The following is a 57,671-nucleotide window of genomic DNA, read 5'->3' on the forward strand; positions in this document are numbered from 1 at the left end:
TTGGTAACGCTAGAAAAATCTATTACGCCCTTTGTACTAATAATAACACAATATTTAACTTCTAATTAGCTTAACTTCTTTATTTATCAAGCATAAAGCTTTTTCTTTTATTCCTTCTAAAGCATAATTATCATGATTTTTTTGTACTAATATCTTTGTACTTATTCTAAATTCTTCATTATATCGATTTATAATTTCATTCTTTATATTGTATCTAAAACTACTTCCACCTAAAACAACCACACTTGGATTAATTATGGCTGCTATTGTTTTAACAGTATTTATAATTAAACTACAATACTCATAATCATCTAAATCATTAAGCATCTTTACATTTAAATAAGTATTTTCAATTGGGATAAATCCAATTTCTCCTGCATATCCGTTATCGCCATTTATAACATTTCCATTTACTATTATTCCAGCTCCTACTCCTAACGAAGAAAAACTTATATAAACAAGGCTTATTGATTCATAATTATTCATTTCTATGTACTCATTATAAAAGGCTATTGCAGCAGAATTTATATCATTTTCCAATAATATTGGAATATGGAATCTTTCTTCAATTTGTTTTTTTATTAATATTTCTTTCCATTCTTCCATTCTGATTCCAGATAAGTATCCATCATTAGTTACAACTCCAGGAACACTAATACCAATACCTTCTATATTATGATGAACTTTGAATAAACTTTCTATTAATTTTATAACTATATCAGTATCCTCTAATGAATTTATTACTTTACTATCTTCTTCTAAAACTTCGCCTAAAGCATTTACAACTCTATAAATTATCTTATTTTCTTCAATTGAAATAGCTATTAAATATCTTTTATTAGAATTTATTTCATACCTTTCAGCTCTTCTTCCTCCACTGGATTCTCCAACTCCTATAGATACTATTTCATTCATATTTAATAATTCATTGAGAATAGACCTTACAGTAGTATGACTTAAACCAGTATCATCTGCAATCTCTCCCCTAGTTACATTACCTCTAGATTTTATTGAGTTAATTATTAACGAAGTATTCACATTTTTTAGTTCTTTTGGTTTTCCTGCAATTTTTCTCATTATTAAAGTCCTAATTCTTTTAAAATATCACTAGGTCTTTTAAACTCAAAATCTGCCTCTATCCCATCTAAATTATCAGCTCCCCAAAGAGCTATTCCAAAATCCATTCCTGCAGCTTTAGTTGCTTTAAAATCAAATATTGTATCTCCAATATACATACACTGCACAGGATTAATATTTAGTATTTGAGCTACTTTTAATAATGGATCAGGATATGGCTTATGTTTTTTTGTATCCTCCGCTAAAACCTTGCATTTAATATATTTATTTAATCCAGTAGGTTCAAAGTCTATTTCATACTGATTTTTCATTTTAGAACTTGCTATGGCACATATAATTCCTTTTGAGTCTAATATTTTTATAACTTCAGAAATTTCATCATATAACACAGCACCTTCTTCAAAGTCATTTACATACTCCACCCACTTGCTATAAGATTTATCTACATCCTTGAATCCTAGTTCCTCTATAGTTCTTTTTCCAGCATAGGCTTTATATTTAAGTAAATTTTCATACTGTATTTCTAATCCTAATTCCTCTTTGATTAATCTTTGCAACGGAACAAGATTCATTCTTTCTGTATTTAAAATTGTTCCATCTATATCAAAAATTATACAATTATACTTTCCCATATGTTATCTCCAACACCTTTTATATTAACTTTTGAAAGTTTATTTCAAAAGCATAATAACATATATTTGTAAAATATTCAATATATTTATTGTAAAAAAAGAGTCCTATATATTTATGCTAGGACTCTTCAAAAAACTTATAGTAATTCTCCATATCTATTTATAAATCTTTTCTTTAAAACTGTAACTAAAGACATATATAGAATAATGATTATAATTAAACATACAAAATATATAAATGGCATTGAAACCATTTCTAAAGCATTACCAAATCTAGTATATGGAATAATTGTTCCTACTATTATTCCTAAAGTAGTTAATGAAGTTAATTGCCATGATGCTCTACTATTAATAAATGGTACATCTTCCGTTCTAATCATATGAATCACAAGAGTTTGTGACCATAATGATTCAACAAACCATCCTGCATGGAAAAGTCCTATAAATCCAAGTTGTTGTATTTCATTTAAACTCTTAAATTGTCCTCCAAATACAAATGGACAAATAAAGAAATACATTATTATAAATGTTACAACATCAAATAATGAACTAGTAGGTCCCATCCATAACATAAATTTACTAATAGAGCTTGCATCCCACTTACGTGGTTCTTTTAAATACTCTTCATCAACATTATCCCATGGAATTGTAATACATGAAATATCATAAATTAAGTTTAACATTAATAATTGAATTGGTAGCATTGGTATAAATGGTAGGAATATGCTTGCTATTAGTACAGAAAATATATTTCCAAAGTTTGAACTAGCTGTCATTTTAATATATTTTATTATATTAGCATAAATCTTTCTTCCTTCTATTACACCATCTTCTAATACCATTAAATCTTTTTGTAATAATATTATATTTGCAGATTCCTTAGCAATATCAACAGCTGTATCTACTGATATTCCAACATCAGCTTCACTCATTGCAGCTGCATCATTTATTCCATCCCCCATAAATCCAACAGTATGTCCATTAGCTTTAAGAGCTGAAACAACTTTAGTCTTTTGGGTAGGTGATAGCTTAGCAAATATATTAGTTTCTTCAACAGCTACTCTTAATAATTCATCATCCATTTCTTCTATATCTGAACCTAATAATAAATTATTTACTTTAATTCCAACTTGTTTACAAACAGACGCTGTAACTTTATCATTATCACCAGTTAGAATTTTTACATTAACTCCATATTCATTTAATGCATTAATTGCATTAGCTGTACTTTCCTTTGGTGGATCTAAAAAAGCTAAAAATCCAATTAATACCATATCGCTTTCATCATTAATAGAAAGTTCATTAATTCTTGGAGGATTATTTTTTTGAGAAACACCTAAAATTCTCATTCCTTGGCTATTATATTCTGAAACTCTACATAAAATTTCTTTTCTAATTTCCTCTGTAATAGATTTTATTTCTCCGTAATATTCTACATGAGTAGATACTTCTAGCATTTCTTCAATAGCACCTTTTGTAATTAGTTGAGTCTTTCCCTCTTTACTTTCAACTACAACACTCATACGACGACGACTAAAATCAAATGGAATTTCATCTACTTTTTTATAATCTCTCCAAAGTTCTATCATATCACTTTCATTAGCATGGTTTATTATTGCTATGTCCATTAAATTTTTAAGTCCAGTTTGATGATAACTATTAAGGAAAGCATGACGTAAAACCCTATTATCTTCTTTTCCATGGATATTTAATGAATATTCTAAAACCACTTTATCTTGAGTAATAGTTCCAGTTTTATCTGTACAAAGAATATCCATAGCTCCGAAGTTTTGTATTGCTCCTAAATCTTTAACTATTACTTTTTTCTTAGACATAGACACAGCACCTTTAGCAAGATTTGCAGATACTATCATCGGTAACATTTCTGGAGTTAATCCTACTGCTACTGATACTGCAAATAGAAATGCTTCCATCCAGTCTCCCTTCGTAAATCCATTCATAAATAGCACTATTGGAACCATAATTAACATAAGTCTAATTAATACCCAAGATACTGAATTTACACCTTTTTCAAAACTAGTATCTCTTTTTTTACCTGATAAATCCTTTGCTATTGAACCAAATATTGTATCGTCACCAACATTAATTGCTATTGCTATAGCTGAACCACTAATAACATTGCTTCCCATAAATGCTAGGTTTTCTAGCTCTAGTGGATTCTTACAATCTGTTAATAATGAATCAGATATTTTCTCTACAGGCTCACTTTCACCAGTAAGAGATGATTGACTAATAAATAAGTCTTTAGACTTTAATATTCTAACATCAGCTGGTATCATATCTCCTGCTGCAAGATGAATTATATCTCCAACTACAATCTCACTTATTGGGATTTCTTTTATACCTTCAATCTTTCTAGCTACACTAATTGTAGTCTCTACCATTTCTCCTAGCTTTTCAGCAGCTTTATTAGACTTGGCTTCTTGAACAAATCGTAGTACTCCACTAACTAATACCATTGAAGTTACTATAATAACTGAAGTTCCATCCTTTTTTCCTGGTTCAACCATTATTATATCTGTTATAAAAGATATTACTGCTAATATTAATAAAATTATTGTAAAGGGATTTATAAAGGCTTCTACTAATCTTTTTAATATAGAATCACCTTTTTGATGAGTAATTTCATTTTTTCCATACTCTTCCCTCATTAACTCTACTTTACTTTTTTCATAACCTTGATAGCTTGTGTTATATTTCTTTAAAACATCTTTTTCCTTTAGCTTAGAAGCTACTATCAAGTTATTAGCTGATACATTCTTTCTTACTTTCTCTGTAATTACTCTTTTAAATAATCTCTTTTTCATAGTCTTACCTCCTAATTTTTAATTAATCTAGATGCAAGACATAGATCCGAAAGAAGTATTATAATAAATATTTAATTTTAACTTGTGAGAGGAATAGACTCCTCTCTAATAAATAATCTTATAATTTGTCCTAAAGGATCTATAATCTTACTACTCTCTTCATCCATTCCTCTTCACCTCCTAAAATCAAATTTTATAAAATGGATATTTGAGAATAAAAAAACCTTACCATATGTAAATGGTAAGGTGAGTAAACTTATAAATACATTATAAAAAATAATATAAATAAAAAAGTTTGCATAAAACTTAAAGTAACTTAATTACTTTATCATCGTTCAAGCTTCAGCATCACAAGGCGATGAAATTGCATTAGTCTATGCCTTGTTTTCGACATAGACTGCTAACCTTCTCATAGTGTCTCCACTATTTTGCGGTAGCAACCCTTATCCTTGTGGTAACCTCACCTACCGAATTATTTAATTCTTATTACTCTTACATCATATGAAGAATATTTTAAATTGTCAAGCTTTTTATAAATTTAACATATTATTGTTATACAAATTTAAAAATGTTAAAATAATCCTTAATAACAACTTTATATTTTATTTTGAATATTATATATTATTTTAATTTAAGGTGTGATGATATATGAATAAGAAAAAAGCTATGTTAATATCTACAGGTATTTTAGGAACACTATCCGTTGGCGCTTTAAGTGTTATTGGAAATTATTTTTACAATCTAGCACTTAACCCTAAGACTTCAAAGGATTCTATTTTTGGTAGTAAAGAAGAATCAAAATCTACTAGTGGCGAAGTCGTTAATGAAAGCTTAGTTTGGATACTTAACAAATCTAATTATTCTAACGTATATATTAAATCTTTCGATAACTTAACCATGCATGGATATAAAATTCTAAATGAAAATACTAGTAATAAATGGGTAATAACAGTTCATGGTTATACAAGTAAAGGTCTTTATATGAGTAACTATGCTAAAAATTTTTATGATATGGGATATAATATATTAATTCCTGATTTGAGAGGCCATGGCGAAAGTGAAGGAAACTATATTGGCATGGGTTGGTACGATAGACTTGATATCTTAAAATGGATAGATTTAGTTCTTAAAGAAAATAAAAATTCCAAAATTATTCTTCATGGTGTGTCCATGGGTGCTGCTACAGTATCTATGACTTCTGGTGAAGAGCTTCCAAGTAATATAAAAGCTATTATTTCTGATTGTGGTTATACTTCTGTTTGGGAACAATTCTCTCATAAATTAAAATCAATGTATTCATTGCCTAATTTTCCTATAATGAATGCTTCTTCTGCTATTGCAAGATTTAAAGCTGGTTATGGTTTAAAAGAAGCTTCAGCATTAAAACAAGTAGCAAAATCTAATACTCCTATATTATTTATTCATGGAGATGAGGATGACTTTGTCCCCTATAAAATGATGGATGAGCTTTATAATGCTGCAAACTGTGAAAAAGAAAAATTAACAGTAAAAGGTGCTGGACATGCTAAATCCTCAAAGGTAGATCCAGATTTATATTGGTCAACTATAAAAAATTTTATAAATAAATATATTTAATATTTAAAAATATCATATTGTTTCACATAATAATTAACTAGATTTTATCAACAATATATATTATTATAAAGGTAAATATAAATTTAAGGTGGTAATTATGGAAACTTATGCAATAACATTTTATTTAAATGAAAATTCTCACTCATGTGGATGTGAAAATCACGATCATGAACATCATCATCGTGATGATTATGATATAGTTGCAACTATAAAATCTTTAGGAGCATGGGCTAACTTCATGCCTGATAGTTATTTAGTTAAAACTAATACTTCAGCTAAAGAGATATCTGAAAAAATCAAAACCTTTTTAGAAGCTGGTGATTTACTATTCGTAACTAAGGTTTGTAAAGATGATGTTGCTTCATTAACTCCTGGTGTGGTTGAATGGATTAACTCTTAATAAAGTAAAAATATTATAGTAAAAAAGAGCCATATATAAATTTATCAATGGCTCTTTTTAAATTTCTAAATTATCTCTGCTTATTGTTACTGCTAAAAAAGTAAATATGCTAGCTAAAAATGATTTATAACTTGATATTACTTCTTTATTATTACAATCATTTATATGTTCCATCTTGCTTTCTTGAAGCAATGTATAATTTAATATTAAAAACATTCCTGTTGTAAATAGAAACATAGTGTTAGTTAATCTAGGAAAACTAGTTGTATCTATAAAATTTTCTTTAAAATCTGTATTAAATAACTCGTCTAAAATTTGTGCTTTTAAGCTATGAACATAATACAAATTTAAAATTGTCGCAATAACTATTATAGTAACTAGATCTATACTTAAATCTATAATACCTAACTCCTCTAAAAGTTCCTCTCTAGTAGGCGTTTCTGTAGTTGCACCTTCTTCTTCTTCTAAAACAGGCTCTCTTTCTTCTTGTCTTTTTGTAGTTGAACTAGTTCTTCTTCCTCCAAAAAAATCTGCTGCTGCTCTACCTCTTTTTTTTCTATGTTTCTTTTTAGACAAAAATACCCCACCTTAAAGACATAGTATATTATAGACTATGCAAATCTTTTAGTGGGGTACTTATTTTTTATATTTAATTTACCTTACTTTTCTTCTTTTATACAAAGTTACTCCACTGCCTAAAAATACAAATCCTAGAATAACACTTGTATATATTGAATCTGCCCCTGTATTAGGTAATTCCCCTTTTATTATTGTCTCTGAGGAATTATCTATAATATCAGTATTATCCTCTTTAATATTTTTATCTTCCTTAGCCATTAATAACTTTATATCATTTATTTGATCTATTGCTTCTAAAACTTCTTCTTCTGTCATATTAGCATTTTGAAGTAAATTATTTACATCTTCTATCACTTTTAAAATAGTATTTTTAGTATTTAAAGAATACTTGTTTATATCAATATCCTTAACTTCATTAATAAAATTAATTAACTGATTTATAAGCTCCTTATCAGGAAGAAGACGAAGATCTAAATAAGCTTTACTAAGGGACTTTACTGCTTCCATGACCCTTTCATTACTTTGAGGATATGATAAAACTTCACGAGCATATTCTAAAGCTGCATTAAATTCGGCTTGTCCTTTTTCAACATAAAGTTCTAAGTCTATACCCTCAACTAAATTTATTAGAGACTGAAGTGATGTTACATCTATTTCTTCTGCCTTTATTTTTTCTAATTTACTAATAGCTAAATTAAGTGTATCTAAAGCATTATTAACTTGATCTATAGTTGCTTCTTCGCTATTAAGTGTATTTCTTGCTAAGTCTCTTGCATTGCTAAAAATTATCCAGCTCTCTATTGTATACTCCTCTTCTTGAAGAACTAAAGATTCACTATATAATTTTTGTAATTCTGTTTTATCTACTTCACTTTCAGCATTTTCTAAAGCTGCAACTGCTTCTTGTAAATTTAATAAAGCTAAATTTACTTCTTCTTGAGTTGCATTTAAATTGTTAATTACTTTCTCAGCATTTATAAAGGCTTCTTCAAAAGCTTTCCAACTTTCTTCTGTATAATCATCTTTTACAAAGCTTTTAGACTTTTCATATAGTGTATTTAATTCCTTCTTATCTACTTTCACTTCTTCTATTAAATTAGATTTCATATAAATTACTTTTATAAGTACATCTGTTACCTGTTTTTTGGTTGTTGCTATTTTAGCTACATCTTTTGCTTCCTTAATTGAATTGCTATAAGCTTCCCAAGTACTAGTTGTATAATCCTTAGAATCCATATCTTCGAACTCTAATATAGCATTTAATATATTTGATATATTTACTAAAGCTTCTTCTGAAGCTTTAAGGTTCTTAATTGCATTATCTATCATATTTTGAGATACAATAGATGCATCTAAAATTTCTTCTGCTTCACTTATCTTTTCTTGGACTCTATTTATACTTGCTTGAGAATATTCTCCTTTAATTACTTCTTTTGCATTGTCAACTTCTGCAATAAGCTCAGATTTATTAACTTCTCCAAAAAGCCCATCAGTATATTTATGAAGACTTAATTCTGCTACAGCTGCACTTTGCGCTGCCCCTCCAGAATAGGCATAATTCACTTGGAATTTTATATACTTTGCATTTACTGGTATAAAGTCTATACTTTGCTCAGTAATATTATCTAAGAATGTACCACTTGCTACTTTTGTAAAATTTATGCCATCAGTACTTACTAAAATTTCATATTCCTTAACACGTCCACTAGAACTATTTTGTCTTGGAATGTAAGAAAGCTTATAAATTTTTGTTTCTTCTTTTAATTTTAGCGTAACTGATTGTGGAAGACTAATATTGGAATTTCCCCATGTTGAATGCCAATAAGTATTAGCATTACCATCTATAACGTTTACTGCTGCTCCATCTGTATTTTCTGCAGTTGAGTCACTATGTTGTGTTGTATAATCAACACCTTCATAAGATATTTTACTTATTTTAGTTAGATCATATATATTTTCATTTACTTCAGTAATTTTTCCTCCAATAGTGTTTTCTATAATACCATTAGTTTCATCAACACTCGTAGCAATAACTTTTCCTGATTCATTACCAGTAAGTGTTGCTTTAAACACTAATTTATTTGTTCCTGATCCCTTAATATATTCAGCATTTAAAGTATTATTTCCTATTGTTAAAGTAAGTGTAGGATTTCCTGCTACAAAAACATTTTGTGATAAATTTAAATCAATAGTCATAATATTATCACTTAGTTTTGCACTACTTGAAGTAACTACAGGATTTGGAATATCTATTGTTTTATTAGTAGCTTTAATCCAAGCCTCATCAAATTCAGTATAATAAATTCCAATATTTCCATTAGAATCATCTAATTCATAAAGTACAGCAAAATTACCATTAGATAATTGTGTAAGGGATGAATATTGAAAATGCCCTGTTGAAAGCAATTGTGAATTAGTCCATGTAATATCTCCATTTTCTGAAACTTCTCCAAGATGAACTTTTCCGTCTGTTCTTCCTGACATTGATGGATTAGATATCATTACATATTCCTTCCCATCCTTTTCAAAATCTATAACTGATAGCTGACAATAAAATTCTGGTATATTACTATCATTTTCAACTTTATACCAAGTACTACCATCATCATTACTAGTAGCAACATAAACTGTATTGGCTATAGTATTACGCATAAATAGCTTAAGTTCACCATTATTTGTTTGTATTACTTGTGATTCTGTAAGCATTCCTCCGCTTGTCATAGTTTCAGGATCTCTTCCTAATTTGACCATTGGAGATTCTCCAATTGTCCAAGTTTCACCATTATCATCACTTACTATTACTGCTGAAGATTGACTTGCTCCAACATTTTCATTCGTATGGTAAACTGGGAATACTAATTTACCATTATCCATTTGAATACCAACCCCTGGACCAGTTCCTATAAACTTCATCCAATCTTTCTTTACTTGAGGCGTAATATCTTTAGGTATAGACCATGTCTTTCCATCATCATCTGAATGCATAAGCCATAAGTATGATGTACGAACTACATTTAATTCTCCCTTATCTTCTCCAGAAAACATATATATGTTACCCTTATATTCTCCATTTTTATATATATTTCCTAGTTCTTTGTATGGGGCTTCACACTCTGTTATTATTCTATATCCTGTTAATTCATTTTCAGAATTATATACATTTCCATCTTCGCTAATAGTATATTCATTGTTTTCATCATCATATAAGAGTTGATAATCTTTTCCATCTATATTCTTATATCCAGTTCCAGTTTCTAATATACCAGAGTTAGCCAATCCTGTTGATTCTGGGAACATATCTACTAATAAATATATTCTTCCTGTTTCTTCATCTTGAACCATAGATGGATCAATAAGAAATGCTGAATTAGCTGAGCCACTATTATTATCTACTAAATCTAAAATAACTTGCCCTTCGCTAAAATCCTCTTCTCCAACTTCTTTACGACGTATCATAGTATCAATATTACCCCAATCTCCAGAATGTTGGTTACGCTTATCAATTGCTGCAATTACAGTGCCTTCTTTAGTAGTTAATAAAGATGGTATTCTATAGGATGCAGAGTTATCATAACCAGAATAGAAAATTGGCTCTGCTTCAGTTTTGTATGCATTTGTTAAATCTAATTCAGTAGTTGTTGTATTTGCTGTTTCTTGATGTAATGATTTTATTTCACTTTCAGTAAGAATCCCTTCTATAACCTTTACATAATCTATAGCTCCTTCGAAGGGCATTGTACTAGCATTATTTCCTCTTTTCACTTGTCCAATACTTATTGTATTAGCTGATGTTACATTATTAAGGAATCCTTTCTTATTACTATAGTAATTTACCACTTTACCATCAATATAAAATGTATACCGATTATTAGATGTATTATCTGTTTTTGTAACTGTTAAAGTATGCCATTTTGTATCTTTTATTGATACAGATTTCTCTGTTAAATGATTATTATTAAGTACAAAGTTACCATTTGCTGTACTTTCCGTTCCGCCTTTTACCTCAACACCAACTGAATTACTACCAGGGTTAACATAAAAAGTAAAATATTTATTTTCATCTGTACTATCTGATAAGCTAAACAACGTCATTAACTGATTGGTTGCTGCATTTGCTCTATATCTAACTGTAATAGACCCACTCTCTAATGACTTAAGATCGTTTACATTATTTACAGATGTATTTTCATATTTTGTATCTGATGTATTTTTATAATAAGCATTTTTATACGAAAAGACCTCTTCCTCTCCTCCATTTTCATGATATTGTAGAATTTGCTCTTCACTTATGGCACTATCAAATAATTCAATATTTTTTAGTGTACCTTTTAGAGGATATCCATTTCCATTACTAGCACGTTTTCCATTTCCAAATATCATATGATCTGCATTTGGAACAATTCCCTTTGAAAAAGTTGCTGCTGTTTTCCCCTCATTTACCATTACACCATCTAAATAGAATCTGTAATAGTTACCCTTTGAAACAGTAAAAGTAAATGTATGAGGTTGTCCATCAGTTATTGTAACTGATGTGTTAAATGATGTATTAATTCCTCCATTTTTTGATTCAATACCAATTTTATTACTACCTGGTATAAAGTAGATTGTGATGTAATTAGAATTTTGTTTACTGTCTCCAAGAAAGAAAATTCCTTGTACAGTACTTGTTCCCGCGGACATTGTAAGAGTCGTGTTCATTGTAAAGTTATCAAGATCCTTAAATGTAGTAACATCTTCCTCTGATGCCTCAATCGCCCCAACTCCATTTTCTATTGTAGTTACCTTGTTGTTTGAGTATTCTCTTGTTGGATTAACTATTTGTGTATTTCCATCTGCTAGTGCTTTTCTGCCCTTTATTGGGCTAAGTATAAAACTGCAAGTCATAAGTATAACCAGTATTAAGCTTGTAAGCTTTCTTTTCATTTTTTTCTCCTTTCATTTTAAATTTGTATATTATAATCTTACAGTTTAATTATAATTGAATCTCCAACCATTTTCAAACTTATTTTACATTTTTTTCTTTGTATGTTTGTTGAATTTTTCTTTATAAAAATATTTATTTTACTAACCTACTTACATATTGTTTTTTCCATATATGACTTCTTCTTTACAATATAAAATGACCTGTATAATAAATACAGATCATTTTATTATTTTACCACTCTGCTATTGTTCCATCATAGTTTTTCCAACTTGGATTCCTCCAATATAACCCTTCTGCTGAAACCTTTTCTACTAATTCTTCGTCAATTTCTAGACCTAAACCTGGTTTAGTAGGTATCTCTAAGAATCCATCCTTATATTGGAATATTTCTTTATTCTTAACAAAGTCAAGCAAATCAAATCCTTTATTATAATGGATACCTAAACTTTGCTCTTGTATAAATACATTAGGTGTACATACATCTAATTGTAAAGTTGCTGCTAATGCAATAGGTCCATATGGTGCATGAGGTGCAACTGCTATATCAAATGCTTCTGCCATAGCCGCAATTTTTCTAGCTTCTAAAATTCCTCCACAAAGAGCTATATCTGGTTGAATTATATCAATTATACCTTCTTTTATTATGTTTTTAAATCCCCATCTACTATATAGTCTTTCTCCAGTTGAAAGTGGTGTTGAAGTATGTTGAGCTATTTCCTTGAAAGCTTCTTCATTTTCTGGTAATACTACTTCTTCTAAAAACATTAACTTATAAGGTTCTAATTCTTTTGCTAAAACCTTTGCCATTGCCTTATGGACACGTCCATGAAAATCAACTCCAATATTTAAATCAAATCCTACTGCATCTCTTATAGACTTAACTCTATCAACTACAGCTTGTACTTTTTCAAAAGAATCTATATAATGAAGTTCTTCTGTTGCATTCATCTTTATAGCTTTGAACCCTCTATCTCTTCTATCTATAGCTTCTTTAGCAACATCTTGTGGTCTATCTCCACCAATCCATGAATAAACCATTATTCTGTCTCTAGCTGCTCCTCCTAACAATTCATATACTGGAACATTTAATGCCTTTCCTTTAATATCCCATAGTGCCATCTCTATTCCAGATACTATTGTTCCATTAATTGGACCAGCTCTAAAGAATGATCTGTGAAGTTCTTGCCATATTCTTTCTATTTCAAACGGGTCTCTTCCTATTATTCTTTTTCCAAGTTCATATGCTCCTGCTACAACTGTATCTGTCTTTGTTCCAGATATCATCTCTCCCCAACCTTCAATTCCTTCATCTGTTGAAATTTTAATAAATATCCATCTTGGTTTTACAGTATATACTTTAATTTTTGTTATCTTCATTACAAAGTCTCCTTTTAATTAAATCTATTTATATGCTTTTCTCTAATTCGTTGCTTTTTCCTGAATTTTCTTTATTTAATTTCTTTGGCTTAATGACATCCATATAGAACCAAATCACTCCAAAAGCTATTAATAATACTGGGATATTTATCAATGGGTTACCTGCTGTAAATGCCATATATATTATGAAACTTTGTGTTAAACTAGTTGCTGCAAATGATGATATTAATGCTCCAGCCGCTAAACTTAAATCTATTCCGACACTTGATGCTAAGTTAGTTAATGTTGGCGCTGTTACTGTTCCTGCTAATAATATTGCTGCAGTAGTAGCTAGCCCAATAACAATATTTTTAAATAAATTACCTCTTGTTAATGCTACTACAAGTGCCACTCTAAATGGAATTACTGCTAAATCTGCGAAAGGTAACATTCTATTTCCTGGCAATACTACTGCTAATAATATAGTTAAAGGAATTACTATTAATGAAGTTGTAATAACATCTGGATTTCCTGAAACAACCGCTGCATCTAATCCTATATACAAATCTCTTCCTTTAAATCTCTTCTTAGCAAATTTTTTAGCTCCTTCAGATATCGGAATTAATCCTTCCATAAATAATGCTGTCATCTTAGGTATAAGAACTAATACTGCGGACATATTAACTGCAACATTTGCTATATCTGTAAAGTTATACCCTGCTAAAGCACCAATGATTCCACCTAAAATTAACCCCATTATTATTGGCTCACCGAAGAATCCTAAATACTTCTTAGCATCTTTTAATGAAAAATTTATTTTATTTACTCCTGGTATCTTATCTAATACCCAATTTAATGGTACTGCAACTATTAATGATGATAAAGCTGATACTGTTGGTAATGATACCCCTGGTAATCCAAAATAATCTTCAACCATTCCAGCTGACCAGTCAGACAATTTGAATGTTACAATAGCCATTACTATAGAAGCACCAACTCCTAAAAGTATGTTACTAGTAACGAAATAAGTCATAACACCAACTATTGCCATATGATGATAATTCCATATATCAACATCTAGAGTATTTGTTTTCTTAAGAATTAACATTATAATATTTATTGCTAATATTGCGAATATTAAGATTGGTATTATTGGTGATGCCCATGTAACTGCTGCTATTGTTCCCCAACCAACATCTAGGACATCTAAACTAAATCCCCATCTTTCAACCATAGCTTTAGCTGCTGGCCCAAGACTTGATGATAAAAGATTAATTACAAGCTTTATACCTGCAAAGCCTATACCTACTGTTAAACCTGATCTAAAAGCTTTAGCAGGCTTAACACCAAAAACTAATCCTACTCCTAAAATAATTAGTGGTAAAAGTACTGTAGGTCCTGCATTTAATAATGTCTGGAATACGTTATAAATAAGCTCCATTATAATATCCTCCTTATTATAAAAACATTTTTATATATTATCCTCTTGCATAGTTGACGATTTCTTCTAATGTTTCTTCTTCACCTATTCCTGTTAATAAAGACATTGCAGAAACTACTGGTATCTTTGCACTATCACCACCATATCTTCCTGTTGTAACTAATATATCAAAATCATCTACCTTACTATCAATTTCCAATAATTTGCATTGAGTTACTGAAATAGATATTCCTTTTTCAGCACAAATATCCTTAATTTTAGTTGCAACTACAGTTGATGTTGCAATTCCATTTCCACAAGCTACTAATATTCTTTTCATTTTTTACTCCTCCAAATTCAATTTATATTTTTAATTTAAATAGTTATTTATTATCTTTAGTAAATCTTCATCAGATTTTGCTTTAATTATTTTTTTCAAATCCTCTGGATTTTTTATTAATTGAACTATTTTTTGTAACATTTCAATATGTCCATGAGGTTCATTTAATGCAAGCATAATTACAATTTGAACATCTAATGGTTTACTTGGATCATCCATCGCTTGAAAATTAACAGTATTATTGAGTACTCCAATTGCTATGGCTGACTCATTTACTAAAGTATGATCACAATGAGGAATTGCTATTTTTACCTCTGCTGGTAATCCTGTTGGATACTCTTCTTCACGCTTTAAAATAGCTTCTCTGTAGCCTTCTTTAGAATACCCTTTTTCTTGTAGTTTTTCTGCCAAATAACTTAATATTTCATTTCTACTATCAAAGTTTAAATTTCTATAAACTAATGTTCTATGATCCATACGTCATCCCCCTAATCAATTTCTTTTTCTAGTTCCTTCAATGTCTTAACTAAATTACCTATATTTTTGTTTAATATATCTTTTTTATCAAATAAACTAGACCCTATACCTAAATAATCTGCTCCATTGTTCATAAATTCTTTAGCATTATGCTTTGATACTCCACCAACAGCCATTATAGGAATATTACCTAACGGAGCTTTAATATCTTTTATGTAAGTAATTCCACAATCTTTTGCTGGAAATACTTTAACTATATCGGCTCCATTTTCATAACACCACCATACTTCAGTTGGGCTCATTGCACCTATTACACATAAAACATTATTTTTTTTACATTCATTAATAACTTCTTTTTCAACTACAATTGGAGTTAAAATAAAAGTTGCGCCTGCTTTAATAGCTTTTTTTGCATCATCTAAATTTTTAACAGTTCCAGCGCCTATACTAACTCTATCTGCATATTCCTTAGATATTTTTTCTATTGTTTCTAGTGCACCATCAGTATTCAATGTTATTTCTACAGCTCTAATATTTGACTGAACTAAAGCTTCCATAACAGTCTTTGTTTCATCATAGTTATATCCTCTTAATATAACTGTAACTTTAGAAAAATCTTTCATCATTTTTCCCTCCTTTAGTTTCTTGCCATATATTAAAGCAATAAATATGCCAATTTTTTGGCTGGTTTTGTAAAATATAGAATTATAATAAAACTTGAAGTATTTCATCCTTGCTAATACTTGATTTTAGCTTATTTAATATTTCTTCTTTTTTTATAATTTTATATAGCTGCTCAAAGTATTTTCTTGAATCATCCTTTAATGCCACTAAAAAAATTAAATCTACTTCACAACTTCCATCCCAATATATCCTATTGGCTAATTTAGTAATCATAATGGTTGGTTTTGTAACAAACTCTGCATCTCCATGTGGAATTGCTATACCACCCTTCAAATAAGTATTACCTAATATTTCTCTTTTAAATACACTTAATAAGAACTCTTCTTTTACATAGCCACCATCTATTAGCTTTTTTATCATATCTTCTAATGCTTCATCCTTATATCTATAGCTCTCATTTATGAAAACAACATCCTTATTAATTATTTCTGATAACTTATTTTCTTCTTTATCAGAAACGATATCATTTAACTTTTTAACTCCTGAACCTCTCATAATTTCCTCTAAGGATATAAACGGAATACTTCTGAACTCTGGATTAATAGTTCCTACTATAGCTTTTATATTCTTATTCTTTGATATTTTAGATAAGGATTCAGTAATATCACCATCCATAAATCCTAAAGATATTACTTCTACATTCTTACCTATTAAATCTATTTGTGATTCAACATATTCCTTTATTTTCAAAGCAGCCCCCTTACCTGTTATACATAAAGTCACAATTGTATTAGATAAGTTATTATTCTCAATATAATATTGATTTAATCCATACCCCTTTGATTCATTTTCTAAGTCTTGTATTATTTCATCTAAAGATTGATCTGTTAAAGCTGATTTTCTTACTGCTTCTATTACCATCAAAGTATCCACTCTACCAATTACCTCTGTTTCTATTCCTGTTTTGGCTGTTATTATATCTCCAAATGTAACTAATGAACCCATGTCCACTAAAAGTATGCAGCCCTTTCCTTGATCATGCTCTTTTACACATTTTATAGCTTTTTCAAGCATAATATCTGGTGAATCCCTAAAATCCATATCAATTCCTATAGCATGCTCTACGCCTAAAAATTTATTTGCTACTTCTGCCATGGCTGTAGCAACTCTTCCATGGGTCATTACTATAACAGAAACCTTTCCCTCTTCTTCTTTAACTTCTCTTTTATAATTTTTTAAATACATTGTTATAAAGCCTATTTCATCTTCTGGTATGTTTATATTCAACCTTTCTTTAGCAATTTCACACATCATTATCGCTACTTTGAATTCTTTTTCATATTTACTCTTTATAATCTCTATCTTTGGGTTTATTATTTCTTTCCCTAAAATTATTCGTTCATATGTTGAGTTTAAATGTACAGCTAACGGATAAATAATATCTGATTGCAATCCTAAAATGTTCTTTTTTGCAATCTTTACCATTTCTCGTGCAATATCTAAACTTTTTACCCCAACTAAACTCATTAACTCATCATTATTTAAAACTGAATAATTAATAGCTTTTGCTCCTCTAATTAATTCTAGTTCAACTTGTTGGCTTAACATTTTAGATATTTCTTCATCACTATAGCCTGCAAACTTAAGCTCAGATTGCCTTTTTTCTATAAACTTATATATATTGGAACTCTCTTTTTCATCTAAATTACTTTTTTCAATATCTACTTGTCCATTATACGAAATATAGATATCTTCCATAATAAACTTCTCAATTTCTAAATTGTTTTTATTATTTATTTGGTCATTTATATAATCTGGTATATGCCTTTCATCTATATATAAACTTTTATTATCATTCAAATTATTTTCTAAAAAACTAATTGCACAAGCTACCTTAATATCACTTTTCAGCTGTCCAATATTACCCTTACAATCATATTTCATAAGTTTACTTATGACATCCTTTGATACAAGCATGTCTCTATTTATCCTATGGCTTTCTTCTAGAAATACTTTATTAATTAATTCAAATCTCTCTTCGTAAGGTCTATCTTTAATTCCAGGTATCTCTATAACCATAGGGATTCTTCTTCTAAATGTTAATAAAAGCGAGCTTTCAACATTTTCAGTTGTTGCCGCAATTATCATTACATTACTTTTTCTAACGTTTTCACTTTCCCCTAATCTTCTAAAGCTTCCCCTATCTAATATACTAAATAATATTTCTTGCCCTTCTACTGGTAATCTATGAACTTCATCTAAAAATAAAATTCCTCCATCACATGATTCTACAATCCCAATTTTATCTTCATTAGCTCCAGTATATGCTCCCTTAACACTTCCAAATAATTGTGATAGTAATAGTTGCGGATTATCTGCATAATCCGCACAGTTAAATACAATATATTTTGAATTCTCATCAAAATTCTTTGTATGTTTTGCAAATTCATACATTGTATCCGCTAAATGACTTTTACCTACTCCTGATGGGCCTAAAATTAATACATGCAATCCATGAGGTGGATAACTTACAGCTGCTTGAGCTTGAGATATCTGAACTCTAAGGCTTCCATTGTATCCAACTACATTTTCAAAATAGTTTTTTCTTTCTTTTTCTGTATTAATATTAGTTTCTTCTTTAACTAATATAGAATCTAAACGTACTATTATATCCTTTTTTATATTTGAGGCAGCATATCTTTCAATTTTATACCCTAATGATTTCAACTCTTCTGCTAATGCCCTATCTGATATATTCCTATCTCTTTTTATAATTTCTAATGCATCATTGCTTATATACTGTAATCTTCTCTTTCTAGAGTTATCAATATTATTCTTTTTCCTAAAATCTGTTACCACTTCTCTTAAAAGTTTTAATTTAACTGCAATTTGTTCATCTGTATAAGGATTTTTTTTATCTTCAGATTTTAAAAGTTCCATTATTAAATTTCCTATATCCATATAAAACACTCCTATATAATTCTATTAATTGTATAAAATACCATATGAAAATTCTTAAAGATAATAAAAGTAAATAATACTACTTTACTTCTTTTTCAAAAGCTATTCTTTTACTTCCATCTTTTAAATAGATTACACCACAATACTTATAATTATTTTTTAATAATAATCCCTGCATTGATTTATTGTCTTTATGAGTATCAACTCTTATATTTTTGATTCCTTTAGACATGCATATTTTTTCTGATTTTTTTAGTATTTCAGTTCCAATTCCCTTCAATCCGTCAACATTAGTAACAGCTATTCTATGAATAACTGCATAGCTTCCATTATATAACCACTTACCCTCATAAATTTTATCATATGTTTTTTCTCCATTAAATGAAAGAGCTGTCGTGCCAATTACCACTCCATTATGTTCTAATACATAACTTTCATTATTTTCAATATCTCTTAATATAACTTCTTCATTTGGATATCCATTTTGCCATTGATTAATATTATTTTTCTTTAGAGTTTCCTTAGCTTCATCTATAATCTTTACTACTTTATTTATTTCTTCTTGTCTTGTTCTTCTTAAAATCATACCTATTACTCCTAAAATTATAACTTAACACTATTTTTTAATTTTTCTATAGCTTCTTCCATTCTTTTTATTTTTGTTTCATCCTTTTTAGCTGAGGTTATCCATTGATAATATTTTCTTTGTTGAGAATAAGATAAGCTTTCATAAAATTTATATGCAACATCATTTTGAATAAGTTTTTCTTTAAACTCTATTGGTAATTCAATTACTCTCTCTTCCTCGTCTTTCTCTAATTCAACACTTATAATATCACCATAAGTTTTACCTATTTTACTTCGTATTTCCTTAGTAATTCCTATCATATAACAAGGTAAACCCATTTTCACTACTGACCCTCTATAGTCTACATTATCAAACTTAACTTTAACCTTAATCCTTTTTGCTCCAAATTCTTTTTCAATATCTAATGGTACTTCTATGTATGTGGCATCTTTTCCTTCATGTTTTTTTATTTCTGCTATAAAACTATATTTCTTCATATATGTCTCCTATATATTTAATACTTCTAACTTATTTATTATATCTGATATAATAGATAATAATAAATATATAGGAGACTTTATGGATAAAAAATCAAAAAAAATACCAATAACAAAAATTGGTGGCTTAAATAATTCTAATTATTTAATTGAATTACAAGATGAAAAATATGTTCTAAGAATTCCTAGTAGTGATAATACTAATAATTTTTATAGTGAACATGATATTTTAAGTTTAATAAAGCACTACAGTATTTCTCCGGAAATATTATACCATAATAAAGATAATGGGATTTTATTAAGTAAGTATATGGAAAGTTCTAAATTTAATTTAGAATTTTATAATTCTACCACCTTTATTAATACTCTAGTTAATACCCTAAAAAAATTACATAATTTAGAGTGTACTACTTACTTTAATCCATTTAATGAGATTTATAATAATATATCCTTTTTAAATAGTGTAAACTTTATTTTTAATCATGATATAAACTTATTAATAACTAAATTAAAAGACTTAGAAATAAAATTATGCAATAAAATTCATTATGGTTTATGCCATAATGATCTAAACACTTCTAATATTTTATCTGCTAATAATTTTATTTATCTTATAGATTTTGAGTTTTCTGGTATGGGAGATATTTTTTTCGACCTAGCAACTATTTCATGGTTTTTGAAGGATGAAATACAAGATTACTTAATAAAAAAATACTTTGGATATTTTGATATAGAACTTAAAGAAAAATTAAAGGATTATTTATATGTAGTTAAGCTTTGGAATGCTACTTGGAGTTATAAAAAATCAATAGATAGTAAATCTGATTATGATTATAGACTTGGTGGTAATATGATATTAGACGATTTAATTAATTATTAAATCGTCTAATATATTATTATTTTAATAATCCTATATTAACCTTATTACTAATATAAGTAAACGGGGATTTTTCTGTAGATTTATTTACAACTATTTATAAAACTCTTAAATATTTCTGATTGCTCATCATACTCTTTATATAATAACTCAGGATGCCATTGAACACCTAATACAAAATTTTTATCTCTTAAATATATACTTTCTATAATGTTATCTTCACTAATAGCTGCTTCATTAGCCTTTGGATCTATCATCTTTATAGCCTGATGATGAATACTGTTTACTATAATCTCTTCTTGTTTTACTATTTTAAATAATAGAGAATCTTTATTTACTCTAACCTTATGAATAGGTTTATTATAAGGCTTTTCTTGCCAATGAATACTTGCATCTCCATTATTTTTTTCTTTACTTATATCTTGATAAAGCTTTCCACCTAAATATGAATTTAATAGCTGAAAGCCTCTACAAATAGCTAAAATAGGTTTATTAGCCTTTAATAACTCCCCAAGCAAGATTATTTCCATAGTATCTCTTTCATAATTAATATCTCCACAATAATCGGCTTTTTCTTCTTTATAAATTTCAGGATTTATATCTTGACCTCCTGTTAATAAAAATCCATCAAACCTATTAACCAATTTTTTTATATCTTCATTATTATCTATGAACGGTAAGATAACTGGTACCCCACCTGATTCTATAATTGCATTTAAATAAGATGGTAACATAAAAATATTCTTTTTTTCATCATCAAATAGTGCAGTAACTCCTATAATGGGTTTCCTCATAAATTTCTCTCCCTTCTCAAAAGTTTATTTAATATATTAATATGAAGTAGTGATATGTAAATTTCAATAATAATATATAAAAAGAGAATCTATACTAAAATAGATCCTCATTAATAACTATTTAATACTATTTAAAATTTCTACTCTCTTCATTTCATATTCAACATTACTAATTATTCCATCATCTTTTAAAGACTTTAATTTTCTTAGCTTTTCTTCAAAATCCATATCTTTTTCTTTTGATTTTTCCCTAGTAACTTGAATACTCTGATCATAATTATGATTACTATCATCTTCAATATAAATTTCTTCTGTTGGAATTCCTTTTTCTCCAAAAGCATTTATACCATTAGCTACTGTAATTAATACAGCCCCTCCTGTCCATAATAATCCAAATAGCCCAAAGTCAGGTATTACTACAAATAAACCTATTAAAACAAATATTAATCCGCCTATAAAACCTACTATAGATGATTGTCTACTAGGTTTAACCTTAACACTTCTTCTCATATAACTTCCCCTTCTAATTATGTTAAATATATTTTATCATTTTATTAGAATTTTTTAAATCTAAAATTAATTTAAAACTTATTTTTAAACAATCTATATCTATTTTCATATAATAAATTTGAATGATTTTAAGGAGTGTTATACTGCTTGAATAATGAAGAATTTACTAAATATATAGAGGAATATGTAAGAAGTTTAGATTATGATACTGCAAAGCTTGAATCTTTAGGATCTTCCCTAAACGCTCTTGGATACTTAATAATTTCCTATGGAGCTAATATTGACATTTATGACATACTAACTAATAACGAAGTTGATGTAACTTCTGCTGATGTTACTTTATTTGGTCAATTAATTGTAGTTGTCGGATACTCCATTCTATGGGTTGTTTCTATTAGAAGGGTTTATACTAGAGAAATACGAAATCAATATTTAGATGAAAATAATTGGATATCTTCTTACGAAAAACTTAAATCTGCTTACCTTATAAGTGTATTTGCAAACTTATTGAGACTAGAAGCTTTTTATGAAATTTTAATAAATAGGGAAACTAACATAGAAGATAATGAAGAATAGTACAACATTATTCAAGTCTTATGTTGTACTATTCTTATTAAACTACCTAAAATTATATTAATTTTTTATTAAAGAATAAATATAAACCTGATAAATATCTTAATATACACTTTAATCTTCTATAATAAATTCTAATCTAATAACTTGTGTTTTTTTATACTTTGTATTGCGATACAACCAGGTCCACCTTGAGTTATAAATGCAGGTCCTAACTCTCTAATTTCAACATCTATATTAGCTATATTTTCTAAAATTATATTTTTTGCTACTAAAGCTAACTCTATATTTGAAGCATGTGAAATATATACTTTATAACTGCTATCAATATTATTTTCAATAAAATAATCAGCTATCTTTTTTATTGCCTTTTTAAAAGTACGCTTAGCAGTAAATTTTGTCAAAGATTTACCATCTTCTGAAAGAATCATTACTGGTACTAGTTTTATTGCATTACCAATTTTTCCAACTAGTGATGATATTCTACCACCTCTTACTAAAAAGTCAAAATCATGAGGAATTAAAAAAGACTCAGATAACTCTATATATTTATTTATCTCTGTAACTATTTCATCTTTACTATATCCATTATCTACAAGTTTAACTGCTAAATCTACTAAATATCTCTGAGGTCCACATAATGTTTTAGAATTAATTACTTCTATCCTATTTGGATTATTATCCATATTCTTTGCCATACATGCAGAACTATATGTTCCTGATAAACCATCAGCCATAGAAATATTGATAACTTCATCTTCTGGATACTTATTATATAAATCTACAACATATCCAATTGGAGGTTGAGAAGACTTAGGCATATATCCCTTACCTATTAAGTCAATAAATTCCTCTGATAATATTTCTTCATATTCCATATAAGTTTTATCATTAATTGTAACAACAAGTGGTGAAATATCTACATTATTTGCTTGTCCTTCTTTGATAGAATACAGTGTAGATGAGTCTGATATTATTTTAATCATCTTTTATCTCCAATTCATATTTTATAATTAATAAAAAGCTATTACACTCAGATTATCATGGTAGTAACATTAGGTCAATAAACTTTTTATAAACATTTACACTTAAATTTTAAAAATTATTTAACTTATATAAACTTTAGTACCTTCTGGTATATTGTCATATATCCATTTAGCATTTATTTTTTCTAGCCTTACACATCCATCTGATAATGCCATTCCCAGTCTACCATCTCTAACACTTCCATCTAAATTATAGATTATAGAATGAAATAAATAATTTCCTTTAATTTGTGTGTAATACCAACACTTATATCCTTTTTCCACTCCAAAGTAAAGCCCCTTTATTCCTACCTTAAAGCTTCCTTTAGGTGTGGGAGTAGACTTTTTTCCTATAGTACATAGATAACTATGCACTAATTTCCAATTATCTTTTGAGCCTGTAAAAATATTCACCTTAAAATTTTTAAGATCAACCCAAATAAAATATTTAGTATTACTTGAGAAATCCCCTGAATTAATATACTTTTTTGCATTTTCTATATAACTCTCTTCTCCTCTAACTAAAGAAATAATTCTATTAATTATCTTCAATTTAAATACCCCTCTATTATTAATCATAAAATATACTATGCAATTATATTTATAATTTCTTAAAAATCCAACGTTTTTCTCTATTTAATTGTGCTTAATAAATATAATAATTAATATTAAAAAAGCCTTTGCATATTATTATACAAAGGCTTTCTATTTTATTTAAAGTTTACTTTCTTTTTAAATAAGAATCCACTTCCAAGGAAAATAAATGCTAATCCTACTAATACAAATAATTTTGAATCAAAAGTATCTCCTGTTGAAGGAAGATTATTTTCTGAATCACTTGTATCTATATTATTTTCCTCATCCTTTATCTTATAATTTTTAAAAGTAAATTTTTGTGTAATTGATGAATCTACTACTATTTCAAATACAGTATCATCCTTTTTGTAACCTTCTGGAGCTTTAGTTTCTTTTAATATATAATTTCCATAATCAACGGCATCAAATCTAGCTATTCCATTCTCGTCACTTATAGCCTTTGATATTTCTTTTCCATTCTTATCATATAAAGTGAATTTCGCTCCATTTAGAACATTTCCATTTTCATCAATTTTTTTAATTTCTAGTGTTCCTTTAATTCTAGTGTTTTCAACTTGGTAGAAATAATCATATCCATTTTCCTTTACTCTTACTTCTATTTTTTCTTTAGTTCCAATATACCCTTCTGGAGTTTTAGTTTCCATTATATAATACTCGCCGTAAATTACATCCTCAAATAATGCAATTCCTTCATCATTAGTTAAAGTAGTTTCTATGACTTTATTATCTTTATTATAAAGTGTAAATTCTGCTCCAACTACTTTATTTCCATCTTGGTCTATCTTGCTAATTTTAATGTTTCCTTTAATTTGTGTATCAGTTATTTTTCCTGCTTCATAAGTTAAACCTGTTTCTTCTCCATTTACACTAACATTTAATACTTTACTTGAAAGATTATATCCCTCTGGAGCTTTTGTTTCTTTAATTTTATATTCTCCATAAGGTATATTAGTAAATGTTACTAATCCATTGTCATTTGTTACTCCTGTTTCAATTATATTTCCTTCTAAATCATATAATGTAAATTCAGCATTAGGTAATACATTTCCTTCTTCATCTACTTTTACTACATTAATATTTCCTACTATTTTTTCATTTTCAACAGTTTCTTTTAAAACTACTCCATTTTCATTAATAGTAAAATCATGCTTGTTATTATCTTTTACATATCCTTCTGGAGCTTTTGTTTCAACATAATAGTAGTTTCCATAAACTAGGTCTTTAAATTTAACTACTCCATTTTCATCTGTTGTTCCCTTTGTCACTTCATTATTATCTGAATCATAAACAGTAAATTCTGCTCCAGCTAATGCATTACCGTCTTGATCGACTTTAGAAATCTCTAAACTACCTTTTATTCTTGTATTTTCAATTTCATAGACATATTCTTTATTATTCTCTTTTATATTTACATCTATTTTTTTATCACTTGAAATATAACCTTCTGGGGTTTTAGTTTCCAAAATATAATACTCTCCATATACTATATTTTCAAATAAAGCTACTCCATCCTTATTAGTTTCTACAGTTTCTATCTCTTTATCATTTTTATTATAAAGTGTAAATTCTGCTCCAACTACTTTATTTCCATCTTGGTCTATCTTTCTAATTTTAATACTTCCTTTGATTTGTGTATTAGTTATTTTTCCTGCTTCATAAGTTAAGCCTGTTTCTTCTCCATTTACACTAACATTTAATATTTTACTTGAAAGATTATATCCCTCTGGAGCTTTTGTTTCTTTAATTTTATATTCTCCATAAGGTATATTAGTAAATGTTACTAATCCATTGTCATTTGTTACTCCTGTTTCAATTATATTTCCTTCTAAATCATATAATGTAAATTCAGCATTAGGTAATACATTTCCTGCTTCATCTACTTTTACTACATTAATATTCCCTACTATTTTTTCATTTTCAACAGTTTCTTTTAAAACTACTCCATTTTCATTAATAGTAAAATCATGCTTGTTATTATCTTTTACATATCCTTCTGGAGCTTTTGTCTCAACATAATAGTAGTTTCCATAAACTAGGTCTTTAAATTTAACTACTCCATTTTCATCTGTTGTTCCCTTTGTCACTTCATTATTATCTGAATCATAAATAGTAAATTCTGCTCCCTTTAATGGATTCTTATTTTGATCTAATTTTAACAACTCTAAGCTAGCTTTAATAATACTATTTTCAAAGGTTCTAATTATATTTTTACTATCATCTGCACTATTTATCGTAAATTCATGCATATCATTATTATTTAATACATAGCCCTCTGGAGCTGCTACTTCTTCTAAATAATAAGGAATATCGAACTTAATTTTGTTAAAAGTTAAAGATCCATTATCATCTGTTTCTCCTGTAGCTATTACATTTTTGTATCTATCTAGTAAATTGAACTTAGCCCCTTTAAGCATCTTATCTTTATTTTCTTTATCTACTTTTTCTACAGTAATTGATCCTCTTGTTCCTACTGCACTACCACCACCAGTTTGGAATTCTACAGAAACATTGTCACTAGTACTATTTTCACTGGTTTTTTCTCCTTTAAAATGCACTTTATTAGTGAATGGTTGTTTACTTTTATCTACAATATTTGTTCTAAAAGTCAATACATATGGTGAATTTACTTCTTCTGAAAAATTAAATATAAATTTTCTAGTATTAGAATCATACTTAACACTATTTTCATTTAATTCAACAGCCTCTCCTTTTACTAAAGTTCCATTAGTATTTAAAGTTTGCTTGTATAGTTCTACAGATGTTGTATCTAACTCTAACCCCTCTTGCAAATCATCTTCAATATCTACTTTCCCCATAGAAATTGAGTTAGAATTTATTATTACATTCCAATCAATATAGTCATTTCCATACTGATAATCTGCCGATTTTTTAATCACTGAGTTTTCAATCTTAGTTGATGCCTCTGTAACTACATTTGGAGGTATAACATCACCAGTTATTTGAGCTTTATTATTAACTACTTTTTCACCATTAGTATAAAAAATAGACTCATCTATTATTTTAGTTTTAAATGTTATTTCATAAGTATCATTTATTTCATCCTTAAAAGTATAAATTAATGTTCCAGTCTTGTCTTTATCATTCTTATCTGCTTCTATATAAGAAAATCCATCGTTATCAGCATTATTATCTATAGTTGCAGATCCTTCTACATACTCTTGTCCTATATTAATGTTATCAGTAACAACCACTTGTCCTAAATTAGTCTTATTTTTGTTAACAAATATCTTCCAAGTAACTTCCTTACTTACAGAATCATAATTCACTGATTGTTTATCAATAACATTACTTGTAACATTTTGATAGCCTGTACTATTAACTTCCTTTGATATATTTTCAGCATTAATAGTTGCAGTATTAGTATATTGCTTTCCATTAACATTTCCTGCATAAATGCTGCTATCAGTTATTTCAGTTTCAAAGGTAATTACATATTTTTTATTAATAGCCTCATTAAAGTTATAAGTAATAACTCCTGTTTTTTCTTTATCTAACTCTTGAGCTGCTTTATAATTAAATTTGCTAGTATCAGCATCTTCTCCATCTATCTTAAAAGTTCCATTAACATACTTTTGCCCTATTGGAATATTATCTGTTATTACTGGATTTTGAAGTTCTACTTCATTATTATTAACTTCAATTCTCCATGTTATATAGTGAGTTGAAGCTGCATAACCTACACCACTTTTTTTTAAAATGTTACTACCTACTCCTACGGTAGAATCTGATTGGGGATTTCCTTCTAATCCTCCAACTATAGTTGCTGTATTTTTAAAGTTAGTTGAATCATTTGATTGATAAACTTTCTCATCAACTATTTTAGTAGAATACGTAATTATTTGTTGAGTATTAATTGTTCCATTAAATGTATAGTCTAATTTTTTATTGACCTCATCATAATTGTAATCATTATTTGCTTCATTATTTACTTTAAATGAGTCTTTTATTAACTCTAACCCATCTGGAATAATATCTTCTACCTTTAAATTATTAAGCTCTAAAGCGTTGTTATTTACTTTAATAGTCCAATCTATCTTTTTTGCATTAGAATCATAGTTACCAGACTTTTCAATATAATTTGTCTTAACATATACTGAAGCTTCATTAGATTCTTTAATTTGACCGTTGATATCAACGCTTGCCTTATTATACAATTGTACGCTTTCACCTTGTTTTTTTGGTAAAATACTTGTATCACTAATTCTAGTTTTAAAAGAGATTATATGTTTGGTATTAACTTCTCCTTGGAACGTATATGTTAATGTACCCGAATAATCACTCTTATCATCTGATGATACATAAGTAAATCCATTAATATCAGCTCCATTATCTATTGTTGCTGATCCCTGAATATACTCTTGTCCAAAAGGAATATTATCTATAATTGTTGCACTATTTACATTTGCATTTTCCTTATTAAATTCTATATACCAAGTAATTTCATTTTTACTTCCATCATAACCACCACTCCATTTTGAAATAGATGCTTCTTGAACTGGATCTTGTTTAAATTTCACATCTACTTCAATTGGTTCTGCTTCACCTGAAAATGTAAATTGTATTTTTTCACTTTCATCATTTCCTATATTATTTCTATTAAATTTTGTATCTAAGTAGAAATTTCCACTTACATTTGAATATTCTCCTGTATAGTCAGTAAATTCTATATCTATTTCTCCACCTTTTTTAAAATGAGCTATTGCTACTAAGTCCCCCCCCTCATCATATATGTCTTCATCAAAATCACTTATAAGCTCTATTTGATTTGGTACATTTACTGTGAAAATTTCTCCAGCCTTTATATCTTCAACATTTGGAATGTCAAAATTAAACTTAACACGCACACCTGATGATTTATCTATTCCGTCAGCTAAAGGCTTTCCATCAAGATCTGTTAGTTCAATGGATGTAATAAATTTAAATTGATTATTTTCCTGGGCTTTTACAACACTTTCCTTACCATAGCCAGAGAATAACTGCACTACTAATAATAGCAGTATTGTAATAGCTATTTTTTTTGTTTTTCTCATAAAATATCTCCTTAATTTGTTTTATCTATATTAATTAAGTCAAAATTATATTAATTAATATTTATAAAACACTCTTAAAGAAAAATATTTTTAATTTATACTTTATTAGTATACATTAATATTTATACTAGTAAGTTTTTAAACTATATATAACTATTTCAAAAATTAATTCTAGCTATTTATATCTATTAATTATTTTAATTTATCATTAAATTCAAAATTTATTTCACTATATAATACTATTTTGCATTTGCTTCAAGACCTCATTCTTTTACATATTTCCTTATAAATTATACCACTTTTATGTAAATTATTGAATATTACACCAATACTTTAGTAAATTTACCGTATTGCTATTTTTTCCCTTATTATTATTTATTAATAATATTATTCGGTATATTTTTTTATTAATACCATATTATTCTTGTATTTTTTTTATATAACAAATTTTACAATATTTGATTTTTAATCTAAATTGATGTAGGATTAATTTAACATAAAGGAGGATGATTCATATATGTGAACTTTAAATTAAGTTCTAATATCGTTCTTAAGTATAATTAACTTAACTTTATTGATGAGCTTAATAACTAAAAATTAAAAAGCTATTTAAGGAGGTACTTATAAATGTCAAACTTAGCCTTTAAGGTACTAAATAGAAATGTTAAAGAAAATCAAAACAGACTTAGGAAATCTGGACAAGTTCCTGGAATAATATATGGTGAATTTCTTGAAAAAACTATACCAGTAAAGATGCCTAGTGAAGAACTTGGAGCAATTCTTAGAAAAAATAATAGTGGTTCAATAATAGAGCTTTCACTTGAAGAAAAAATAATACACTGTGTTGTTAAAGAAGTACAAAAAAATGAAAGACATGAAATTATTCATGTAGATTTTCAATATATAAAACCTAATGAAGTAATTAAGATGAAAATTCCTGTTAAATTTATTGGGGAAGATCTTTTGGAATCTAAAAAACTTACTTTAGATGTTCGTAATTTATATATACATTTACATGGCGACGTAGAAAAAATACCAGAATTCATTGAATTAGATGCATCTAATATGCAATTACATGATAAAATATTTATTGAAGATGTTGTTTTTCCAAAGGATATAACAGTTCTAAGTGCCCCTAAAACTCTTTTAGCTGTGGTAAGCAATCAATATTCTAATTAAATATAATTTAAAAGGATGATTCCTATTAGGAATCACCCTTTAATAATTATGAAAGCGGATTTACTATATACTGCACTATATAGCTTTGGCAAAATATACTTTAATTTAAAGAAGATATGAGTTTATACACTAGCTAGAAGCTATCTTGAATAGAATTCTACTATTAGATTTTCATTTATTTGTATTGGTATTTCGGCTCTTTGTGGATACCTTTTATATACAGCCTTAAACTCTTCTAAGTTAGACTCAATGTAAGGTAATGTGTTAGTATGGTTGCTTATGTTTACAAGATAGTTTGGAGATTTTCTTGCCTTTTCAGTTAAAGAAATTTCTGCTCCAGGTTCAACCTTATAAGATGGTATATCTATTTTATTACCATTTACTAATATATGTCCATGGTTTACCATTTGTCTTGCTGCCCTTATAGAGTTTGCAAAACCCATTCTATATACTAGGTTATCTAATCTTGATTCTAATCTGATTAGTAAAGCTTCCCCTGTTGTTCCTTCCTTCACTTTAAATGCATCTTCAACATACTTTCTAAATTGCTTTTCTAAAACACCATAATAAGCTCTTAATCTTTGCTTTTCTAATAGTCTTACTCCATATTCTGATAATTTTTTATCTGCTCTGCTTGTTCCCTTAGTAGCTCTGTCCATCGCTTTAGGGTGTCCTGAGACATTTAATCCAAGCCTTCTGCATTCTTTAAATCTTGGGCTTCTTTTTCTAGCCATTGCTTTCCTCCTCTTTTAAATTAAACTATGTTCAAATAATATCATATATTTTTATTAATTGAAAATGATTATCAGTATTATTTATACCTATTTAGCTTAAATAACTCTCTTGTTCTTCTTTTTTCTAATTTATTGATAATATTTCTCATTTACACATAAAAAAAGTTTGAACTATTGCTCAAACTTTTTTTATTATTATAAACTTTCACCATTACTATTTATAACTTCTTTATACCAATAAAAACTTTTTTTCTTACGTCTCTCTAATGTTCCATTTCCTTCGTTATCTTTATCAACATAAATAAATCCATAACGTTTTTTCATTTCTCCAGTTGAAGCAGAAACTATATCTATACACCCCCATGGTGTATATCCTATTAAATCTACTCCGTCGAATATTGCTTCTTTCATAGCCTTTATATGCTCTCTTAAGTATTCTATTCTATAGTCATCATTTATAGATCCATCTTCTTCTAACACATCATTAGCTCCAAGCCCATTTTCTACTATAAATAAAGGCTTTTGATATCTATCATATAGTGAATTACATGTTATTCTAAGACCCATTGGATCTATTTGCCATCCCCACTCTGAAACTTTCAAATGAGGATTTCTAACAGTTTTAAATACATTACCTGCTGTTTGTCCTTTTAATATTTCAGCATCAGTACTTGCACATCTACTTGAATAATAACTAAATCCTATAAAATCAACAGTATTGTTTTTTAGAATTTCTTTATCATTTTCTCCAAACTCTATTTCAATTCCATTTTCTCTTAAAAATCTCTTTGCATATCCAGGATATTCTCCTCTCGATTGTACATCTATAAAGAATAAATTTTCTCTATCCTTATTCTTTGCCATTAACACATCTTCTGGATTACATGAATATGGATAAAATTCTCCTGCTGCAAGCATACATCCTACCATAGACCCTGGAATAATTTCATGAGCCATCTTTGTTGCTAAAGCACTTGCTATAAGTTCATGATGCGCTGATTGATATTTTATTTGAAGCTCATTATCTCCTTCTTTAAATCTTACTCCTGCTCCCATAAAAGGTAGATGTAATATCATATTTATTTCATTAAAGGTCATCCAATATTTAACTTTATCTTTATATCTAGTAAATATTGCTTTACAATAATTCAAATAAAAATCTATAAATTTTCTATTTTTCCATCCTCCAAACTTTTCTATTATACCTATTGGAGTGTCAAAATGACAAATAGTTACTACTGGTTCTATTCCATGCTTTAACATTTCATCAAACATAGAATCATAGAATTTTAATCCTTCTTCATTTGGAGTTTCTTCATCTCCATTTGGAAAAATTCTTGACCATGCTATAGAAACTCTTAAGCATTTAAAGCCCATCTCTGAAAATAAAGCTATATCTTCTTTATATCTATGATAAAAATCTATAGCTTCATGAGCTGGATAATATTCATTTTCTAGAGGTCTTAAAACATCTATTTTTCCTTCCATAACATTTCTACGATTTACACCTGCTGGACATAAGTCTACTGTTGTTAGACCCTTTCCACCTTCTTTATATCCACCTTCACATTGATTTGCTGCTAATGCTCCTCCCCAAAGAAAACCCTTTGGAAATTTATTGAATTCTTTATTCATATGTTTACCTCCAAATATACTTAATTTCTATAACAAAATAAAAAAAAGTATATTAAATATTTAATATATAGTATGCCGTAAAACAACGCACTTAAAATATTTTAATTTGAAAACTCTACGGTTGTTTTTTTCATCAATTCTTTATTCTACATTATTAATTTTAAATTAAAGGGCTAATTTAATAGCCCTTTCACTTTTAGATTATACTTATAATAGTATCGCCTGAGTTAACTTCTTTTTTATCACTTACTATTACTTCTAAATAATCCATAGTATTCGTTACTATAATAGGTGTTACTAATTCATAACCTTCTTTTTTTATAGCTTCCATATCAAATTCTACTAAAGTATCTCCAATTTTCACTGTATCTCCATCTTTAACATGTGCTGTAAAATATTTTCCTTCTAATTGAACAGTATCCATTCCTATATGAATTAATATTTCTGCTCCATCATCAGATTTTAATCCTATAGCATGCTTAGTTTTAAAAAGCATTTGAACTTTTCCATTTATAGGTGAAATAACTTTACCTTCTTTTGGATTTATTGCAACTCCTTTTCCCATCATTTCCGATGCAAAAGTTTCATCATTAACTTTATTTAAAGGTACTATTTGACCTTTTATTGGACTAGCTATAGTAATTTTATTAACTAAAGGTTTTTTAGAAGCTTCTTCTTTGACAACAACTTCTTCCTTAGTACTTTTTTCTTCTTCAGGGTCTTTATACAATACTAAACAAGCTATAAATGAAACTACAACACTTATCACTGCTCCTATACATGCATACACAAAATTCATCATTGATTCTCCACCAATATAACTTGGTAAAGTCAAGAATCCTGGTGATCCACCTGAGTAATTACATACACGGAATATTCCTAAAAATAATCCACCAACAGCTCCACCTATCATTGATGCATATAAAGGTGTTTTAAATCTTAAATTTACTCCATATAAAGCTGGTTCTGTAATTCCACAAACTCCTGTAATACCTGCAGATGATGCTAATTGTTTAATTTCTGAATTTTTAGTTTTAAATGCTACTGCTAAAGCCGCTCCCCCTTGAGCTACATTGGATGCTAATGTACCTGGATATATTATTGTATCATATCCCATAGTCATACGATTGTTTATTCCTATTGGAATAAGTCCATAGTGAGTTCCTGTCATAACAAATAATGGTAATAATCCACCTATTAAAGTAGGTACTAACCAACTAGCATATGATTCTAATGTCTTTATTGCTAATCCTACTTTATCACTTACAATATATCCTATTGGTCCAATTGCTACTAATAAAACTATTCCTGTTACTAATGCTGTAATTAAAGGTTTTGTAAAGAACTTTATAGACTTTGGCGATATCTTATCTGCTATTGGTTCTACATATGACATAAACCAAACGCCAAGAATTATTGGTAACACACTTGAACTGTATGAAGCTAATAATATAGGTAATCCAAATACTTCTATAGATGTCCCTGCTTCTTTAGCAGCATTCACCATTGATACAAATGTTGGATGTAACAACATTCCTCCAAGCATCATTGCTAAATATTGATTGCACTTAAACTTCTTAGCTGCTGAATTTGCTAATAATATAGGCAAGAAGTAAAAGGCAGCGTCAGCCATAAAGTTTATAACTTGATAAGTTTGAGAATCAGATGTTAATATCTTAAATACACTTAATAATGCAAGTACTGCTTTCATCATACCTGCAGCTGTTATAGCTGGTAATATAGGTGTAAATATGCCAGTTATAGTATCTATTACCTTAGCAGAAGTTTTTCTATTATCCACTTCTTCTACACTATTTTCTTTTCCTTCTATATTACTTATCTTCATTACTTCTTTGTAAACATTATTCACATCATTTCCTATAATAACTTGGTATTGCCCACCTTTATCTACAACCCCCATAACACCATTTAAAGCTTTTATAGCCTCTGTGTTAGCTTTTGTGCTATCCTTTAAATTAAATCTTAATCTTGTTGCACAATGTGTTAAATTTGATACGTTTTTTTCTCCGCCTACTTTATCTAAAATTGATTTTGCTAAATTTTCATAATTCATAGCTTAATTCCTCACTTTCAAAATTTATTATTAGTAAATTTGAAGAATTAAGGTTTTGCCTGATCGAATCAGTCACAATCCTATGAAACTTCTTGTTATAAATTTAAATACCTATTATCGCCTCCAACCCTAAATTATTATCAGTATTTATATAAAAAACCTAAATTAACATAATAATTAACTTTTATAAATACATGCCATTACGTAAATATAAAATCTATATTTATAAATTAGATATTTTTGTTAACTTAGGTTTACCTGATCGAATCAGTTACAATCCAAAAGTTTGCATTTATTTATTGATTTTCTTTTACAACTCTTGCAGTATGTACTATTAAATATAATTTTTCTTCCTTAGTTAATTCATCATTGAACTTTTGCTTTATAAATCCTTCTATTCTCTTTGTACATTCATAAGAGTTAGGATATTTAGTTTTTATAATTTCATATAATTCATTATCATTATCTTCATAATAATTTCCATTAACTAATCTTTGAGCAAAAAACTTTAAATGTGTAATAAATCTATAATAATTTATTGATTCTTCATCAAATTCTATATTAAAATGATATTTTACTATCTTTAATATTTCATTTATTAAGTTTATTATATCTACAATTTCAGGCATATCTTGACTTAACTCCCCATTTAAAATATGCATAGCTATAGTTGCTGCTTCATCTTCTGAAAGTTCTATACCTGTTTTATTCTTTATTATTTCTAATGCTTTAACTCCTATAAAAAACTCTTTTTTATGAAGTCTTTTTATATCCCATAGAAGAACATTTTTTATTTCTAAATTACTTTTATATCTTGACAATGCAAAACTTATATGATCAGTAAGTGTTAAATATATATTTTCATTTAATTTTATTTCCAATATATCTTCTGCATGTTTTATTATTTCCTCTGTCATCTCTAAGTTTTCTGCAGGAATATCATTTATTAACTCTACTAATTTATTATTTATATTTTTATTTTTTAATACAAATATCTTATCAACCTTTTCCTCATCTATAGCATCACCTTTCTTCTTTTGAAAGGCTATCCCTCTCCCCATAACCACTGCTTCTTCATTATTTTCGTTAATAATGGTTATAACATTATTATTTAACACTTTGTTTATAAACATATCTCTAACTCCCTCTCTTAATATTTTATTAGAAATACTTTATCATATAAGAATATATTTAAACATAAAAAAACCTAAACCAATAGCAAATAGCATAGTAAATCTACTAAAACTAATTTGATATCAATTTAGGTTTTGCCTGCTTACCAGTAACAATCCTTAAATGAATCCTTATTAATATGACATTATTGTAATATATAGTGTAAACATTGTCAATGCCTTTGTATAATAAATTATAATTTGAATATAGAATATCCTATAAAAATACATCTTCTTTTTCAGTATTTTCAACATTAAATATTTTTATAAATTATTTCTCTTTTATAATTACAAAAAAATAAAGGAGCCAGCTAGAAAAGTATTATTTAATAACTTTCTAGCTACTCCTTATTTACCTTATATCCTATTTAACATTATTTATTCTTTTTTTATTAAATAGAAAGAATGTTCCTACAATTACTAATACTATAGTAGATAATACTCCTACCATAGGATTACTTCCTCCTGTTTGTGGTAAAGTATTAGTACCTGAACTATTATTACCTGGTTGTTCTGTATTAGTTGATGGCTCTTTTGTCTTTTCTTTTAAGTTCTTAATAGCTTTTTCTAAATTAGCTAAAGCCTTATCAACCTCTTCTTGAGTAGATTTCCTATTATCTAATACTGCCCTTGCTTCATTTAAAGAAGTATTAAATGCATTCCAAGAAGTATCTGTATAATTATCTTTCTTTTTATTTTTGTTTTCATTATACAATTCTTGTAACTTATCTTTATTTACTTCTTCTGTTTGTGGTTCTTCTTGCTTTTCTTCTAATTCATCAATTGCTTTTGTTAAATTAGCTAAAGCATTATCAATTTGTTCTTGTGTTGCATTTTCATTTTTAAGAATTGCATCAGCTACTTTTATCGCATTTTGGAACGTATTCCAACTACTGCTTGTGTAACCTTCATCCTTCTTATCTTTATTTGAGTTATATAATCTTTCAAGCTCTGATTTATCAACCTTTGGAGTTGCTTTCTCAAGGTTGTCTTTTGCATCATTAAGAGCTTTAATAAGCTCATTAATCTTAGCTTCAGTTATATCAGAATTGTCTTTAACTGCTGATTCTAAAGCTACTTTAGCTTTTGCAAATGTATTCCAGCTTTCTTCTGTATACTCATCTGATTTAAGTTCTTCTTCTTGGATACTAGTTAAAAGATTTTCTCCTTCTGTTACATCTGCACGTTTTTTAAGTTCCTTCAATGAATCCTCTAATAACTTAGTTGCTTCATTAACTTGATCTTGCGTAACAGTATTACTATTCATAAATTCTATAGCACGATCATATGCTGCTTTCATAACATCATAAGATGTATTTGTATAAGCATTATTATCTACTTTATCGGCATTCTCAATAGCTTTCTTAAGTGCATCCTTATTTACTTCTGTTACAACAGGAGCTTTTATAAGAGCATTTTTTGCACTTTCAAGAGCCGCCTTTGCAGCATCTACATTTGCTTGTGAACTATTACTATTATCTTTAACAATAGCAACTGCTTCATCAAGTTTCGCCTTATATGAATCCCATGATTCCTTAGCATAATCTGATTCCTTTAATGATTCATAAGACTTTATTAAATCTGCTAATTCTTTTGTATTACCACGATCAACAAGTTTATCACTTGATTTAGCTGCATTTAATTCTTCAATAATTGTTTCTATACTGTCTGTAGTTCCATTAATTAATAAAGCTTCTGCTGCTTCTATTTTAGCAATTAATTCTTGAGAGCTACTAGTTGTCTTTATAGCTATAACATCTTTTGCTTCTTGAATAGCTATTTTAAGTTCACTTGTATTAACTAAAATATTTTCTGCATTTTGAAGTTTAGCAATCATACTATCAATATCTGCTTCTGTCTTAACATTTGATAATAAGTCATACCCTTCTTTCATTAATTTATTAAACTCAATTACGCTATTTTTTGTAGCGTTAGTAGTGTCTACCTCGCTCAATACAGTAAGTCTATCAATTAAAGTACTTATATCAATAGCTACTTCTGGAATTCTATCCCCTTTTCCTATAACTTCTAATTCTACTATATGATTTGTATTTCCTCCATTTCTTCCATGCATATAGACACGTACATATCTTGCTTTTGTTACTTCATTCAATGTAACTGCTTTTCCTGATTCAGTTTCTGCATAAGTAGGCTCTGTTCCTACACCTAATCCATGTACATTTTCAGCATCTGAATTATAAACTATTATAGGCTTAGAAAAATCTTCTGTTTCAGATAAAGCTATAACAGTTCCCTTATATATTCTAGAATCACTCCAGTAACGATATAAGTTGATAGACTCAACATCGCTTACTTTGCCAAGATCAACTTGAATATAAGCAGAACCTACATTATTATCTTCTCCAAAGTCTGCATAGTCATTTACTGACTTATTACCATTAACTGCATTTGATAATGGTTTATCTTTATTTACTATTACATCTTCATTAGTTTCTGTCCATTTACCTGTAATATTTTTATTTAGTGCAAGATTAGTTGATACTTCTTTCTCTCCGAAGATCTTCATGTCAGCAACAGTCATATACTTATTCACATCAGCATTTTGCCAATGATAAGATGCTGTACCACTAATACGAATATTAGTAGCTTCAACTGGGGCAAAAGTTATTTCTGTAGTTCCTCCATTACTCTTTTCAGTAAATGATTCATCAGAGAATGTTTCTCCTGATTTAACTTCAGTCCATGTTTGTCCATTATCATTACTTATTTCTAAAACATAAGCACGTAAGTTTCCAGTACATTTCCATATATTTAATGATGAATCAAAAAAACGTTTTGTGTAATCTACTCTATCAATAACATATGAACCATTAAGGTTAATTTCTAGATATGGGTTACCCTTAGCAATACCATTATCTACTCTAGTACTTGTCCAGAAGGTTGTAGGATCATTATCAAAAATATTATTCTTATCACCTTCACTAGTATTTGGCACACTTACTGTCATTCCATCAGTATCTAGAGGCTTACGCTCATTACTTGGCTTAGAAAGTTCTTTTACTACATCATAACCATAAGCAGTATCATATACAGTAACACCAACAGTTCCTGTAAAGCCTGCACTTCCAATTGTAGTTGTTCCACTCTTCACTTCAAAATATCTGTTTTTATTGTTATATGCAGACCCAGCAAGTTCTCCATCAACATATAATTTTAGAATACCGTTATTTTCTTTTACTCCAGTTATTACATGTTCAACATTATCATTAACAATATCTTCAGATACTGATGTTGCACCATTTAATGTGAAGTATGCTTTTCCATCTTCATTAATTCCTAAATCATAGCCATTTTCTTGTGAAACAGCACTTCCTTTTCCTTCTGTTGTCACTGTTGCAGAAACAGTGAATCCATTGTTTGAATTAAGAGATTTTTCTACATTTGATATTTGCTTACTTCCATTTAAACTTGTAGCATTAGTCTCAATTACTTTGTTATCTTTATGATAAGTTGTAATAATTGTTTTATTTTCTAATGCATTACCTGCTAAATCTTTAATATCTTTAGCATTAATCTTTAAAGTATTACCATCTTTAAGTGCTTCTGTCAGCTTAATAGTATATGTTATTCCATCTGCACTCTTATTAATAGAAGCTATTTTCGCACCTTCTACTTCAAATAATTTACCATTTACTTTTTCATCGAATTTTACAGTAATTGTCTTATCCCCCTCTGTATAAGCTCTTGTGTAATTAGGAGCTGTTGTATCCCCATCCTTAGATACACGAAGAATACGTACTTCATCAGGTTGTAATGTAACTGTATATGTTTTTCCATATTCAAGAGTTCCAGTTGCATCTGTTCCTTCTGTAAGATTATAAGAATGTTCTAAATGATAATTTAATACACCTGCATTTTCAGCTACTCCCATAGTACGATCAAATGTAAATGTAATTTCTTTAGCTGTTGTAGCAGGGTTTCTTAATGAAATTATACCATCTGTTCCATCAAATCCAGAGAATCCATATGCAGAGTTTTCTCCTGATCCATTTCCACTAAGTTTAGTACCAGTATTCGGATTTCCTCCAAACATCTTTGAATTTTTAAGCATATGATAATTTTTCTCAGCCCATTGAAGGAATTCTCCTGTAACTTCATATTTACCTTCTGTCATAATACTATCAGAATAATAAAGTTCCCAGAATGCAGTTCCACGTGTAGCAAGCATATATAAGTAATTCTTAAATTGCTCATCTGTTGCAGTAGTAAGATTCATTCCAGTTCCTTCTTTACCATATACAGGATCATGATTATAAATATTAGCTAATGGAAATTGGAATTCATGGTTCTTTATGAAATCATAATAAGCTGCATCACGGTATGTTATTTGACGATCCATCTTACTACTACTACTTCCTGCATCTGCTTGGTCAGCAGTACATTGAAGCCACACACTATTTGCCCATTGTAAATACCATGGACTTGGATTTACATAGCATGTTAGAGAAATCCATAACTTATTTATATCTTGTCCATTTTCACGAACTAATTCAAACATATCAATCCATGCTTCCCACATATCTGTTACATGGTACATATGTTGATATCCACCAGTCATATGACGGTTAGCATATCCAGGTACTCCATCTGCAGCTGGAAAAGCATTATATTGTGCACGGTCTACAAAGCCATCCCATTTCCAATAATTAACACCATATTCATTTTGCCAATCTACTGCCATATCTCCAAAGTTTTTTACATACTCACGATCAGCAACATCAATTGAGACTCCAGCCTTACTTCCTTTTCCACTCTTTGTAAGTATATCAGCTAATGACCCATAGAAATTATATCCTCCACGTGGCCCAACCCATACCCCAAAGTTACTTCCAAATTTATTAACAAGCTCACTTGAAGGTGTAAGTCCATCAGGGAACTTTGTATTAAACTCCCAGAAACCTGTTGTATTCAATGAAGTACCAGAACGTACTGCATCCACAACAGAAGTATTATTATAGTTATTCCATCCATCATCTACTACATAAGAATCAATAGGACGAACTTCTACATTGTTAAGTTCTCTATCAACTTCAATAAATGAATCAAGAATATTTTCATCATCAATTGTCATCATATTATCAAACCATGAGTTGTACTGAATACGGAACTCAGATGGTGTAGCAATAGATGATATATACTCAAAGAAATCAGCTTGAATAACTTCATTTTCTGTGCTTCTTGCTGCACCAGCAACTGTTTGCCATGTAACATATTTTGCACTGCCATCCTCTGTTTTAGCAAGTTGATTATCTTGTTCCAATCTTTCAAAAGATTTCCCTGAATAATATCTTATATATCCATTATCATCTACAATTTCTGTATCTGTTAAAGGGAACTCAGAACCAAAGAACATTCCTTGAATATAAATCGGTTGTCCAAGATTTGCTTTAAACTGATCCATTTCAACAATTCCACCAGCATCTGTTGGTATTGTCCATGTAGCATCGTTTTCATTTACATTCATAGATTCTAAATCAATATAATCGATTATCGCCTCCTCTTTTTGAGAATCTGGAACACTTATTTCTAAATATTTACGCATAAAGTGATCACCTTCATACATAACAATATTTTCAGAAATAGTATATTCAACACCCTTAAATGTATATGGCTTAAAATTAAATGTTACTTTTTTACCTGTTTTAGCAACATTATTTATTGTTGCATTAGTATCTGAAATAACAGGCTCTCCATCTAATTCTAAATTACTCGCAGCAAACTCTCTATCATTTGTAACAACCGGTGCTTTTTCTCCATGTAAATTAAATTCTGCACCACCTGCAAAACTCTGTCCATTATTTGAAGATGTAGCCACAAATTTCAATTGATTTGCACTTACTTCTTCATCTAAGTTAACATAAATAGGATTTACGCCATCATATTTAAAGTTACCTTCAGCTACTTTTCTCCATTCAGTAGAACTTGTAGTAAGCTCACTATCACTTGTTGCAGCCCAAAGTTCATAACCCTTAATATTTCCATTAGTACCTTCACCTTGTTGTCGTGGTGTGTAAGAGAATGATTGGAATTTTTTAACTCCATTTAATGTGAATAATACATTATAAGGATATTGTCTACTTCCCTGTCCTCCACCATAGTTTGTATGCCATATTGATGATACATTTCCATCAATAAGATTAGATGCAGGTCCATCATTAGGGCCAGATGCATTTTGATAGCTCTCCGCTGTTGCAGTCCACCCCTCTCTAGAAATAGCTGGTAATAAAATAGGATTTGATTCTGTTTTGGTTACCCTAATTTTAAATTCTTCACTACCTTCCTCTGGAATAAAGTCAGTAGATTCATTACTTGTTCTCTTATTTGTAATTTTCTCTGTTTTTAACTTATCGTCAGTTGTTGAAAAGGTACGTCCTATGTAGTCATTCTCAATTGTTAATTTACCATTTTCATAAGTTGCACGAACTTCCCCTCCCAAAACATCTGCTTTTACCGTATTATATGGAGTCGAAATTAATGTTAGAGCCATCATTCCTGCCAATGTTGTAGCTCCAACTCTTTTAAGTTTATTAAATATAACTTTCTCCTTTCACTTTAATATTACTTTTTAGTTTAAATAATTACACACCCTTTCATTTTTAAAATAATCATGCATAAATTTTATAACTTGCATGGCTTAAGTATCTAAAAAGTAAATGTTAACGCTTCCAAAGAAAATTATACATTATTTAACTATTTTGGTATTTGCACTTTCTAGTTAAAACTTTATATTTTTTTATTGTTTTCTATTTTCTGACTATTCAATTTTAAATTGCAAAAAAAGTGCAGATATTAATTTTGTTATTACTTCAATATGCTAAAGTCATCACAAAATTAATAGCTACACTTAAAAACTGAATTAAGAATTTAATACTTTATTTACATTTAAATACTACCTATCGGTAATACTTATTTTGATTACCAATGAATTTTAGTAGCTGACTCATTAGAAATATCATCTCTTTTACTTAAATATAAACATAAACCATCTAACACTATATGAATGCTTTGATCAAATAAGGAACTTAACAATTGTATTGATTTTCTCTCTAATCCTGTATCCCCTTTTACTGTTCCGGGAACTACAACAATAATATCTGATTCTTTTGCTAAATCTGATTCCTTATTACTTGTAAATGAAACTATCTCACATCCAGCTTTCTTTGCTTTTTTAGTATCAGAAACTACATTAGCACTTTTTCCTGAGCCTGATACAGAGATAAAAAGATCACCTTTTCTTACTGATGGAGTAATAGTTTCCCCTACTACATAAACATTATAACCTAAATGCATAAGTCTCATAGCAAAGCCTTTCGCCATTAAACCTGAACGTCCTTCTCCATCAACAAATATTCTTCTTTTCTTAGTTATTGCTGATGCTGCACTTTTAAATTCACTTTCATTTACTTTTGAAATTACATCTTTTATTTCTTCTAAAATAACATTTAATAGTTCCATTATTTATCATCCTCCATAAGAACTTTAAAGGCCTTAGTAGCTTCTTTTATATTTTCAGATTTAGTAATAGCTCCACCAACTATAGCTATATGAAAATTTGCTTTTTTAATAGTACTAATACTATCTTTACTAACTCCTCCAGCAACAGCTAATCTATTAAAATCTTTTAAATTGCCTATTGTTGAATTAATTAAATCTTCAAGGCCTATTCCACTATTATCAGAAGGTAAATGGACACAAATTATCCCATCTGAAAATTCTTTAAGGGCTTCTTGCTTTTCACATGAAACTTCAATTAAATCAATTAAATAGTCCTTGTTATATTTATTAGCCACCCTTTTACAAATTCTTAAGGTTTCTAATGAAGATCCTCCAAGTACTGTAGCAATATCAGCTCCAGCATTATATACTGCTTCAAATTCATATTCTGCTTCATCAACAGTTTTAATATCTGCTAAAATTATTTTATTGGGAAACTCTCCTTTTATTCTACGAACTGATTCCAATCCAAAATCTTTAATTAAAGATGTTCCTACTTCTATAATATCTGCATATTCTTCTACTTCTCTTATTATATCTATTGCTTTTTCTATAGATACCCTATCTACGGCTACTTGAAGTTTCATTTTTATTCTCCTTTATAAATTTATCTAATTCCTCTCTTGTAGGCAATCCCTCATTATCACTTACAAAAGTTACTTGAATTGCTCCAATAGCATTTGCTCTTATTACAGATTCATGTAGTTCTAAATTTTCTAGTTTACCACTTATTACACCTACTGCAAAACCATCTCCTGCACCAACTGTATCTACAACTTTCTTAACCTTAAAACTTGGTACTCTAAAGCTTTCATAAGCACTTCTTACATAAGCTCCTTTGCTACCCTCTTTTATTATAACATCTTTTATACCTAAATTTTGATAATAATCAGCAATTTTTTCTGGTTCACTGCTTCCTGTTAATATTAATCCTTCAGATATACCAGGTAATATCATATCACATTTAGAGGCCAATTCATTTACTACCTTAATCATAACTTCTTCACTTTCCCATAATGCTGGTCTTAAATTAGGATCAAAAGTTATATAACAATTATTTTCTTTAGCTCTTTCCATCAATCTATATGTAGCTTCCCTACAACTTAAAGATAATGCAGGTGGTATTCCTGTAACATGTACTAAGGAGACTCCATTAAAATTTATTTTATCTATATCTTCTGCAGTCATATGTGAAAAAGCTGAACCTTTACGATAATATGCAGTTACTGGATCCCCTGATGAAACCTTACTCTTAAGCATTGTTCCAGTTTTATATATAGGATCAAATGTAATAAACTCTGTTCCTATTCCTTCTCTATCTAAAAAGTTTTTTACATAATTTCCTAATGGATCTTCTCCAAGTTTAGTTACATACTCTACTTTATGAACTAATCTAGTAAGACCTGTACACACATTAACTTCTGCTCCTGCTAATGATCTTCTAAATAATTCTACTTCTTCTAGAGGACCCTCTTCCTCAGCTGTAAACATAGCCATCGGTTCCCCAAATAATATTACCTTACTCATATCAAAGTCCTCCTTTAAACCCTTCTATTTCTTTATATAACTCAACCGCCTTATTTTCATCATATGGATATAGCATTAAAACATCAAAAATATAAGGATTATAATTTATTGATAATAATTCTTTTGCAAAAGCCATAGCAGCAATTTCTCCAATACATACTAATCCTGATTTATATTTATACTTACCTATTTTCCATAGAACTATCTTTTCATTTTTTGTATAAATATTTTTGTTATTTTCTTCTATATGATGAAATAATTCATGAGCAAGCAACATACTTTCAACATCAATATATTCTAACTTACTACTCAACTCATTTTCTTTAATAAATTCTTCTACTAACATTTTATTTTTTTTAAATACTGTTATCTTATTGGGGCTATTGTAACAAGCAAACATAATGTATGATTCAGTTCCATCTGAATCTTTTTCTATATATTCTAAACCGATCCTTTTTAGAATTTTTTTAATAGGAACATCTCTGTATTTTTCTTTTATTTTTATAGCTTCTTTCTTGCCACACTCACTTGCTTTTTCTATTATTTTTTTTCTTAACTCCTCTGAAACTTTACCTTTAAGGGGGTCTCTGCTAAAAGCATATTGCCCCCACTCTTCATCATTTATATTAATAAGAAAATCTATTTTTTCTTCAATCATATATCGTTTTTAGCTCCAATTAGTATAATTTCTTCATTATCTTCTAATGTTGCTAACTCTGTATCCACAACTAGGTAAAGTTGATCTAAATCCATCATTCCAGCATAATCAAGCACCTTTCCCCCTGTACATAAATACATATCTGGTGTTAACTTAATGTCATTTTTAAATACTGATAATTGTTCCCACATTTCTTCTATAACCTTTGGTGCTTCTGATACTGTACATTTTCTAGCATCACCATCACCACGTTGAACTTTAATAAAACCTTTTTTGTCTACAATTCTTATTTGATCAGAGCCATTTTTCTTTTTAGAAGTAAATACATAGAATACATTACTCTTAGTTATTAATTTTGTTTCTTCAATTGTTGCTCCCATTGATTTTGCTGCAATTTCCTTTGCTTCCTCTTCGCTACAAGCCTTTAATAAATCTGTAGTTTGAACTTCTGAAGATCCTAAAGCTATGGCTGTTACTCTTGAGGTTTGTGAATCGATTTCTATTTGAACTTCTACACTGTCTGGAACCGCTCCATTAGCAATAGCCATATTAGCAGCTTCCTTTTTAATATCTGCAATATCTTTCTTAGTTGGAGATGGAATAACACGTTCAACAACATCTCGAATCATTGATAACGCAACACCTATAGAAGAAATAACTTCTGCATTTTCAGGAATACTATATCCTAATTCCATAAGTTTAGCAGTATATGGTAGTAATGCTGAGACTCCACCACCAACTCCTACAAGAGAAATTTGATCTTTTTCTAATTTATATTTTTCGGCAAGTTCTAAAATAACTGGTCTAATCTTTTCATAAGATTTTCTTAAAATTTGCTCACACACATCTTCAACAGTAGTATTCATATATTCAGCTAATGGTTCAATGGCTTTACGAGCAGCTTCAGGATTTCCATATGAATAATGTTCTGGCTTTACATATCCTAAGACATTAGCTGCACAACTATTTGTAATTGTAATTTTCTTTCCATTCTTTAATCTAATATAAACATAATCTGAAGGGTCACCATCTTTAGGCCTAAAGAATTCAACTTGTGGATCTTCAATTTCTTCAATTGGAGTATATACTGCATAAGGCATACCTGCTATATGAGCACTTCTTGGTCCAACATCAACTATTCCTTCTTTAGATGCTCTAACCATGCTTCCTCCTGCAACTCCTAATACACGTACGTCTAAAGAATTAACATAAGTTGGATGTCCACCAATTATTGAATAATCAACCGCTGGTCTACCATTTTTTATTACCCCTATATTAGTACTTGTACCTCCAACTTCAAAATATATACCATTTGAAGCCCTTAAGTACATTAAAGCACCAACAACACTAGCTGCTGGACCAGAAAGCATCGTTAATACAGGACGTTTTTTCATTTCACTAATATCCATTACGCCACCATCACCACGCATTATCATTAGTGGTACTTTAATACCAGCTTTACGAACACTATCCTCTGTACTATTAGCAGTTTCTAGCATCTTAGGAAGAATACTAGCATTAATTGCTGCAGTTCTTGTTCTTCTTGTAAGTCCATATAACTTACTTATTTCAGATGCTACTGAAACAGGAATATCATATTTTTCTGCAACTTTTTTAACTTCATTTTCTTCAGTTAAGTCATCAACACCAAAAGCCTTTGATGCAACTATAACATTTGACCCTTGTGATCTTAGTTCATTAATTGATTTTTCAATATTACTTTCACTTGCATCCTTTTGTTTTAAATATGTGTGATGTACTTTAATTATTCTTCCTGTTCCTAAATCAATATCATCAATTTTACTTTGTTTCTTAGCTAGAAATCCACTAAACCCACCTTTTCCCATTCCAATAATTCCAACTTCAGCAACATCTCCTTCTAAAAGTGCATTTGTAGCTTGAGTTGTACTATGAGCAATAAATATAACATCATTAGGATCAATATTATTTGCAGTTAAACATAATTTAAATGCTTCAATAACTCCAGTTGCCACTCCCATTTCATCATCATGAGTAGTCATAACTGAACCTTTTCCTATAATCTCATGTGTTTCATTATCTATTGCTACAGCTTTAGTATGAGTTCCTCCAACATCTATTCCCACACGAATTGCTCTATTTCCCATAATTACTCCTCCATTTTTATTTTATTATTAGTTTATTAATATCTTTTGTTTAGTCTAATTACATGCCATACATAAAGTAAACTACTACTGAATTAATTGCACAAATTATCCAACCCCAGATAACACCTGAACGTAAGAAATCTTTAGTATTTGTCTTTGAGTAGTTAATTGCCCAAAGATTCCAAGATTGTGTTGGACAGCAAGAAATGTTCATTGTAATAGTTGGAATATATATTAGAGGAAATAATAGTTCTGCTGAGAAAATTCCCATACCATTCAATATACCTAGTGTTGCAGCTCCAGCACCAAATACTGTTAATGGTCCACGGAATAATCCAAGTGGAGCAATCACTGCAAATAGCACGCATAATAATAATGTACTACTTGGCATTATTCCTCCTAATATGCTTTGGAAAAATACTGAATCAAATCCTGCAACCTTATTAAACATAGGTAGTATAAATAAGAAGCCTAGTAGTGATGCAACGTCTACAACACCATCATAAAATGTCTTTGAAATAACTTTTTCACAATCTTTGTAAGATTTAATCTTTCCACAAATAAATAATGCATAAAATGAAGCTACTATAAATGCTGGAATAGGTTGCCATTTAAATACTATCGCTAATATAACAGGTAATACAGGAGTTATTAAAGCTATTCCAGGCACATGTTCCTCAGTCACTGTATTTGTTGAAGTAGCTGCCCAAGCATGGCTTACTTTAGTTTTTCTAAGTCTTACAGCTAACATTATAATTACTACTAATAATTGTATTGCCATTGCAGTAAATCCAAATTTTAAGTAATTTGAATCATATTGAAATCCTTCAAATATACCTTGCATTTGCTTGAAAAGAACTATATTAACGTACATTCCTGAACCAACTGACATAAGATAAGATGAAACAGCTAGAGCTTTTGGGACTCCAAGTGATAATAATATTGGTAATACGATTACACCAATTGCTACAACTGCACCTGCTCCAAAAGTACTAGTAAATATAAGTGATGTAACTATTGATATTAATATTGTTGTAATTAATGGTTTATCTCCACCCAACTCAACTGCTAATTTGATAATTTTAGATGCAATTCCTGTTTTAACAAGAACTTGTCCAAACCAGCTACCAAATATAACTACAACTGCTGTAGCACCCCAACTTTCTGGTCCCCCTTGAAAAATTTGAGTTTGAGCATCTGCCCATGTAATTTCTCCACCTATAATTCCTAAGGCTGTCCATATGATTGCCATAACTAAGAAACCAATCATCATGTTTCCACCTCTTACGGCATATACTATAAATCCAACAAAAGTAAGTAATAATAAAATTCCAATAACCATATCCATAATATTTTTCTCCCCTTTTATATAAATATTAAAAATTAAATTATCTATTTATTACCCTCTTTCATATAACACCCTCTTTATTAAAAATTATATATATAAATTATAATTTTAAAGCTTTTTCAATTTCTAACTTAACCTCTTCTATTGAAGTGCATGGATATTCTAAAGCCATAGGCAAGTTTTTTGGTAAATTATTAAGTATCTTTTCTAGATTTAATATTCCTGTATCTAATAAAGTATTTTTTCTATTATCATCTGCATTTTTTAAATGTATATAACTTACAAAGTCTTTTAATAATTCTGAATTTTTTATAGGATCCTCATCTTGAAAAATCCAATTAGCGACATCGAATGTGAAAGAAATATTTCCTCCTAAGTCTCTATCTCTTTTTAAAAAATTATATATTTTCTCTGATTTTCCATTTTCGCAAGTTTGATCATTTTCTACAGTAAGTTTAATCTCATATTTCTTACATAACTCATCTATTTCCTTAACATCTTCCACTGATAACTCATTAACTTCCCCTATATTCATCTTTACATTATGGCAGTTCATATTGTATGCTTCATTAAAATAGCCTTCTATTTCTTTTCTCCTAAGCTTGTCCGCTCTAAACAGACATTCTGGAACAGAATAAAATAAATTGATATTATAGATATTAGCCTTTTCTTTAATATCTATAATCTCCTTATTAAAATCCTTTATAAATTCACGTCTTACTTCTATACTTTTTATTCCAAGCTTATTTACTTTATCAATTATATTGCTTTGAGGTACTCCACTCTTTAAATCATCAATAAATACCAAAGTATTGATTACTAATTTTTCTTTTTCCATACCTATCCCTCCTCTTATCTAAATTCTCATTTATTCCCTAAAAATTAATATTTATTTTTACCTATTTAGCTGCATTTATTAATCTTTCACAACGTTCTTTAAGTAAATCAAGATTTGATGAATTAATTCCTTTTGTTAAGTATCCTCCAAAACCTATTGCATATGCTCCACTTTCAAACCATGCTTTAACATTTGTGTCATCAACACCACCAGTTGGCATCATTTCGATAAATGGCATTGGAGCCTTTATTCCTTTAATCATCTTCATTGATAAACAATCTCCTGGAAATAACTTAACTACATCACTACCAGCTAAATATGACTTATACGCTTCTGTTGGTGTTGCAGCCCCCATTGAACAAAAGATATCATTTTCTTTGCAGTAACTTCCTACTTCTTCTACTATACAAGGTGATACTATAAAATCAGCTTTATTACATACAGCTAATTCTGCTTGCTCCTTATTTAGAACTGTACCAGCTCCTATTATTGCATTAGGTAATTCGTCTTTTAATTCTCTAATTAATTTTTCAGCATTTGGTAAACTAAAAGTGATTTCTAAAGTTGTTATTTCAGATTCAACAAGAGTCTTACATATAAGTTTTGCTTCTTCTAAATCATTTCCCCTAATAACTGCTATTAATTTTCCCTTCATTAGTTTTTTTAATTCTTGTTTATTCATTACTAACATCCCCTTTATTTATCTTAATATCTGTTGATCCTCTTACAACAAGTTTAGATGGCAATTCAATATATTTAGCTGATCCAATTTCTTCATTATTTATTCTATTAATAAGAAGCTTGGCTGCTTGAACACCACATTCATATGAATCTTGAGTTATTGTAGTTATTCCTGGTGGAATTAATGATGCCCAACCCCAGTCATCATAACCACATATCCCTAGATTTCCAGATATTTTTATATTTAAATTTTTCATTCCATGTAGTACATTAAGTAATGTAACTCCATTAACTGTGAAAATTACCCCTGGTTCTCCATTACATCTCTTTTCAAAATCAATTAGATTTTTTTCACATATATCTTTATTTTTTTCATCAATAATGTATGTAAAACTTTTTCCATCAATGTTATATAACTTTTTTACTGCATCAATATATGCATCATGCCTTAAATAACGACTACTATTTGCAGTTGTATCTTGAGTAAAAAATGCAATTTTCTTAAAACCCTGTTCATATAAAAACTCCATACATTCATAGGTAGATTTATAATTATCAGTCGTTATTGTATCTATTTTATTAACATCCTTTATGCAACGGTCAGCTAGAACTATCTTAACTCCATTATTATTTAGTTTCATTAAATAATAATCTATCTTACCTGTAGTGTTTATAATCAGACCATCAACTTTATTATCTAATAATGATTTTATACTTTCCTTTTCACTATCGGGATTATTATCTGTATTAGCAAATAGCACATCATATCCCATCTGTTTACAAACATCATTTATTCCTTTCACTACAATAGATGAGAATGGGCTCCCTATATCTGCAATTATGCAACCTATTACTCCAGTCTTTTGTGCTTTTAAACTTCTTGCAATATTACTTGGTCTATATTTAAGTTCTTTAATTACTTCCTGAATTCTTTCTTTAGTCTCTATAGACATATATTCATATTGTCCATTTAAGTATCTCGATATAGTAGTTTTAGATACTTGTGCCATTTCTGCTACATCTTTTATTGTTGCTCTTTTACCTCTTAATTCACTCATTTTAAGAAAGTCCTCCTAAACATAGTAAACCGGTTAACAAAATAAAAATAGTTTATGTGAACCGATTAACATAAGCCTTATACAGCTAAAGCTTTATGTTTTCAACTTATACAATTAAGAAACCGATTAACATAAACTACTCAAATATTCTCTTTAACTATTTATCCTTTGTGAACCGATTAACTGAACAATCTTGTTATCGATTTCATCTCTTGATTTAATTATATATCCACATTTTAGAAAATTCAATACATTTTTAAAATATTTTATATTTTCTGAATATTTGAAATAAATGAGGATATTTTATAATATCCTCATTTAAATCTTATATATTTACGAATTTTTCATTACTACACTTTCAATCTGATTTGCTACACTTTCACAAGAATCACAACATCTTTCAAAATATTTAAAAGTGCCTGTCCATGTCATAATTTCAATAGGATCTTTAGAGCTAGTATAAAGATTTCTTATACTATTAATATATAGTCTATCTCCCTCTTCTTCTAAATCATTTATACTTATAATTAGCTTATTAATTTCAGAAGACTTTTTAAAATTATGAAATTCCTTCATTAACTTCTTTAATTCAGTACAATTTCTTATAATTACATCAGTAAAACCTAATGCTTCTTTTTTTATTTTAGAAATATTAAACATATAAATTTTAACTAATATATCTTCAATATTATCAGTTACATTATCTATATAGTGTGCTAAATCTATTATATCTCCTCTTTCTATAGGAGTTATAAACTCTTTAGCTAATTTATTCATCATTTCATGCTTCTTTATATCTGCAGAATGCTCTATTTTATGCATTTCATCTATTCTTTCGCCTAGTTTATCTACATTAAAGTTTACCAAAGTATCTTTAAGTAAATTTGCTGCTTCACAGGAATAATCCACTAACTCAGCTAACATTTCAAAATAATTATTTGCTTTTTTACCTACCATTAATATCTTGCTCCTCTATAATTATATTTTAAAATATCCAAATAAATAATTCTGCCATTAAGAATCCTATTAATCCACAACCTGGGAATGTTAAAATCCAAGTCCAAACCATTTCTTTAACAACTCCCCAATTTACTGAACTAATTCTTTTGGCAGCTCCAACTCCCATTATGGCAGTAGTTTTTGTATGTGTAGTACTTACAGGAATTCCTGTTACTGAAGAAAGTAAAAGACATCCAGCACCTGCTAAATCTGCTGAGAATCCTTGATATTGCTCTAACTTAACCATATCCATTCCAACTGCTTTAATTATCTTATATCCGCCTATAGATGTACCAAATGCCATAACTAATGAACATAATACCATAAGCCATACTGGTATAACAAAATTTTGAACGTCACTTCTTCCATTTGCTAAAAAAATACCTAACATAAATACTCCCATAAATTTTTGTCCATCTTGAGCTCCATGCATAAATGCCATAGCTGCCCCACCACCAATTTGAGAATATTTAAAAAAGCTTCTAGTTTTTCTACGATCAACTCCTCCAAATATCAAGCCTATAATTTTTACAGTTAGCCATCCCATACCAAAGCCTAAGAATGTAGATAATATTAATCCATATATTACTTTTATCCATTCACTTCCGTTTATACCACTCATTCCACCTTGAAGTGCAATTGCAGCTCCTGAAATTCCTGCAATTAATGCATGGCTTTCACTTGTTGGAATACCAAAATACCAAGCAGCAGTAGCCCATACAACTATAGCAAATAATGCTGCACACAATGCTATCAATGCATAGTGTGAATCGCCACCAAAATCCACCATATTATATATAGTTTGTGCTACATTTGCATTCACCATTGTCATTACAAAGACTCCTAAAAAATTGAATATTGTCGCCATAAAAATAGCAGCACGTGGTCCTATAGCACGAGTAGACACGCAAGTAGCAATTGCATTCGGTGCATCAGTCCATCCATTAACTAAAATTACTCCTAAAGTTAGAATTACTGTAATTAATAATGGAAGATTGTCCATTACCTGACTAATAAATTCAAAAAAAGAAATTGTCATGAAATATCTCCTTTCATATTATGTAAAATACTTCTAGATTATTTTATAATTCTACATTTTAACAATATAACTTTTTTTATCATTTTTCAACAATTTTATGTATATTTTTTTAACAAAAAAGTACTTCTATATAATTTTGCCTATTCCGAAAGCTCAAAATCACTGTAAAATTAATATAATCACTTCTTAACTAAAGGAAAAAAATTATAAAAGGTTATTAGAGTAGACCCTTTATAATTTCCTAAAGAATAAAATAGGAGCTGTAGCACAATGAAAAATTAAGAATGAATAATGAAAAATTAATGAAAAAACTCCTGAAAGAGTTTTGAAAGGAAATTAATTTTAGTAATTCTGTAAGTATTCCATCAATAATTCTTCATTTTTAATTTTAAATTCTTAATTATGGCTATTTGTGCGACAGCTCCTATTTGTTAAGTTATTCGATTATATGACCAGAATTCTCCAAGCATGATTTAATTTGAATTTCAGTAGCAGGTTTATTGTAAATCACTTCAATTGTTCCTCTTGCCACATCTAGACAAACTTGATTTACTCCATCTACTTTTTCTAAAGAATTTTTTACTTGTGTCTTGATATTCTCGTTTGCAATTCCACTTATTTTATAATGCACTCTATCCATACTATATCTCCTTTCATATTTAATACAAATATAGTTTGCTCAAAGTATATTTATTTATTGATTTTTCCATATGATATTATCTTTATAATAATTTATACCTTCATACTCCATTTTTGCTCCTTGTTTTTCTAATCTAATCTTATATTCATTCCAAGTTCTTTCACTCTTAGGTGTCCATCCAATTTCTGCATATCCCAATAATCTTGGATATATCATAAACTCCATATTTTCAACATTATCTATTGTCTCAGTCCACAAAGGAGCTTCTATGCCTAAAACTAAATTTCTAGGTGCAAAATCTGTTGGATCCCAATCATATGCTGTTTCTATAGGTATATAACCTGCCCAATTTAAGCCATATGTTGGTACATTTTCATTGTACTTCATATCTAAATAGGCTTTGCTAGCAATTGAAATTATCATATTCATATTCTTCTTCCTTGCATCTTCATTTGAATCCTTCCAATTTTGAAGTATCACACTTGAATTTATTTCAGGCGCTGTATCAATTGGATCCCATCCAATTGGAATCTTACCATATTTCTCAACTATTTTAGAAACTCTTCCTACAAAGTAATTATAGTCTTCTTTTTTAGTACTATCTGCTTCATCTCCACCCATATGAAAATATTTAGATGGCGATATTTGAGATATTTCTTTTACTACATCTTCGATAAATTCATAAGTTTTCTCACTATCTGTCATAAGAGTACTAAATCCAACATCAGTTCCAGTGTATAAAGGTTTTCTCTTTCCATCAGGATTTAAAAATCCATAAGATGCTAAAGCTGCATTTGTATGTCCTGGCATATCTACTTCAGGAATAATTTCAATATATCTATCCACAGCATATTGAACTATACTTTTAAATTGTTCTTGAGTATAATATCCTCCTGGACCACTACCTACTTCAGTACTTCCACCAATAATAGTTAAATCCGGATACTTCTTTATTTCTATACGCCATCCTTGATCATCAGTTAAATGTAGATGTACTCTATTAATCTTGTACTGAGCTGCAATATCTATTTGCTTTTTTATTTCTTCTTCAGTAAAAAAGTGTCTCGCTACATCTATCATTAATCCTCTATAGCTATATTCTGGTTTATCATAAATCTTTGAGCTTTTAATACTCCATTCAATATCATTTACTAATTTACTTGAATCTATTTCAGGAGGTAATAACTGCCTTAAAGTTTGAATACCTCTGAATAGTCCTTCCGGTTTATTAGCTACTATCTTCGCTCCATCCGAAGTAATCGTAATATTATATCCTTCATCACCTAATGTACTTTCACTATTTACGGTTGTTAAATAAATATAATTTTGTTTTTCAATTTCATTCTTACTTATATTAAAATCATATCCTGTAGATGCTTTTAATTTTTCCTTTAAATATTCTGCAATTTTAGCTATTTCTGCTGTTTCTTCATCATCTTTTCCCTTTATAAAAATAGTAGTGTCTTTATTAATTATAAATTTCCCATCATTTTCTTTATATGTTAATGGCCTAGGTATTATGGTATTATTGATACTTTTTGCATCTGCAATTACCTCCGATTCCTTTTTACTTGTTGTTGATATTAGTGAAACTATTAGAATAACCATCTCTATAAAGGCAACTATAAACCATTTTCTATTTCTTTTAAACAAAGTATTTTCCTCCTTACATTTGTTTTTTCATTAGTTTAATTTTATTAAACTTTCATAAGAATCTTATCTATTCTTATGAACAATTCCTTCGAAAATCTTCCCCTTTTCTTTTGGGAGTTTCTTTTTTACTAAGATGTCATAAAAACCTGATATTATATAACTTATTGTCATAACTATAATTATTGCTAGCATTTCTTCTCCACCAAAATACTCTAAAGCCATAGCTATAGATGTTATAGGAAGAGATGTTGCACTACAAAATAAACCTATCATACCTAATGCTGTAACAGAATTAAGTGGCAAATTAATATATTTAGAAAGAAAGCTTCCTAAAGTTGCACCTGCAAAAAATGTCGGATTTCCTCTACCACCTTGAAATACTGATCCTAAGGCAACAGCAGTAAAAAGAACTTTCCATATATAATCCATTATGCTTACATGATTTTTAAAGGAATCATTTATAAAAGATTGCCCTAGTCCATTATAATTATCTCCAGCTATCCAAAATAATATTATTGTAATAACTCCTCCTATAATTGCCTTAATATATGGATTTTTAGTGAATTTATCATACATCTTACTACTATTATCTAAAACTAAATTAAATATAAATCCACCAATTCCAAATATCACCCCTAATAATGCTAACTTCATAATTACTATAAAACTTAAATCATCTAAGACTAAGCTAGGATATTCAACAGGCTTACTCCCAATCCAAATAGCTATTTCATTAGACACAACAGTAGTTAAAAATGCTGGAATTAGAGCTTGATAATGAAATCTTCCTTTTAAAACCAATTCCATACCTAAAATTGCTCCTGCAAAGGGAACATCATATATTACTCCAAAAGCACTTCCTACTCCACATATCACTAAAGTTCTTTGTTCATCATCAGTTAATTTAAACTTTCTAGATATAAAATCTCCTAAGGTTCCCCCCATTGCTACTGCTGAACCTTCTTTTCCCGCAGAACCGCCAAAAAATGTAGTAATTAAAGATCCTATAAAAACCACAAATGTCATATAAAAAGGAATATTCTTAGCTGCTGATTGAACTTCAGACTTAAGTAGATTCTCACCTGAATA

At 28.8% G+C, this 57,671-nt stretch carries 42 protein-coding genes and 1 riboswitch (1 of these 43 only partly in view); of the genes, 5 read left to right on the forward strand and 37 right to left on the reverse strand.

What is annotated here, in order from left to right:
- Positions 1-54: 54 nt before the first annotated feature.
- The 3 genes from ACQPVP_RS06315 to mgtA all read right to left on the reverse strand — a co-directional run bounded on the left by ACQPVP_RS06315 (position 55) and on the right by mgtA (position 4,537).
- Positions 55-1,077 (reverse strand): ROK family protein, encoded by a 1,023-nt coding sequence (locus ACQPVP_RS06315; protein ID WP_430848239.1) that lies wholly within the window; start codon positions 1,075-1,077, stop codon positions 55-57.
- 2 nt (positions 1,078-1,079) lie between these two features.
- On the reverse strand, positions 1,080-1,709 hold the full coding sequence (locus ACQPVP_RS06320; protein ID WP_430848241.1) for an HAD family hydrolase: 630 nt from the start codon (positions 1,707-1,709) through the stop codon (positions 1,080-1,082).
- Positions 1,710-1,846: 137 nt separating this feature from the next.
- Complete coding sequence (mgtA, locus tag ACQPVP_RS06325; protein ID WP_430848243.1) at positions 1,847-4,537, reverse strand: magnesium-translocating P-type ATPase; 2,691 nt, start codon at positions 4,535-4,537, stop codon at positions 1,847-1,849.
- A gap of 320 nt (positions 4,538-4,857) precedes the next feature.
- A riboswitch (M-box (ykoK) riboswitch) is annotated at positions 4,858-5,016 on the reverse strand.
- Between the two features lie 169 nt (positions 5,017-5,185).
- On the opposite strand from mgtA, the gene ACQPVP_RS06330 reads away from it, so the two are divergent.
- Positions 5,186-6,133 carry an alpha/beta hydrolase gene (locus ACQPVP_RS06330; protein WP_430848245.1) on the forward strand — a complete coding sequence of 316 codons (948 nt, stop codon included), beginning with the start codon at positions 5,186-5,188 and terminating at the stop codon, positions 6,131-6,133.
- A 97-nt stretch (positions 6,134-6,230) separates the two neighbouring features.
- The gene (locus ACQPVP_RS06335; RefSeq protein WP_430848247.1) at positions 6,231-6,533 is read left to right on the forward strand and encodes a hypothetical protein; all 303 of its coding nucleotides are present in this window, start codon (positions 6,231-6,233) and stop codon (positions 6,531-6,533) included.
- A 57-nt stretch (positions 6,534-6,590) separates the two neighbouring features.
- Here the strand turns inward: ACQPVP_RS06335 and ACQPVP_RS06340 are convergent, their stop codons facing one another.
- The 10 genes from ACQPVP_RS06340 to ACQPVP_RS06385 all read right to left on the reverse strand — a co-directional run bounded on the left by ACQPVP_RS06340 (position 6,591) and on the right by ACQPVP_RS06385 (position 20,279).
- On the reverse strand, positions 6,591-7,109 hold the full coding sequence (locus ACQPVP_RS06340) for a hypothetical protein (protein ID WP_430848249.1): 519 nt from the start codon (positions 7,107-7,109) through the stop codon (positions 6,591-6,593).
- Positions 7,110-7,187: 78 nt separating this feature from the next.
- Positions 7,188-12,035 (reverse strand): sialidase domain-containing protein, encoded by a 4,848-nt coding sequence (locus tag ACQPVP_RS06345; protein ID WP_430848251.1) that lies wholly within the window; start codon positions 12,033-12,035, stop codon positions 7,188-7,190.
- A gap of 232 nt (positions 12,036-12,267) precedes the next feature.
- Positions 12,268-13,413, reverse strand: a complete 1,146-nt coding sequence (gene dgoD, locus ACQPVP_RS06350) for a galactonate dehydratase (RefSeq protein WP_430848253.1) — start codon at positions 13,411-13,413, stop codon at positions 12,268-12,270.
- 28 nt (positions 13,414-13,441) lie between these two features.
- Entirely contained in the window at positions 13,442-14,833 is a 1,392-nt protein-coding gene (locus tag ACQPVP_RS06355; protein WP_430848255.1) for a PTS galactitol transporter subunit IIC, read from the reverse strand.
- Positions 14,834-14,870: 37 nt separating this feature from the next.
- Positions 14,871-15,152 carry a PTS sugar transporter subunit IIB gene (locus tag ACQPVP_RS06360; RefSeq protein ID WP_430848257.1) on the reverse strand — a complete coding sequence of 94 codons (282 nt, stop codon included), beginning with the start codon at positions 15,150-15,152 and terminating at the stop codon, positions 14,871-14,873.
- 30 nt (positions 15,153-15,182) lie between these two features.
- Complete coding sequence (locus tag ACQPVP_RS06365; RefSeq protein WP_430848259.1) at positions 15,183-15,629, reverse strand: PTS sugar transporter subunit IIA; 447 nt, start codon at positions 15,627-15,629, stop codon at positions 15,183-15,185.
- A gap of 11 nt (positions 15,630-15,640) precedes the next feature.
- Complete coding sequence (locus ACQPVP_RS06370; protein ID WP_430839374.1) at positions 15,641-16,255, reverse strand: bifunctional 4-hydroxy-2-oxoglutarate aldolase/2-dehydro-3-deoxy-phosphogluconate aldolase; 615 nt, start codon at positions 16,253-16,255, stop codon at positions 15,641-15,643.
- Positions 16,256-16,334: 79 nt separating this feature from the next.
- Complete coding sequence (locus ACQPVP_RS06375) at positions 16,335-19,214, reverse strand: sigma 54-interacting transcriptional regulator (RefSeq protein ID WP_430848261.1); 2,880 nt, start codon at positions 19,212-19,214, stop codon at positions 16,335-16,337.
- 79 nt (positions 19,215-19,293) lie between these two features.
- Complete coding sequence (locus ACQPVP_RS06380) at positions 19,294-19,800, reverse strand: GNAT family N-acetyltransferase (RefSeq protein ID WP_430848263.1); 507 nt, start codon at positions 19,798-19,800, stop codon at positions 19,294-19,296.
- A 17-nt stretch (positions 19,801-19,817) separates the two neighbouring features.
- Complete coding sequence (locus ACQPVP_RS06385; RefSeq protein WP_430848265.1) at positions 19,818-20,279, reverse strand: YdeI/OmpD-associated family protein; 462 nt, start codon at positions 20,277-20,279, stop codon at positions 19,818-19,820.
- Positions 20,280-20,361: 82 nt separating this feature from the next.
- Here ACQPVP_RS06385 and ACQPVP_RS06390 point away from each other — a divergent pair, with 82 nt between their 5' ends.
- Complete coding sequence (locus tag ACQPVP_RS06390) at positions 20,362-21,159, forward strand: phosphotransferase (protein ID WP_430848267.1); 798 nt, start codon at positions 20,362-20,364, stop codon at positions 21,157-21,159.
- Between the two features lie 80 nt (positions 21,160-21,239).
- Here the strand turns inward: ACQPVP_RS06390 and ACQPVP_RS06395 are convergent, their stop codons facing one another.
- Complete coding sequence (locus ACQPVP_RS06395) at positions 21,240-21,950, reverse strand: gamma-glutamyl-gamma-aminobutyrate hydrolase family protein (protein WP_430848269.1); 711 nt, start codon at positions 21,948-21,950, stop codon at positions 21,240-21,242.
- Positions 21,951-22,067: 117 nt separating this feature from the next.
- Entirely contained in the window at positions 22,068-22,460 is a 393-nt protein-coding gene (locus ACQPVP_RS06400) for an SHOCT domain-containing protein (RefSeq protein WP_430848271.1), read from the reverse strand.
- A gap of 147 nt (positions 22,461-22,607) precedes the next feature.
- Between ACQPVP_RS06400 and ACQPVP_RS06405 the strand changes: the two genes are divergently transcribed.
- Complete coding sequence (locus tag ACQPVP_RS06405; protein ID WP_430848273.1) at positions 22,608-23,036, forward strand: hypothetical protein; 429 nt, start codon at positions 22,608-22,610, stop codon at positions 23,034-23,036.
- A gap of 131 nt (positions 23,037-23,167) precedes the next feature.
- Here ACQPVP_RS06405 and ACQPVP_RS06410 read toward each other — a convergent pair whose 3' ends face one another.
- The 3 genes from ACQPVP_RS06410 to ACQPVP_RS06420 form a co-directional block, all read right to left on the reverse strand.
- Positions 23,168-24,019 (reverse strand): DegV family protein, encoded by an 852-nt coding sequence (locus tag ACQPVP_RS06410; RefSeq protein ID WP_430848275.1) that lies wholly within the window; start codon positions 24,017-24,019, stop codon positions 23,168-23,170.
- Positions 24,020-24,139: 120 nt separating this feature from the next.
- On the reverse strand, positions 24,140-24,610 hold the full coding sequence (locus ACQPVP_RS06415) for a L,D-transpeptidase (RefSeq protein WP_430848277.1): 471 nt from the start codon (positions 24,608-24,610) through the stop codon (positions 24,140-24,142).
- A gap of 158 nt (positions 24,611-24,768) precedes the next feature.
- Positions 24,769-29,706 carry a SpaA isopeptide-forming pilin-related protein gene (locus ACQPVP_RS06420; protein WP_430848279.1) on the reverse strand — a complete coding sequence of 1,646 codons (4,938 nt, stop codon included), beginning with the start codon at positions 29,704-29,706 and terminating at the stop codon, positions 24,769-24,771.
- Between the two features lie 627 nt (positions 29,707-30,333).
- Between ACQPVP_RS06420 and ACQPVP_RS06425 the strand changes: the two genes are divergently transcribed.
- The gene (locus ACQPVP_RS06425) at positions 30,334-30,885 is read left to right on the forward strand and encodes a 50S ribosomal protein L25 (RefSeq protein WP_430848281.1); all 552 of its coding nucleotides are present in this window, start codon (positions 30,334-30,336) and stop codon (positions 30,883-30,885) included.
- A gap of 140 nt (positions 30,886-31,025) precedes the next feature.
- Here the strand turns inward: ACQPVP_RS06425 and rpsD are convergent, their stop codons facing one another.
- From rpsD to ACQPVP_RS06520, 19 genes are all read right to left on the reverse strand, one after another.
- The gene (gene rpsD / locus ACQPVP_RS06430) at positions 31,026-31,619 is read right to left on the reverse strand and encodes a 30S ribosomal protein S4 (RefSeq protein WP_430848283.1); all 594 of its coding nucleotides are present in this window, start codon (positions 31,617-31,619) and stop codon (positions 31,026-31,028) included.
- A 195-nt stretch (positions 31,620-31,814) separates the two neighbouring features.
- Complete coding sequence (gene ascB / locus ACQPVP_RS06435; RefSeq protein WP_430848285.1) at positions 31,815-33,254, reverse strand: 6-phospho-beta-glucosidase; 1,440 nt, start codon at positions 33,252-33,254, stop codon at positions 31,815-31,817.
- A 196-nt stretch (positions 33,255-33,450) separates the two neighbouring features.
- Complete coding sequence (locus tag ACQPVP_RS06440; RefSeq protein WP_430848287.1) at positions 33,451-35,328, reverse strand: beta-glucoside-specific PTS transporter subunit IIABC; 1,878 nt, start codon at positions 35,326-35,328, stop codon at positions 33,451-33,453.
- A gap of 296 nt (positions 35,329-35,624) precedes the next feature.
- Entirely contained in the window at positions 35,625-36,461 is an 837-nt protein-coding gene (licT, locus tag ACQPVP_RS06445; protein ID WP_430848289.1) for a BglG family transcription antiterminator LicT, read from the reverse strand.
- Positions 36,462-36,864: 403 nt separating this feature from the next.
- Positions 36,865-43,011, reverse strand: a complete 6,147-nt coding sequence (locus tag ACQPVP_RS06450; RefSeq protein ID WP_430848468.1) for a discoidin domain-containing protein — start codon at positions 43,009-43,011, stop codon at positions 36,865-36,867.
- Between the two features lie 425 nt (positions 43,012-43,436).
- Positions 43,437-43,976, reverse strand: a complete 540-nt coding sequence (gene hxlB, locus ACQPVP_RS06455) for a 6-phospho-3-hexuloisomerase (RefSeq protein WP_430848291.1) — start codon at positions 43,974-43,976, stop codon at positions 43,437-43,439.
- The gene (locus ACQPVP_RS06460; protein WP_430848293.1) at positions 43,976-44,602 is read right to left on the reverse strand and encodes an orotidine 5'-phosphate decarboxylase / HUMPS family protein; all 627 of its coding nucleotides are present in this window, start codon (positions 44,600-44,602) and stop codon (positions 43,976-43,978) included. The genes hxlB and ACQPVP_RS06460 overlap by 1 nt, the downstream gene beginning before the upstream one ends.
- Positions 44,577-45,542, reverse strand: coding sequence for a sugar kinase (locus ACQPVP_RS06465; RefSeq protein WP_430848295.1), 966 nt, complete (start codon positions 45,540-45,542; stop codon positions 44,577-44,579). Before ACQPVP_RS06465 ends, ACQPVP_RS06460 begins: the two co-directional genes overlap by 26 nt.
- 1 nt (position 45,543) lies before the next feature.
- Positions 45,544-46,200, reverse strand: coding sequence for a hypothetical protein (locus ACQPVP_RS06470; RefSeq protein WP_430848297.1), 657 nt, complete (start codon positions 46,198-46,200; stop codon positions 45,544-45,546).
- Positions 46,197-48,326 carry a hydantoinase/oxoprolinase family protein gene (locus ACQPVP_RS06475; RefSeq protein ID WP_430848299.1) on the reverse strand — a complete coding sequence of 710 codons (2,130 nt, stop codon included), beginning with the start codon at positions 48,324-48,326 and terminating at the stop codon, positions 46,197-46,199. Before ACQPVP_RS06475 ends, ACQPVP_RS06470 begins: the two co-directional genes overlap by 4 nt.
- 58 nt (positions 48,327-48,384) lie before the next feature.
- Positions 48,385-49,674, reverse strand: coding sequence for a citrate transporter (locus tag ACQPVP_RS06480; RefSeq protein WP_430848301.1), 1,290 nt, complete (start codon positions 49,672-49,674; stop codon positions 48,385-48,387).
- A gap of 100 nt (positions 49,675-49,774) precedes the next feature.
- Entirely contained in the window at positions 49,775-50,512 is a 738-nt protein-coding gene (locus ACQPVP_RS06485; protein WP_430848303.1) for a sugar phosphate isomerase/epimerase family protein, read from the reverse strand.
- A gap of 61 nt (positions 50,513-50,573) precedes the next feature.
- On the reverse strand, positions 50,574-51,194 hold the full coding sequence (locus ACQPVP_RS06490; protein WP_430848305.1) for a bifunctional 4-hydroxy-2-oxoglutarate aldolase/2-dehydro-3-deoxy-phosphogluconate aldolase: 621 nt from the start codon (positions 51,192-51,194) through the stop codon (positions 50,574-50,576).
- Positions 51,187-52,251, reverse strand: a complete 1,065-nt coding sequence (locus ACQPVP_RS06495) for a LacI family DNA-binding transcriptional regulator (RefSeq protein ID WP_430848307.1) — start codon at positions 52,249-52,251, stop codon at positions 51,187-51,189. The genes ACQPVP_RS06490 and ACQPVP_RS06495 overlap by 8 nt, the downstream gene beginning before the upstream one ends.
- Positions 52,252-52,584: 333 nt before the next feature.
- A complete protein-coding gene (locus tag ACQPVP_RS06500; RefSeq protein ID WP_430848309.1) occupies positions 52,585-53,208 on the reverse strand; it encodes a DUF47 domain-containing protein in 624 nt (207 codons plus the stop codon).
- Between the two features lie 28 nt (positions 53,209-53,236).
- The gene (locus ACQPVP_RS06505) at positions 53,237-54,289 is read right to left on the reverse strand and encodes an inorganic phosphate transporter (RefSeq protein WP_430848311.1); all 1,053 of its coding nucleotides are present in this window, start codon (positions 54,287-54,289) and stop codon (positions 53,237-53,239) included.
- Positions 54,290-54,725: 436 nt separating this feature from the next.
- Positions 54,726-54,929: a heavy-metal-associated domain-containing protein gene (locus tag ACQPVP_RS06510; protein ID WP_430848313.1), complete on the reverse strand. Its 204-nt coding sequence runs from the start codon at positions 54,927-54,929 to the stop codon at positions 54,726-54,728.
- A 54-nt stretch (positions 54,930-54,983) separates the two neighbouring features.
- Entirely contained in the window at positions 54,984-56,537 is a 1,554-nt protein-coding gene (locus tag ACQPVP_RS06515) for a beta-N-acetylhexosaminidase (RefSeq protein WP_430848470.1), read from the reverse strand.
- 108 nt (positions 56,538-56,645) lie between these two features.
- Positions 56,646-57,671: the 3' portion of a chloride channel protein gene (locus tag ACQPVP_RS06520; protein WP_430848315.1), read on the reverse strand. 237 nt of this gene lie beyond the right edge of the window; only the last 1,026 of its 1,263 coding nucleotides appear in the window; its start codon lies off the right edge, out of view; the stop codon is at positions 56,646-56,648.

The organism is Clostridium nigeriense, from assembly GCF_050585265.1.
GTDB lineage: Bacteria > Bacillota > Clostridia > Clostridiales > Clostridiaceae > Clostridium > Clostridium nigeriense_B.

Coding starts and splice junctions, on each gene's coding strand:
- ACQPVP_RS06365 (WP_430848259.1), bottom strand. CDS start 15,629: ATGGATCATAGAACATTAGTTTATAGAAATTTAAACTTTGATAGTAGA.
- rpsD (WP_430848283.1), bottom strand. CDS start 31,619: ATGGCTAGAAAAAGAAGCCCAAGATTTAAAGAATGCAGAAGGCTTGGA.
- ACQPVP_RS06375 (WP_430848261.1), bottom strand. CDS start 19,214: ATGGATATAGGAAATTTAATAATGGAACTTTTAAAATCTGAAGATAAA.
- ACQPVP_RS06450 (WP_430848468.1), bottom strand. CDS start 43,011: ATGATGGCTCTAACATTAATTTCGACTCCATATAATACGGTAAAAGCA.
- ACQPVP_RS06315 (WP_430848239.1), bottom strand. CDS start 1,077: ATGAGAAAAATTGCAGGAAAACCAAAAGAACTAAAAAATGTGAATACT.
- ACQPVP_RS06390 (WP_430848267.1), top strand. CDS start 20,362: ATGGATAAAAAATCAAAAAAAATACCAATAACAAAAATTGGTGGCTTA.
- dgoD (WP_430848253.1), bottom strand. CDS start 13,413: ATGAAGATAACAAAAATTAAAGTATATACTGTAAAACCAAGATGGATA.
- ACQPVP_RS06465 (WP_430848295.1), bottom strand. CDS start 45,542: ATGAGTAAGGTAATATTATTTGGGGAACCGATGGCTATGTTTACAGCT.
- ACQPVP_RS06385 (WP_430848265.1), bottom strand. CDS start 20,279: ATGAAGAAATATAGTTTTATAGCAGAAATAAAAAAACATGAAGGAAAA.
- ACQPVP_RS06490 (WP_430848305.1), bottom strand. CDS start 51,194: ATGAATAAACAAGAATTAAAAAAACTAATGAAGGGAAAATTAATAGCA.
- ACQPVP_RS06345 (WP_430848251.1), bottom strand. CDS start 12,035: ATGAAAAGAAAGCTTACAAGCTTAATACTGGTTATACTTATGACTTGC.
- ACQPVP_RS06500 (WP_430848309.1), bottom strand. CDS start 53,208: ATGGTAGGTAAAAAAGCAAATAATTATTTTGAAATGTTAGCTGAGTTA.
- ACQPVP_RS06480 (WP_430848301.1), bottom strand. CDS start 49,674: ATGGATATGGTTATTGGAATTTTATTATTACTTACTTTTGTTGGATTT.
- ACQPVP_RS06320 (WP_430848241.1), bottom strand. CDS start 1,709: ATGGGAAAGTATAATTGTATAATTTTTGATATAGATGGAACAATTTTA.
- ACQPVP_RS06475 (WP_430848299.1), bottom strand. CDS start 48,326: ATGGGAAATAGAGCAATTCGTGTGGGAATAGATGTTGGAGGAACTCAT.
- ACQPVP_RS06510 (WP_430848313.1), bottom strand. CDS start 54,929: ATGGATAGAGTGCATTATAAAATAAGTGGAATTGCAAACGAGAATATC.
- hxlB (WP_430848291.1), bottom strand. CDS start 43,976: ATGGAACTATTAAATGTTATTTTAGAAGAAATAAAAGATGTAATTTCA.
- ACQPVP_RS06335 (WP_430848247.1), top strand. CDS start 6,231: ATGGAAACTTATGCAATAACATTTTATTTAAATGAAAATTCTCACTCA.
- ACQPVP_RS06380 (WP_430848263.1), bottom strand. CDS start 19,800: ATGATTTTAAGAAGAACAAGACAAGAAGAAATAAATAAAGTAGTAAAG.
- ACQPVP_RS06420 (WP_430848279.1), bottom strand. CDS start 29,706: ATGAGAAAAACAAAAAAAATAGCTATTACAATACTGCTATTATTAGTA.
- ACQPVP_RS06470 (WP_430848297.1), bottom strand. CDS start 46,200: ATGATTGAAGAAAAAATAGATTTTCTTATTAATATAAATGATGAAGAG.
- ACQPVP_RS06495 (WP_430848307.1), bottom strand. CDS start 52,251: ATGAGTGAATTAAGAGGTAAAAGAGCAACAATAAAAGATGTAGCAGAA.
- ACQPVP_RS06410 (WP_430848275.1), bottom strand. CDS start 24,019: ATGATTAAAATAATATCAGACTCATCTACACTGTATTCTATCAAAGAA.
- licT (WP_430848289.1), bottom strand. CDS start 36,461: ATGTTTATAAACAAAGTGTTAAATAATAATGTTATAACCATTATTAAC.
- ACQPVP_RS06330 (WP_430848245.1), top strand. CDS start 5,186: ATGAATAAGAAAAAAGCTATGTTAATATCTACAGGTATTTTAGGAACA.
- ACQPVP_RS06355 (WP_430848255.1), bottom strand. CDS start 14,833: ATGGAGCTTATTTATAACGTATTCCAGACATTATTAAATGCAGGACCT.
- ACQPVP_RS06370 (WP_430839374.1), bottom strand. CDS start 16,255: ATGATGAAAGATTTTTCTAAAGTTACAGTTATATTAAGAGGATATAAC.
- ACQPVP_RS06460 (WP_430848293.1), bottom strand. CDS start 44,602: ATGAAACTTCAAGTAGCCGTAGATAGGGTATCTATAGAAAAAGCAATA.
- ACQPVP_RS06505 (WP_430848311.1), bottom strand. CDS start 54,289: ATGACAATTTCTTTTTTTGAATTTATTAGTCAGGTAATGGACAATCTT.
- ACQPVP_RS06485 (WP_430848303.1), bottom strand. CDS start 50,512: ATGGAAAAAGAAAAATTAGTAATCAATACTTTGGTATTTATTGATGAT.
- ACQPVP_RS06360 (WP_430848257.1), bottom strand. CDS start 15,152: ATGAAAAGAATATTAGTAGCTTGTGGAAATGGAATTGCAACATCAACT.
- mgtA (WP_430848243.1), bottom strand. CDS start 4,537: ATGAAAAAGAGATTATTTAAAAGAGTAATTACAGAGAAAGTAAGAAAG.
- ACQPVP_RS06395 (WP_430848269.1), bottom strand. CDS start 21,950: ATGAGGAAACCCATTATAGGAGTTACTGCACTATTTGATGATGAAAAA.
- ACQPVP_RS06440 (WP_430848287.1), bottom strand. CDS start 35,328: ATGAATTATGAAAATTTAGCAAAATCAATTTTAGATAAAGTAGGCGGA.
- ascB (WP_430848285.1), bottom strand. CDS start 33,254: ATGAATAAAGAATTCAATAAATTTCCAAAGGGTTTTCTTTGGGGAGGA.
- ACQPVP_RS06425 (WP_430848281.1), top strand. CDS start 30,334: ATGTCAAACTTAGCCTTTAAGGTACTAAATAGAAATGTTAAAGAAAAT.
- ACQPVP_RS06400 (WP_430848271.1), bottom strand. CDS start 22,460: ATGAGAAGAAGTGTTAAGGTTAAACCTAGTAGACAATCATCTATAGTA.
- ACQPVP_RS06515 (WP_430848470.1), bottom strand. CDS start 56,537: ATGGTTATTCTAATAGTTTCACTAATATCAACAACAAGTAAAAAGGAA.